Genomic DNA, 57,671 nt, shown 5'->3' with positions numbered 1-57,671 from the left:
CGCGGACGAGACGAATGACGGCGTCCAAGAAATATCCGATGTGACCGAAGAGCAGGCCGCATCCACGGAGGAAGTCGTCTCTATGGCCGATGAGGTGGCGGCGATTAGCGAAGAGACAGCGTCCGAAGCGGATACTGTCGCTGCCGCAGCCGAAGAACAGACCACCTCTCTCACGGAGGTTTCTGAGTCTGTCTCGTCGCTTTCTGACCGAGCCAATCGGCTCTCGGAGATGCTCAAACAGTTCGATACGGATGTGGGGGCCACGCCGGCAGAGGTCGAGAGAGACTCTCCAACACCTGATCCGCAACCGGCAAAACCAGACTCGAGTGACCCCGGAGCCGGTGACCATTCCCCACCAGGCGAGGTGGAATCTGACTGAACGATAGAACAGAGCTCAGAACCTGTTCTTCGTGAGCTCAACAAAGCCGTTGTTCAGGTAGGCGGCTGTACTGAGTCGAACAATACGCACCCTTCAGCGATCAGTCATTTCAGGCAAGGACCTAGCTGAAGAAGAGGATTTCAACAGAGCCTCTCAAATCTATGTGCGACTATGAGTTTCATTTCTCTTTTGTACGTAGTGTTCAAATAAGCTGATTCCATGCGAAACTGAACGATTTGATCCAATTGTCGGCGGTTTCTGCTTCGATGTTGCTGAAACAGCTTGAGAAATCTATATTTCGACGGTTTATCACTCTAAAGACACGTTCGACGCTGTTCCGACTTCCATGTTTCTCGTATCTGAAATCAAAGTCGTGGCGTTGACACGCATATTGTAACGAGTGCGATCCATCGACGAGAAACACGGCGTCGGAGACGTCGTGTTTCTTGGAGAGTTCCGTTAGAGACGAATGAGGGAGAATCTTTGTCGTCGTTGGCTCAACTTTTGTATCGAGCAATTCGTTTGTTTCAGGATCGACAGCAGCATACAGCCAATATTGCTCATCATTGATTCGGATCACAGTCTCGTCAACCACAATGTGATCCCGACACCGCCCACCTTCAGGCTGTAGATCGACTTTGTGAGCCTAACTATGAACCGTCGATCGAGTACATTCGACACTAAATATCTCAAGAATAAAACTGTACTCGAAAGTGATAGGCCAGCAAGATGGAGCTGAATACCGAGCTTCATCAGCAATCTCGGTGTCGCTCCTCGTTCGACAAATAACAATTCGAGCTGGTTGATAATACCGCTGAGGCGTGTGTTTTCAGGCATAAACTACTCAGAAAACACACCGCCTCACTCTTTTTCCTTATCTGAACACCGCCGCTCGTGTCAGGAAATCTTCGGTCGGCGGCGGTTCTGCGCGGTCTGGGGTGTTCAGCCGTCCACGTCGTTCGCCACTGCGATCGCCTCCTCAACTCCGATCTCCTCGTCCAAGTCTCCGAGTCGAGCGAGCAGCGCTTCGACGCGGTCGTCCGTGGGTTCCCGGCCCGCGCGTTTGAGGAGCTTCCGGGCCGCACCGGCGCCAGTACTCACCCCGAACAGAAGCCGCCGCTTCCCCCCAAAGCGGACAGGGTCGAACGGCTCAAACGTTGACGGCTCGTCCAGCATCGCGGCGGTGTGGAGGCCAGACTCATGTGAGAACACCTCAGCGCCGAGTAGGGGCTTCGTTGGTTTCACGTCCTCGCCCAGCGCGTCCAGCACGCGGTTGGCGACGGGGAGCAGCGACGACTCGTCCACCGCAAGGTCGATCGGCTCCCCGCCGACCGCGGCGGCGGCGACGAACTCCTCGGTGGCGGTGTTGCCTGCTCGCTCGCCGATGCCGCCGATCGACACGTCAACCTTCCCGGCGCCAGCGCGGCCCGCCGCCAGTGCGTTCGCGGTGCCAACGCCAATGTCCTCGTGGAAGTGGACACCGATGGACCCGAGGTCTGCGTCGAGGGCCTCGAGGAGCCGCTCGACACCCGCCGGTGTCCGGGAGCCGACGGTGTCCGCGACGGTATACCAGTCGGCGTCGACCGCGGCGAACAGGTCGTCGAGGTGGGCGGGACAGGTGCGAAATCCATCCATCGCAGTGAAGTGTACGTCGGAGCCGCCCTCCCGGGCGAGTTTGGCGGCTTCCTGTACCGACTTGATCATCGACTCGCGGGAGGCGCCGAGGACGGCGTCCAGTTGCGCATCGCTGGCCGGTGCGAACAGGTCCACCACGTCGACGCCGGCATCGAGCGCGGCCGCCACGTCACTCGGGATCGCTCTGGCGAGGCCAGTCACGTCGGCTTCAATGTCGAGTCGCTTACACACCTTCTGCGTTCGTTCGCCAGCTACTGGGAAGCCGATCTGGACGAAGTCGGCGCCAAGCCGGTCGAGTTCGCGGGCCGCATCGACCTTCTGCTCGACCGTGTACTCGACGCCCGGACGCTGTTCGCCCTCCCGCAGCGTGAGATCGAGGAGTTTCATACCGCCCCTGTGTCGCGGAGTCGCTCGCGCTCCGCCTCGTCGTAGCCCAGTGCTTCGAGTACGGCGTCAGTGTCTTCGCCGAGTTCAGGCGGGTCGGCATTCTCCACGCGGTCGAACCTAGTCGAGCGGGCAGGGTAGCGCGGTACGTCTATGTCACCGCCATCGCCCTCCGTCGCGTGGATCGTGCCCAGCGCGTCGGTCTGTCGGAGGTACGGATCGTCAATCACGTCCTGCGTGTCGTTGACTGGTGCGACCGGAACGCCAGCGTTGCGGAGGCGGGAAATAAGTTCCTCGGCCTCGAACTGCTCGCAGGCTGCGGCGACGCCCTTATCTAGTGCCTCGCGGTGGTCGCGGCGGTCGTCGAGCGTTGAAAAGCGGGCGTCTTCGTGGAGGTCGGTGTCGAGCACCTCACACATCGCCTCCCACTGGGCCTGTGAAGACGGACCGACGAACACCCACTCCTCGTCGGCGGACTGGTACGCGTTGTACGGTGCCCAGTTCGGGTGGCCGGCGCCGATTGGTTCAGCCACCTTCCCGTAGGCCTGTGTGTACGCCAGCCAGTAGCCCATTAGCGAGACGGTGCTTTCGTACAGCGGGACGGTGACATGTTGGCCATCCCCGCTGGCATCGCGCTGGCGCACGCCGCCGAGGATGGAAATGGCGCCGTACAGCGAGGCGGCCATGTCCGCGAGGCTGGTCCCAGACCGAACCGGTGGTTGATCAGGGTGGCCCGTGACGCTCATCACGCCGGAAAGCGCTTCTGCGACGGGGTCGAGCGCCGGGTAATCCTCATAGGGTCCTTCGTTGAACCCCTTAATCGAGCAGTACACCAGTTCTTTGTTGATTGTTTTCAGATCGTCGTAGCCGACACCAAGGCGGTCAGCGGTGCCAGTGGCGAAATTCTCGATGAGCACGTCCGACTCCTCCACGAGGTCCGCGAACACCGCGCTGCCCTCATCGGACTTCAGGTCGAGGGTAACGCCAAGTTTGTTGCGATTGACGTAATTGAACGAACTGTTTCCGACCTCCGAAGAGTCTCGGACTGCGTCACCGCCCTTGGGGTGTTCCACCTTGATGACCTCGGCGCCGAGGTCGGCCAGCAGCATGGAACAGAACGGGCCGGCGATGATGTGACCTAATTCTAGTACCGTCACGTCCGAAAGCGGCCGCCCCTCGGCGCCGGGGAGCAGGTTCGGGGCGATTCGGTGGCCGCCGTCGGTGCGTGGTTGCCGATCTGTTCTGTGCCGTGTGTCGTCGGTCGAATCGTCGTATCGCGTCATTGAGAGGGGGAGGCGGAGCGGGCAGCGACGAGCACGTCGCCGTGACAGATGGTTTCGCCGTCTTTGTCGAACACGAACGCGTCGCCGCCGTCGAATCCAACCGAGAGTTCGTCGTCAGGGCCGGCGTCACCGACGCGCTCGTCGACGACGTTGATGTGGGTGCCGTCGACGCTCGTGCCGTGGACGACAAACTCCGTACCGAGTTGTTCGACGACGTCCACTATCACTCTGACGTGGTGGTCACCACCGTCGGGCGAGAGATACTGCGGCCGGATGCCGACCGTTACCGAGTCGCCGATACGGTCGGCGAACAGGTCCGACGGCGCTGGGATCTCGAACTGCTCCCCAACGATAGTCGGGGCGTCGCCGCCGACCTCAACGGTCGCGGGCAACGTGTTGGTCGAGGGCGTGCCGATGAACTCCGCGACGTACTGGGACACTGGCCGGTCGAACAGATCGCTTGGCGGCGCGAACTGCGCGAGGCGACCCTCCTCCAGCAGGAGCACATGGTCGCTCATCGTCATTGCTTCTGTCTGGTCGTGGGTGACGTATACCATCGTCGCGTCCATCTCCTTGTGGAGGCGCTGAACCTCAACCCGGAGTTCGGCTTTGAGTTTTGCGTCTAGGTCGGACATCGGCTCGTCAAGCAGGAGCACGTCGGGGTCTTGTACGAACGCACTGCCGAGCGCGACGCGCTGTTGCTGGCCGCCGGAGAGTTCAGCGGGCATCTTCTCCAACTGTTCGCGGATCTGGAGAGTTTCGGCCGCCTCGTCGACGGCCGCGTCGCGTTTGGCCTTTGGGACGCCCGCGACTTTCAGCCCGTAGGCGATATTCTCACGCACGGTCATGTGAGGGTAGAGCGCGATGGACTGGAACACCATCGCGGCGTTGCGGTCCTGCGGGCGGACATCGGTCACGTCGCGGTCGCCGAAGTGAATCGTCCCCGAGGTGGGGGTCTCCAGCCCGGCGATCATCCGCAGCGTGGTGGTCTTCCCGCAGCCAGAAGGACCGACGATAGTCGTGAACGACCCCTCGGGAATCTCCAGTGAGAGGTCGTCGACGGCGACGTGGCTCGCGCCGGCGGTGTGGTACTCCTTGCGAACGTCATCGAGTCGTATCGGTTGTGCCATAGTTATTCGAGTCCTCCAACGTTGAAGCCCTGTAGCAGGTAATTCTGGAGGAACAGCGCGATCGCGAACGGCGGGAGCGACATCAGCACTGCCGCCGCCATAGTCTCGGACCAGCCGATGCTCACGCGGTCGAGAAACAGGCTAGCGCCGACGGTGATCGGGTACATCTCTTGTTGACTCATTACCACACGGGCCATCGTGAAGTCGTTCCACGCAACCGAAAACGAAAAGATGGCCGTGGCAATGGTGCCGGGTCGCGCGACGGGGAGAACGACCTCCCAGAGGGTACGGGTTCGGCTTGCGCCGCGGATCCACGCTGACTCCTCCAGCGCGATGGGCACCGTCTGAAAGTACTGCCACATCAGCCAGATGCCGAACGGCGCGGAGATACCCGTCAGCGCCAGCGTTAGCGCGAAGTAGCTGTCGAGCATCCCCAGCGAGAAGAAGATGACGTACAGCGGGATGGCGAGCACGATCGGACTGAACATGTACGCGAACAGTACCGCACGCGCGGCCATCGTCTTCCCACGGAACTCGAAGCGGGTCAGCCCGTATCCCGCCGCAACCGACAGTGCTGTCGCCAGCAGCGTCGAAGACGCCGTGACCACGAAACTGTTGAACAGGTAGCGGGGGGTGCCGGTCTCCGTGAACAACAGGACGAAGTTATCGAACGTGAACGAATCAAACAGCAGGTTCACTTGTCCACCTCGGAAGGTCGTCACCGAGGGCTGGAACGCGATAGCGATCATCACGTACACCGGGATACTGACAAAGATCGCGACGAGCAGGGCTGTGAGAATTACTGTCACTCGACGCACCTGTTCCTGGGTTCGTTGGCTGACGAACTTCCCGGCGGCGCCCTCGCCGAGTCCCAGCATCACGTAGTCACCTCCTGTTCGGGTTTGAACGCCCAGAAGTACACCACCGCGACGGCTGCGAGTAGCAGAAACATGATGCCTGCAAGTGCGGTCGCACCGCCGAAGTCGGGCGATCCGAGGAACGCCAGTTCGTACACCATGATCGGCAGCGTCGTCGTTGCGTCCAGTGGGCCGCCGCGGGTCGCGAGGTAAATGATGTCGAACTTGTTGAACATCCAGATCCCCCTGACGAGAATGATGATCAGGATCGCTCCCCGAAGGTTCGGAATGGTGATGTCACGGAACGCCTGCCATGTCGACGCACCCTCGACACGGGCGCGCTCGTAGAGGTTCGGATCGATCGCCTGTAGGCGCGCAAGCAAGATGAAGAACGCAAACGAGCCGTACTTCCAGACGCTCGCGACGATAGCCGCGGGCATCGCCCACGTCGTCGACGAAAAGAACGCCAGGGGCTCCTGAATCACCCCGTAGTCGAGCAGGAACTGGTTCACCGCGCCGACGTTGGGGTCGAGCAGGAACGTCCACATGAAAATAACCACGAGTGTCGGCAGGAGGTACGGGAAGATCATCATGGTCCGCAAGGCGTTGCCGCCCTTGATTTTCCGGTTGACCACGAGCGCCAGTCCTAGCCCCAGCACGAGGCTGAGAACCGTCGAAGAGAGCGCGTAAACGATGCTGTTCCACAGCGCGGTACCGAACAGTTCGGAGGTGAGGACATCGACGTAGTTCCCAAGGAACGCAAACTCCGCGGCGCCGGTCGGGTCCGAGAACAGGCTCATCCCCAGCGCGTAGCCGATGGGGACCCCCCAGACCAGCACAAAGAACAGCGTGAACGGGACAAACATCGCGAGCAACAGCAGTCGCTTCTCGTCGAACTCGCCGAGCCTCCCCTGTAACGTGCTGACAGCGGACATCGAGAAGCGTTACTCCTCCTCCTGAAGGCCGCGAAGTTCCGCCGCCACCCAATCGACCGTCTCCTCGGGTGACTGGCTGCCAACAAGCATCTGCTCGGCCGACTGCCCGAACAGCTGTCCACTGTATGCGTTGGCGGCCGTGAGGTTGGGCGCCTCCTCGTCACCCGTCGCGAGCACGGTGGTGAACGCATCCCAGTTGTCCCGAACCAGATCTACCGCCTCCTGGTGCTCTGCCAGAACCTCGTTCTCGGTCATCTGGTCGCTGTTCATGAGCTCCTCAGTCGGCGGCCATTGGAACAGTGGCGCCGACAGCACGAAGTCGAGGAAGCGCTCGGACTCGCTGAAGAAGCGGGTGAACTCCTGTGCGCCCTCGGTTGCCTCGCCGTCGTTCCGGACGACGTGGCCCTCCATGTACGCCCACCACGTGTCTTGGGAGCCGCCCTGTGGGATCGGGAACCCGGTCGGTGAGAGGTTATCGACGAGGTCAGGTCGGTTCTGGCGGATGCTTAGGATCGGCAGGCCGCCGACGGACATCAACGCGGCGGCGTTACCCTGCTGGAGCGCTTGCGTGCCGTCGCCCCACTCCCAGCCGGAGCCGTTCGGTGCGTACTCGTTGATGCTTTGGAGCCACTGGTAGGTCTCGACCGCGCGCTCGCGGTTCTCACCTTGGTCGATGGTAATCTGAATGTCATCGGAGGGGCCGCTGTAGATCTCCACGTCGTTCTGCCAGAGGTATTGGGTCGTCGACGTGTCGGCGTTGTTGGTCTGGCCCGTTGGGACGACGTAGCCGTTCATGTCCTCCTCCTCGCTGACGCGCTGGGCCTCGCTGAGCCAGGTCTCGAAGTTCGTCGGGTTCTCCTCGTACAGGTCGTTGCGGTACCAGCCCATCAGGGGCTCGACCATCGTCGGCGCGAAGTAGGACTCGCCGTCAATGTTGACTGGGTCCGGGAGTCCAACGTCCTGTACCGCGCTGGTGACGGTCGCGAGGCTGCCGTTCTGCTGGTACCGGTAGGCGTCGGCGGACGTGTCAAACACTAGATCCGGGGGGTTCCCGGCTGCGAGCATCTGCTGGAGCTCCTCGTCCGTCGATGTCCCGCGCGAGGTGTAGGTGACCTCGACGGTGTAGTCGAACTCGTTCTCGAACTCCTCGATGATGTCGTCGACGACGTCGCTGGAGTCCCCACGGTCGGAGAGGTACCGGATTGTGTTTTCTCCGCTGTCGCCACCACCGAGGCAGCCCGCGATTCCAAGCGTCGCTGTTGTTCCAGCCGTACCGATGAACCGCCGGCGTGTGAACTGTTTACGTTCCATACCGTCTGTCACTATAGTCCGTGAAGGTTTGCCTTCCGCCTACACTGGTAGGCTTTTTATTTATCTGACGGATCGGTAGCCCGTTCGCCCCCCAGCATGAGCTCCGCCTCGTCCGGCCCTGGTACCTCGGTCCGGCCGCCGCGGCCGAGGGCATCCGAGAGCAGCGCGCGCTCCGCTTTCCTGAGGTGTTCGAGGAACGTCGAGTGGGCGATCCCCAGCTCACCGGCAAGCGTCTCTGCGTCGGTCTTGCGTGGCCACTCGTAGTAACCGCGCCGCAACGCCGTCGAGATCACCTCCGACTGGCGTTCCGAGAGCATGCTCTCGGGTTCGAGGTAAGGGGTGAGCCGGCCGAGTTTGACAGTGCTGATCGAGGCGAGTTCCTCGATTATGTTGCGGAGATCTTGTCGGCGGTACACCACCATGTCGAACACGCGCTGGTCGCCACTGACCTGATCGCGCCCCTCGAGCATCCCGTGATTTTCTCGGATGATCGGGAGCGCGCCGCAGGCATGTTTCGTCACCGCCAGCCGGCTCTCCTCGACCCGGTTGAGCGCCGTCACCTCGTCCGACGCCTCGAAGGCGGCCTCGATTTCTTCGATCCGGTCACCGGCGTCGAGCACAAACCGAACCTTGCCGCCGTCAATTAATTCTTCACTGTGGACAGTAAAAGAAAAGTTCCACTTGTTCGTCACCTGACTGAGGATACAGTTCGTGTCCAGTTTGAGGTAGATTTTGGCCCGGTACATGCCCCCGGTGGGAGGTGGGGTCTACACTTGATTCTTGCCACCATACGCCACGTAGTGTTCAGGTGAGCTTATTTCACGGGAAGCTGAACGATCTGAGCCAATTGTCGGCAGCTTCTGCGTTGGCGTTGCTGAAACAGTTTGAGAAACAGGCTATTCGTCGTTTGTTTCTCTAGCAATACGTTCAACAGCATTCCGATTTCTATGGCGGTCACCATCGGCGAACTGCGCTCGGGCTCCGGATACGGCTCCAGCCCCAGCTCCGCCCCGCGCTCGCGACACCGCGCCGCCGCGGTGCGATGACGCTCTCGAACGTCGTCGAGCCCCTCCTCCAGCCACAGTCCGAGCGCCGCGTCGAGCGCCACGACCTCGGTCGTGAGGTGGGTGTACGGGAATCCCCCTGAGGTGTTGCGCCACGGCAGGAAGTTCGTGTACAGCGAGTGCGGGTCGCGCTCCTCCATCGCGGTCCACGCACGCTCGCTGATCACGGCCGTGGTGAGCCCCGGCGGCGCGCTGAAGCACTTCTGGGAGGCGCCCAGACAGACGTCGATCCGCTCGGTCGGCACCCTCGCCCCGCCGAGCGAGGAGACGGCGTCGACGACAGTGAGGACCTCGCCGTCGGTTTCCTCCAGTAAGTCCAGCGCGGGCCCGAGGTCGTTGAGCGTCCCCGTGGGCGTCTCGCAGTGGACCATCGTCGCGACCTCGAAGTCGGCGTCTCCCCGGGCGAGCGCCGACTCCAGCTCCGCCAGCGGGAGCGGCTCGTCGTAGTCGGCCGAGACGAGGGTCGCCTCGCCGCCGTACGACTCGACGAAGTCGGCGAAGCCGTCTCCGTAGAGCCCGTTCGACAGGCAGAGCACCTCAGTGCCGGGCTCGACGAGCGAGGCGATCGCGGCCTCCAGGCCGAGGATCCCCTCGCCGCCGGGGACGACGACGTCGCGGGCGGACCCGTCGTCCGCTCCCCCCTCCTCGCCGGACTCGACCCCGTACACCGTCCCCAGCCGGTCGGTGAGTCGATCGTAGATCCGCCGGAACTCCGGGCCCACGTCGGGATCGATCAGCTCGCGGCTCATCGCGTCGCGGACGAGTTCGGGGACCGCGGTCGGTCCCGGCGTCATGAGCATACACCGACACTCGGTTCCAACGGAATAACCGCCCCGTCCCGCTCGACGCTCCAGATCGAAGCTGCCGCCACCACACCGAGAACGAACCGAAGCTGTCGCCACGCGTAAACATATATGACCGGCGAGCGGAGTGGAGGACATGACAACCAAACAATACGGCCGTCCGGGCTCGTCTCGATCGACCGAGCGAACGGACGCGGCCGCCGGGTCGGTGAGGTGAATGGCGCGCCGACCGCTCCCGGCCCTCGCCGTCGTCGCCGTCGTCGTCCTCTCCGTCGCGGCGTTCGCCGGCTTCGCCGTCGCGCAGGAGGAGCCGCCGTTCGTGCGCGGCGAGCCCGAACTGGACGTCTACGTGCCGGACTCGACCGTGTCACCGGGGACGGCGACGGAGCTCACGCTACAGGTCGCGAACGACGGCGACGTCGACGCGGGATCGGACGCCCGGCGAGATACCGTCACGACCGCGCGCAGCGTCGTCGTCGAGGTCCGAGCCAGACGCTCCCCGCTCGTCGTCGAGACCGGTCGGTTCGCCGTCGGGTCAATCGGCGAGGGAGCGGTTCGCGAGGCGCCCGTCTCCGTCGTCGTCCCGGCCGACGCGGAGCCGGGGCGGTACTCGCTCGACGTGCGGCTCGAATACTCGTACACCTCCCTGTCAGCGCCGCGGAGCGGCGTCGTCCAGGACCGGACGCGGACCCGGACCGAGTCGGTATCGGTGACCGTCGACGACGCGCCGCGCTTCGCGGTACGGACGGTCGAGACGGACGTACAGGTCGGCGACGCCGGAACGCTCGTGGCGAACGTGACCAACGTCGGCGGAGAGCCCGCGCGCGACCTCTCGGTCGAACTCGCCGCAAACGGCCCCGACCTCGCGCTCGGCGAGACGGAGCGGAACACCGCCCGGATCGACCGGCTCGGTCCCGGCGAGAACGCGACGATCAGGTTCCCGGCGAGCGTCAGCGCCGACGCCGCTGCCGAGTCGTTCGACCTCACCGGCGTCGTGCAGTACACCGACCCCGACGGCGTCCGCGGCGCGCAGACGGACATTCCGGTCGGGCTCCGACCGCGCGCGGAGCAGTCTCTCTCGGTCGCGGTCGACGACGCCTCCCTCCGCGTCGGCGAGAACGGGACCGTCAGCGGGACGATCCGGAACGACGGGCCGGCGGAGGTTCGAGCGGTCGTCCTCGCGGTCGGCGACGGGGCGTTCGTCCCGCGCAGCCCGCGGTACGCCGTCGGTGACCTCGACGCCGGCGAGAGCGCTGCCTTCCGCTTCCGCGGGGAGGTCCCGGCGAACGCCGACTCGGTCCCCCAGCCGCTGGTCCTCTCGACCAGCTACCGGAGCGCAGCCGACACCGAACGGACGACCGAAGCGACGGTGCGCGTACCGATCGCCGAACGCCGAGACGCCGTGGCGGTGTCCGCGCTCGACTCGGAGTTCGCGGCCGGCGAGGAAGGCGTGCTGCGGCTCGAGGTGACGAACCGCCGCGACGTTGAACTCCGCGACGTCGAACTGCGCCTCGTCGTCGACCAACCGCTGGAGAGCGAGTTCCGGACGACGGTGATCCCGTCGCTCGCGCCCGGGGAGACCGGAGAAGTCGCGTTCGACCTCGCGGTGGACGGCGACGCGCCGGCGACCCGGTACCCCGCGAGCGTCGAAGTCGCGTACACCGACCCCGACGGCGTCCGCGTCGACGGCGACACCGAGCGGGTCGCCGCCTCGGTCGTCGAGTCGTCCGGGGACGAGATACCCATTGAAGTCGGCGTGTTGATCATCCTCCTCGTCATCGTCGCCGCCGGCGCGTGGTGGTTCTATGTCCGGTGAGGCCGACCGACCCCTCGTCGTCGAGGGACTCACCAAGGAGTTCGGGAACGTGGTCGCGAACGACGCCGTGTCCTTCGCCGTGAACGAGGGCGAGGTGTTCGGCTTCCTCGGACCCAACGGCGCGGGGAAGTCGACGACGATACGACTGCTGTTGGGGCTGTTGAAACCCACCTCGGGGACGGCGACAGTGCTCGGCGCCGACGTCCGCGACGAGGCCGCGCTGACCGAGGCCAAGCGCCGGATCGGGTACCTCCCGGCACACCTCGGATTCGCCGAGGAGGCGACGGGGGAGGCGGTGCTCGAATACCACGGCGCGGTGAAAGGCGACAGTCGCCGGGCGGAGCTGTTGGAGCTGTTCACCCCGCCGGTCGACCGTCCGATACGGGAGTATTCGACCGGGAACAAGCGGATGCTCGGTCTGGTGCAGGCGTTCATGCACGACCCGGACCTCGTGATCATGGACGAACCCACCTCGGGTCTCGACCCGCTCAAACAGGAGGCGTTCAACGAGTTCGTCCGGGACGAGCGGGACCGCGGCACGACGGTGTTCTTCTCCTCGCACGTGCTGAGCGAGGTGCGGCGGGTCTGCGACCGTGTCGGCATCCTCCGCGGCGGGTCGGTCGTCGAACTCGAGAACGTCGAGGCGCTGCTCCACCGAGGCGGGAAACACGTGCGGGTCCACGCGAGCGATGCCGCGATTGCGACGATAACCGACCTCGACGGCGTCGTCGACCCGGACCGGTTCGCCGAGGGCGTCCAGTTCATCTACGCCGGCGGCGTCAACGCGCTCCTCCGCGAACTGGCGGCTCACGACGTCCGCGACGTGGAGGTCGGCGAGCCCCCCATCGAGGATGTGTTCGCGCACTACTACGGCGGCGAGGGAACGCCGGACGGGTCGAGCCCGACCGAGGAGGCGTGGGACGGAAGCGGTGGAGCGACGGGCGAGAGCGACGGGGCGGAAGCGACGAGCGAGAATGACGGAACGGGGGCAACGAATGTTTGAGACCGCCCGAAACGAGGGGCGGCGGCGACTCCGCGGCGCCGCGATTCTCACGGCCGGCGTCGGGGCGTACGTCGGATTCATCGTCTGGTACTTCACCGTTCTGGAGGGGGTCGACTACGAGGACGTCTTCGAGGACCTGCCGCCGGCGATGCTGGACGCGTTCGGCATCGAAAACCTATCGACGATCGAGGGATTCCTCGGCGCGCAGGTGTTCAACTTCGTCTGGCTGCTCGGACTGGGCTTGTACTTCGCGTACGTCGCCGGCGGCGTGATCGCGCGCGACGTGGAGACGGAACGGATGGACCTCCTCCTGTCGTTTCCCGTCACGCGGTCCCGGCTTCTCGTCGAGAAGTTCGCCGCGCTGCTCGTGCCCATGATCGCCGTCAACGCCGGCGGCGGCCTGCTGGTCTACCTGTTCGTGATCGCCGTCGGAGAGCGAATCGCCGTCGATCACCTCCTCTTGGCGCACCTGCTGTCGGTCCCGTTCCTCCTCGTCTGCGCTGGGATCGGCCTCGTATTCTCGGTCGCCGTCGACCGCGCGGCGATCGCCGAGCGAGCGGCCGTCGGCACCGTCTTCGTCCTCTATCTCGTCGAGTCGGTCGTCGGCGGCGCCGAGGGGTACGACTGGATACAATACCTGAGTCCGACGCAGTACTATGAGCCGACGCCGGTCCTGATCGACGGGTCGTTCGAACCGATCGACTCGATCATCCTGCTCGTCGCGTTCGCCGGCCTACTGATCGCCTCACAGGCGCTGTTCCAGCGCCGAGACATCTGATTCGAGTGGTAGAGCGCTCCGACCACCGTCGAGTGCTCACCGCGACGACCGCGTTAGTAGATGACAGGCAGGCGGCTCTGTTGAAATCCTTTTCTTCAGACATTGACCCGTCTGAAACAGCTGTTCGCTGAAGAGTGCGTACTGACAGAGTCACTCCGAAAAAGCGGATTCCAAGGGTGTACGGTCGAGGCCGACAGTGTCGTAGTCCTGCTCGGTCGAAAGAATGCGCTCCTCGCCGGTTGTGACGAGTCCGGCATGAAGTGCGTCGAATGGTGTGAGCTCGTACTCATCGAGGAACGCTGCGGCGGCCAGAACCGCGTCCTCGTGTTCTTTTGGTACGATCGGAACTAGTTCGAGCAGGTTAGTGATTGCCCGCGGCGCGTCGATCTCATACTCGGCAGTCTCACGGTCGTAGAACAGCACCAGTACCTCGGCATATGCGAGTATCGATGTGTGAATGTCGTCGCGCTCGTCAAGGGCGCGGATTGCGGCCTCCTGAAGCCAGTCATCATCCTTTAGCAACGCCGTGAGAAAGTCAGTTTCGACGTACACAGTTACTCCTTACCGGCCTGTGACCGGGCTTCTGCTTCCTCTCGAACCTCTCGAGAGATCGCCTCACGCGCGTCTGCTTTCAGATCGGCGGCTTTCGTATCTCCGAACGCATCGCCAACGGCAGCTCGGAGCCCCGCTACCGGGTCCTCGTCGACGGGGAAGAGGGCGACATGACTCGGGAGTTCGACAATGCGATACTGGTTACCGAACTTCTCTCGGACATCTTTTGGGAGGTAAATCCGCCCTCGTTCGTCCGTTGATTTTGACATGGTGTACTAGCTTATCATACAGGAAGATTCAAAAATCTTCCCGTTATTATAATAGATTTCACGTCTCTCTTCCTGTCTCTACCTGTACCGACCTCTTTTACCGGCTGTTTGTCCCATACGGAACGATTCGTGAGTCCCCTGTACTGAGCGAATCGATTCTGGAGATAATTCTGTGCGAAATAAGCGCTGTGTATTCAGCACCACCCAAATGATCTCCCCGGTAGCTGTCAACTCGGGCGTGCTGACTATCTTTCTTCGAGGAGAGAATCCCGCCGTTTACGGCGGGAGTGAATCCGACAACTCCTCCACAGTCCACCGCCGATAGCAGGCTGGATATTCCACGCTAATCCACACCATTAACTAACTACTTCTACATAGGCTATGTATGGCGATTCAGGTCACTCGCACCTACGTTGGTTCCATCCGGAACCACCGACAGGTCTGCGAGGGCCTCGGCTCGCTCGGAGACTCCGCCTCCAAGATTTGGAACGTCGCACGATGGACAGCCGACCGTGTATGGGACGCCACTGGTGAAATCCCAGATGGGGGCGTGCTGAAATCGTATATGAAGAACCAGTCGTGCTGGAAAGACCTGAATGCGCAATCCAGTCAGAAAGTCATTGAAGAACTTTCCGACGCTTTCCAGTCATGGTTCGATCTGCGACACAAAGACTCAAAGGCGAATCCCCCCGACTACCGTAAACACGGCGACACGCGACCCAAGAGTACGGTCACGTTCAAAGAAGACGGGTTCAAACACGATCCCCAGAGCAACAGGGTCAGACTCTCCAAAGGCTCGAACCTCAAGGAGCATTGGTCGGACTTTCTACTCTGTGAGTACCAGACCCGACCAGACGTAGACCTCTCAGAGGTCGAGTCCGTACAGAACGTTCGCGCCGTCTGGAACGGTGATGAGTGGGAACTACACTTCGTCTGTAAAGTCAGCCTCGAAACCAACGACTCCGCAGGCGACGGCGTGGCGGGAATCGACCTTGGTATCAAGAACCTCGCCACGGTCGCGTTCCCTAATGAGTACGTTCTGTATCCCGGCAACTCACTCAAGCAAGACAAGCACTACTTCACGGGTTCTGAGTACGACACCGAGGGAGAGAACGGACCATCAGATCAGTCGATGTGGGCGCGTCAAAAACTCGCAGACCGCGAAACCCACTTCTACCATACGCTCACAAACGCCATCATCACCGAGTGTGTCGAACGTAGCGTGGGGACGCTCGCGGTAAGTTGGCCCAAAGACGTGCGCGATTCAGACTGGGGCAAGACCGGTAACAAGAAACTGCATACGTGGGCGTTCGACCGCATCTACCAGTACCTCGCATACAAAGGCGAGATTCGCGGTGTCGAGGTGCTGAAGGAGAACGAGTGGGACACTTCGAAGACGTGTTCACGGTGTGGTGACGACACGAAGTCGAATCGGAAGCACCGTGGCTTGTATGTGTGCCAGTCGTGTGAGTTGGTAGCCAACGCAGATTGCAACGGGGCGGAGAACATGCGTCAGAAGATAACTCCGAGTCCTCACGGAGAGGATAGGAGTAACGGCTGTGTGGCACAGCCATCGACACACCTGTTCGACCGCGAAAGCGGGACGTTCAACACGAGAGAACAGCTCGTGTCGTAGACCAGCAAATATCCCAACGCGGTACGGGAAGCCCCGTCGTTCACGACGGGGAGGATGTCACGGCTCTCAAAACTCGGAGAAATTCCGCTCACCTTCCACCGCGATCTTCCCGACGACGCTGAAATCAAGACCGTCACGGTAAAACAAGAGCCGACCGACAAGTGGTTCGCCATCTTCGGTGTCGAAACCTCTGACGACCCGCCTGCGAAACCTGAGAATCCCGAGAAGTGTGTCGGTATCGACGTGGGGATTCTCAAGTACGCCCACGACACCGACGGAACAGCTGTCGAATCGTTCGATCTGTCCGATGAACGTGAGCGGTTGGAACGCGCCCAACGCGACCTCTCGCGGAAGGAACACGGTTCCGCAAATTGGGAGAAACAGCGCCGTGTCGTGGCTGAGCGTTACGCCGATTTGAAGAACAAGCGGCGGGACTTCCTCCACAAGCTCTCAAACTACTACGCCCGCGAATACGACTTCGTGGCCGTGGAGGACTTGGACGCAAAGGGCTTGATCGAACTTCCGGGCAACTCGCGGAACCGAGCGGGAGCGGCGTGGGGAACGTTCCTGCGGATGCTCGAATACAAGTGCGAACGCGAAGGAACGTACTTTGTCGCGGTGAATCCTCGTGGGACGACGAGAGAGTGTGCGTCCTGCGGCGTTTCGACCGAGAAACCGCTGTGGGTGCGCGAACACTCCTGTCCGGCGTGTGGGTTCGAGGCGGACAGAGACGCGAACGCGGCGTGGAATATTCTTTCTCGCGGTATCCCAAAGCGGTTAGGAGCGGGACGCTCCGAATCAACGCGTGTGGAGACTGCGCTCCCTGTGGATACCTCGGCATCGGTAAAGCGCGTCGTGGAAACAGGAAGCCCCACCCTCAAACGCGAGCCGTCAGGCGAGCGGTAGGGTGGGGTAGTTCACGAATATGGCCCCCGATTCCCTCCTCAGTACTGAGACGAGGATAACGCTGATATTCATGTTTCTTGGCCTCACAGCGTGGTACTTGACAACAGAGTACGCTAATAGCGATGTGTTATAGCTTGCGGCGTTATTCGGCATTGGGATTGTGCTCCCAACGTTGCTAAACGAACGACGACGGTACTCACAGACGGAGTGACAGATCCATAGTCTGCGTTCTGCATCGCTCCAAGGAATCAACACGAGAACGTAGTCAAATCGCAGTCACAGAGCACAAATTGACTGATATGTACTCTCCGTCATTGGACTCATCACTGTCGCCTTAGTCGACTCGTGGGAAGCATATTCTGTGAGAACAAGCCGTGGAGACAATCCACTTCACGCTAACACGAGGGGTGACTCCGACCAACGGTTCGGTCTCCGTTGCGTCCCACGGCAAACATTCGGTGGCCGATTCCACAACGAAATACTCGAAAACGGGATTCATACTCGTTGGTCAAACGAGAGGACAAGCGCGCAGCAAACGCGACGCCGAGTCGGCAGTCAGACCGTCTCTCAGTCGCATTTAGTACGGCTGCCAAATATATACGATCGTGCCGTACAGCATGGCACAGAAAACACCGTAAGCGATGGCTTCCGCAGGTGAGTCGTCAAGTAACACCGAAAGAGCGGACACGACGGTAAGCCAGAGAAACCCGTGGAAGGCGGCGGTTTTTCCACGCTCGGTGATCTCTAAAACACCGGTTGACTCCGTCTTTTCCGAGGGCATAATTAGCAATAAGCGGGGAATTAGTTTAATATTGGTGACGGTGGAGATCGATACGATAGCGCCGGCAGCGGAGGAGGGTCGGGTTACCCGACCGGGAGGCGTCAAAGCGGGGGGTGGGGGGAGCGACGGCGAAAGCTGGGGCGCTCCCTTCGAGCTGCGTCATACCGATGGCACGCGCTCGGAAGCCAGATACTTCATTGGAGCCGCCTCGGGCCGGCGGCTACCTCAATCATATTGCCTCTTGAATATCAAGCCCGTAGCAGCGTTTCAAGTTCCGAAACACGATCGTGACCGATGCTGTGGGGACACCGAAATACCAAGCAGAATCGGATTAGTCCTCATGCTTCAGCAATCCAGACAACTTGGTATTGAGGATACGAACCGGATTAATACAACCTACGGCCCTGAACAGGTTCAGTTCGAAGCCGGATGCGAAATGGCTCGCAACGCTACTTCAGGCACACTCAGGACGGTTTGGATCGGAGATAGCTGTACTGTTTTAGCGTGCCTGCCGTCGTGCGATACTGAAAAGTGGCCACTAAGTGTGGTTATCACTCTCAATACTTTGGGCGAAAGATTATCACTTTCAGATATACGAGAGCTGAGTAACGTCCGTTGAAACGGCTGACACCGGGCAGTTAGGAGTACTCATGATCCCGTCCACGCCCACCCGACGACAGGGACGAGGCCAGTCGAATCTCATCGGGTTCGTCCTGCTGATCGGGATGATTCTCGTCGCGGCGTCGGTGACCCTCTACTTCGGGTCGGCCATGGTTGGCGACCTGAAGGGCGAAATTCAGGGCCAGGACGCGGAACAGACGATGCGGGAGATCGACTCTAGGCTCAGTGAGGTCGCTTTCAGCGACAACCTAGAACACACGCTCGCGTTCGATCCCAGCGAGGGGCAATCGGTCCGCATCGCGGACAACGCCGAGATGGTAATCGAACTCAACGGAGGCCCGACCTGCACCCCATTCGTGATCCCAATGGGCTCGCTACACTACGAGAGCGAGGGTCAGTCGACGGTCACCTACCAAGGCGGGGGTATCTGGAAGGAGACATCGAGTGGCAACGTGATGATCTCGCCGCCCGACATGGAGTACAAGGACGGCACGTTGACGTTCCCGTCCGTGAACATCAACGGGAGTGCCAGCGGTCAGGTGCGGACGCTTCAAGCAAAAAAGAACCTCGAATACTCCCGTGAGCGGTCCCGCGAGTACTCGCAGCTGATGGAGAACTGCTCGAATGCGTCGAGGATGACCGTCACCGTCGAGAGTCGCTACGCCGACGTGTGGGGAAAATATCTCGAGAGCGAGGTCTCGTCGAACTCGACGTATGACCTCGACAACACCAATCCAAACAACAACTCAGTGACGGTGACAATCTCCGAGGGCGTCAACTACGGAGTCGGCGGCGACGACAGCGAGATCAGCGTCACGGAGAACGCGACGGTCTCTGCGACGGCTCTCGGGACGGAGGTGTCCAGCGAGTTCCCGTACTACGGCGGCATGGCAAAGCGGTGGGCCCCCGTCACTATGGGAATCGTGACCGACGGCGAACAGACGCGCCCGTGGCCTGACGGCCCCTACGATCCCGGCAGTCCCATCAGTGCCGAACAGAATCTCAACGAGCGAGGGACGCAGCTCTCAGAGTGGACCCACGACTTCGAGGTCGAAGGAGGAACGACGGTGTCACTCCGGGCGACACAGTGGTCGTGTGCCGACTACGACTACGTGGGGGCGGACGTGTACGACGGGTCGTACTGGTATCACTACAACTGCGACGACCTCGGGTCACCGAACGTCCGTACCGACGCGTCGGCCGGCGAGAACCCGGAGAACGTCCGGGTCCTGAAGGACGGCGACGAGATGCCAGTGATAGAGACTCGGTACCGTCAGCGCAACGCCGAGGAGGTTCTCGGCCCACTGCTCAACGAGACCGGCCATCTACAACTCGAGGACAATCAAGTGGTGTTCCTCTTCGAACTCACCGATCCGGACGCGACGTGGGTGAGCGCGACCGACGACATTGGCGACCCGAACTACAACGACGCGATCGTGCTACTGGAAATAGAGGATCAGGAGGGGAAGGAGGTCGCCGGTGGCTTCGAGATTCGGCTGACGACCAACGAAGTAGTCATCGAGGCCAACAGCGAGTGAATTGTTCATGAGCCATAGACAGCCCCGGCCCGGCCCATTCGCCACCGAGGGCCGCCGTCGTCGCCCAGTCACCGCAGAAACTCAACTGTCACCTTCGTCGTCCGGACGACGACGGTGTCGGCCTCGCAAGTGTAGCCCACTGCCGTCTGGTTCCAGCCATCACGCTCTTCGAACCAGTTCTCCCACCCTTCCTCGTGGCGCGACTCCTCAACGCGAATCGTCACGTTACGGGCTGCGTCGGCCTCGTTGACCACGGTTCCGTTCTCCTGTCTCGGGTAGTAGATTCCGGAGTCCTGCTTCGTCACTGTGACCAGAACCGACCCTTCTCCGCTCGTTGACGTACGGTTGCCGCGCGGATCGATCTCGACCAACGAGACGATCGCCCTGTCGGCTCGACATGTCACTGTTGGTGCGCGCGCCATGAATCCGAATTCGCCATCAGTCCGGAGGACGGCCCCGTTCTCGTAGCTTATCTCGGTTCCTTCTTTTTCGTACGAAAGCGATCTGGTCCGAACGGTCACCGGGACGGTCGAGTTGTTAAGCCCTACCACCACAGTGAACCTCGCGGCGCGGTCCAACGACAACCGTCCCCCCGAGAGTCGAAACTCACCCGCCCGGGTCGGCGCGTTCCCCCGCTCAATGTCGCGGAAATTCTCTGCGAGCACCGTCATCGCTCGCTCGGTGTTGTGCATCTGTTCCGCCTCCTGTTGGTCGGTGATCGCGGCGAACCCGCCGGTGTATACGACACTGACGGATAACAGGATTATCGAGAAGGACAGGATGAACCCGACCAAGTCGCTCACGGCACGTTCGTCTGCGATCATGACCGCGCCTCCGCCACGCGGACTGCGGTCCCGTTGTGAACGAGTCTGAGCTCTCCCCCGAGAGCGCTCGACTCCACGGTGTCGATGCCGTCACGGACAGCGATCACGACCGGAGTCTCAGTCGTTCGTGCGTCCAGCACCAGACAGGCATCTGTTCGGCAGTCGCTGTGATTCGACGTTAGCCGTACCCGGTAACGGGTGTTGACGACCCGCTCGGGATGTGACGTCTCGACGGTCATCGTTGAGTTCGTCGACTCGGCGGCGCGGTCTAATGCCGTGAGTTCGGTCCCGAGCCGTTCCCCGATCGTCGTGAGCTCACCCTGTACCGCACGTTCGCGTTGCGTCTCGACGGCGCCACCTGCGGTGATAATGAGGCCGGCGATCAGCACGGAGGTGATCCCCATCGTGAGCACGTGTGTCAGCGCGACTGAGACTCCGCGCCGGTCTTCCAGAAGCCGTTCAGTCACGTCATTTCTGTTCATCCTGAACCATCTCCGAGGGGGACCGTAATCTGCGACTCCGTGGATACCTTGTCGCTCACGTAGTTGACATCGACGACGACCGTCGTCACCTCCCGGCTGACGTACGGCTGTCCGTTGGTCGGGTCCGGGTGGAAGTTCCCAGTGTTGACCCCGCTGACTTCGTCAACGACGATGCTGTACGTGCCGTTTGACTGGTGGCCGTCGTTAACGTGTAGGTCGTACGGGGCCGTTAGCCCCGGCGCGAACGCAAAACTCTGGGTCCCGTCAACCGCGCCACCGGTGACGTTTAGCCGAGTTGCGTTCCCCGAGACCGTTGTTGTCGTCGTGGTTCCGTTGTCGTACGTGACGGCGATGTCGACGCCCGGTGACCCCCGACTGACGTTCAGATACCATCTGCCCCCGCTGTCGCCTTCGACGATGAACGCGGTCGGCGACGTCGAGCTCTGAGGTTCAACGGTGACCACGAACGGAGTGGACTCGTTGAACGTCGCGTTCTCCACGAGTGTCCAGTCGCTCTCGGTGGTGTTCGAAACGATGTCTCGAGAGCGGTTGCCTTGTCGGAGTACCTCTCTCCTGAGCGTAGACGCGCTCTCGTTCAGCGCAATATCGAGATACGCTGGGCGCCGGCTGACAGTCTGTTCTGCCCTCGTATCGCCGTACGCCTTGAGAGTCGCGTTCAGTTCGTAGACATCGACGTGACGGCCCGGCTGCGCGAGTCGGTCGGTGAGTCGAACGACGTCCGTCTGGACGACTTCTAACTGTTGGCCCACTTCTCTCGTCTCGTCCAGCGTATCCCCGGGGTTGGTATTCTGCGTGTAGATCGTGGAGTTCAGTACCACGACGAGGGCCAACAGGCTTGCCGCCATCACGACCGCCCCCACGAGCATCAACTGGCCGCGGTCATCGAGCTTTGGGGTCACCAGACGACCACCCGTATTTGAACCACGTTGACGAGCGTTGGGTCCTCTAGATCCTCGGCATAAAACTCTGAGGCGTTCTCCTCAAGATTGCCTCCGGACGGGTGTGTCAAATTCATGCCGTCGTGGAGCGCTACCGAACGGGTCGCGCTGACCGCGTTGCGGCCCGGGGTTCCCTGGACGAACAGGGGTTCCGTCTGCGTCGTTTTCTCCTTCGTCTGGTAGTCGAGATACACGTTGTAACGGTAAAACCGAGAATTGAACGTCTCCTGAAGCAGCTCACAGAGCGTGAGCTTCTCACCGTCCGCGGCAGTGGGGCATTCCTGGCTCACTCGCCAGTCCGACCATCCCGACTGTCCGCCTGTGACGTTCCAGAACAGTGCCGCCTCTCGGAGCGTGCCACGCTCATGAGCGGCCGTGAGCACGTCGTCAGTCTGCGTCCCCAACTGCGCCATCGTGTCTCGGTCGATTGTCCCCGCTGTGGTCGGCGTGATTACGACCGCGGTCGTCGCTAGCAGCAGCGCCGTGAGGACCAAGACCGCAGAGACCACACCCTCGAGAGTGTACGCCTGCCCACGGTCATCGCCAGAACCGAGCCGATGGTCCAGCGTGCGATCTACCATAGCCTCACCTCGATACGACAAGTTGTCGTGCAGTTGTGGTTACCCACGTAGCCCGTTTCGGGCACGACGATCCGGGTCGCGGCGGCCGTGGACTCGCCTCGGTATGACGGACCGATCGCATGCTGGACTCCTCCCGTCCCGTTCACCAAGGTCACGTTCACCTCGCTCTGTTCGGACGTCGGGATCCGGTCCAGATTCGACTCGTTTGTAAAAAACGCGTCCGTCTTGGTCCCGTTGAGGACGTTCTCGGAGTCAGACTGGGTGATCTCCGCAAGCACTTCGGCGGCGTATCTGTCGGCCTGTGCGGTCTGGGAGGCGTCGACCGGCGCGGTGAAGGGGGTAAAGAGGGTCGGAATGAACGCCACGACAAACGCGGTCGTGAGGAGAAAAATCGACACTCCGATAACGTAGTCCTGGAGCGTCTGACCGCGACGATCCGACCTGAATCGTTCCGAGGTGCGGGAAGGAGTCACTTCGAGTTACCTTGCTATCGTATTACGGAGGGTGTACGCGTTCGTTGGGATAGTTGCTACTAATACACGTTCAAGCTCGCCTGAGCGGCGGGCCCATTTTTAAGATTACCTTCTGTACGTAGTAGTCCATTAGCTGAAATTTGGAAATAGAGGACACGTAAATCTTGCTTCCAAAGTATCAATAGTGGTAATTTATTCGACGATCTGTGGTAAAGATCCTCCCAACATCAGTGGGTCGCGTCGACACGCTCGAGGGTGAGTTAGACCGCCGCATACCGGTGCCGATTGATTAACAACCTGGCAAGGCCGTATGTCTCTTTCGTCTCGCCCGGCTCGGATCCCGATGACAGTCGTCCGCCCGTTGTAACAGCGCCTCAAGTGGATCAGATATCCAGGCGGGATCGGTAGTATCGAAGACGTGGTCAGTCACACTCCGCAGTGTTTCTACGTCTGAGACACAGAGCAGGAGGTATAGGATACACGAGTGATCGCTCAGTATGACGGATGACTCTCCAGCGAACGGACCTGGCTCAGGAACGAATAGCGCGAGGGCCGTGTCAGAACCGGGCACCAAATTAAGTCGGGGCTACGTCTGGCTTTTACGGAACGGACTCTACGTCGAAGCCGGGATTGCGGTGACGGCGATCGTCGTCGGAACGATCGCACTGCCGTTTCTGGTCTTTGGAACCTTCGTCGCACTTGGAGGAGAAGGATCGATACTCGCTGGGGGAGCCATCATTGCTGTCATCTGTACTGCTCTGCTGCTCTGTTTAGCCGTCCTACTGCTCGTACATGGATATCTAGAGGCGACTAATCACAGAGTGCCGTTCACCGGGGACGGCGACGCACGTACGCTAGCGGTCGACGGTATTCGAACAACGGAGATGATCGCTGCCGGAGTGTTCATCTGTGGACTCGCGGCGGCGCTCGTGCTGGTTGCCGTGCGCGGTGAAATCCCGACGGCGCTCCCGTTCATCGTGATCGTGGCCGCCATCGCACAATCGGTAGCGGTGTTGATACACGCGACTGGACGGGCTGTGTCATATCTGCTTCGCGATGGCTGAAAGGCCGCGGGTGATCGCTCACGACCGGTCTTATCAGCCTACTCGTTGATATGGTTGACAGCAGCGTCGGTTGCCTGTGAGATACCGGGTTGGAGGAAGTCCCACTGACCGCTGAGCGACGCGGGCTGTCCGAACGTGATTGCCTCAGGAGTGTCTGACTCTTCCGTTCCACCGTCGATACCGTCTCCGTCACCGGCCCCTCCATCGCCTCCATCACCGCTCTCCCTCCCAATCCGACGCAGCCGGAGAGGCCCGCGATCCCGCCGGCCCCAGCGATGGTGAGAAACGCACGACGGTCTGTGTGAGTAATGTTATCAGGCGATATCTGTAGTAGAACCACGAGTGAGATTAAATAAAACTTGTGGCAAGTTTGGATAACAATACTGAGATAATAAAGAAGCGACTGAGGTTTCAACCAATTTGAAGATCGTTTACTAGTGAAGGGTTTGCTATCGAAGTGAAATGAGGGGCGGTTGAAGTGAACAGTGAGTTACGAGATGCCGTCGAAGCCCACAGCCACACGCCCAAATTCCGATCGAGAACTGGGGGTGAAGAATACGCCGAGCAGTTATCCGCCTCAGACGGTTCAGTCAGAATCCATGTCGTTCCAGACAACGAACCGAAATCTATCGACGATTACCTGCTTGCCGACCACAGCCCGTCATTCCTGATACTGTACCGCGGAGCGCCACATTCGCGCCCTGTATTCAGCACGCCGTTCCTGACAATGATTGACTACGTGACATCCTCGCCCGGCGTAAACGCCAGGGCATCCACACCACGTGGAATACCAGCAACCTGCTGGATTGAGGTTTCAAGACGTGTTCGCGTCACTGGTCTCTGGCTCCGCCCCCGCTCTCACCGCTGGTGAGCTAGACGAAACCTTGTCATCAAGAGCCCGCTTCTCAGACGAGAGTCCCTCACTCAGTGACGTGTCTTCGTGGGCCTGCCACTGGCCCCCACTCCGAAGCGAGTCATTGCCCACCCATTTCACAGGCAAGCTCTCTCCCCACGGATTCAGCCGATTGGCTATATTCGCAGCCGCGTTCAAATCCGCTTGATACTCCGACACCCAACACGCTTCATTCGTACACTTGAACGTACCCTGATGCGGCCTGTATCCGAGGTGCTGACAGGTGTAGCACGTCTTCGACGTGTAGTGCGGGTACACGTATTCTACAGGAATCCCGCGCTCCGCTGCCTTGTCCTCGATTCTCGACTGTAATCGAGAGAATAACCACTTGCCGAGGCGTCGATTCCAGTATTTCCCGATGTCCTCGTCTGTGATACCTTCGAGGAATTCGAGGACGATGACCGGCTTCTCGAACTGGGTTGTGTATTTGACGGCTCTATGTGAGGCTTTCTCTATTTCGTCTTCGATGGCGTCTTGCCACCGCCCCCACACGAGGTCGTCGAGAAGCTTCGACGCGTAGCGTGGTTTCAAGCGGTCTTCAGCGGATGCTTGTTTTTGTCGGAGGTCTCGGACGCGACCACCATCCACGAATAACGGGTCGACGGGCGTGTCGTCTCGGAGGGCACAGCCCACCAAGAGCTTGGATTCACCCACGTCGAATCCGATTGGTGTCACGTTGTCGCTCTCACACGAACACGAATGGTTTGGTTCAACTTCGTAGTTCGCCGCGACGTGTAACACTCATCGACTACCCTCACGTTGTAAGCGGAGTTGTCCCGCCCACACACTGTCGTCTTCGTCGTCAAGCAGTGCGTGCCACCAGTCTTCTTGCTCTGGGTTCAACTGGAGCGGTATCCAGAAGTTCGTCCCGCGACCGGGGAGCGGGACTTCCCAGCAGATTTGGTGGTGGCGGTCTTCGTTAAGATCAAAGACAGCGGCGGTGTTCGCGTAGCGGATTGGATGAGTGTCTGCGAGTTGTTTCGCGTTGTACGTATCCTCGTCTAAGAGGTTGGGGACGTATTTTTTGAGTGCGTTTTTCGAGTGCCAGTTGAGGTCTTCATCGCTGACGACTTCGTTGACGGCACTCATAGTGTTACACTGGGTTTCAAAACTCTCGTGGAGGAGCGATTCGTATCGCTCGTGTTCGCTGTGGAGCTTGCGTTGCTTGTGCTGAGTGGGTGGGGCAAGATACGCTTCGAGCGTCTTACACTCTTCACTCATTTGTCAGCGCCGAGTCCTTGTTCGACGAGTTCGGCGTAGGCGAAGTCCATTCGCAAGCCGTTCTCACGAGAGTATTCTTTGACTCGTTCGTGGAGGTCGCTTCCACGTTCGATGGCGATGTCAACTCGCATCCAATATTTGGTACGTTTTCTCGTATCTTAAAGATTCGTAGGCGTGGGGTATTCAGAGTGCTGTCGCTCGTGGGTACCGTCGTGTTTTGGCGCGATTCACGCCCGCCGTAAACGGCGGGATTCTCTCGCTGATTAAAGATAGACGATCAGGACGTTACCTACATATTCTGTACTGAGCAATCACTCTCCCACAGACCGGCCTCGGTTTGCGCCGCATTCGCGCTCTGTATGTATCACGGCCTCAACGAACTATCAGCGACTAAGGATTTTACCAAAGCTGTCTCTCGATGTGTTAGAATCCTACAGAACAACTACCTTTGTTCAGATCCGAACAAGGCGCGCGGGGTCGGAACTACTTCATTCGGCCCACTTTGATTCGGTTTTGTATAATGACCAGCCGATTATCGAGACCGCAACAGTCGTGCCAATCGCTGTGGGAACAGCGCCACCCGACCCCCACGACCATCCGAAAACTAGGTAGCCGACAACAGCAACCAACGCCACGATACCCCCGATAATCCTGACCGCTGGAGGGTCTGAGCGTCCTCCTCCAAGCATCTGTAAATTACTCACCTCCCAAATACGTTGACGACAGCCGCGACCTGAGGTCGCCGTTCCGGAAGATAACGTATCCGACGGTGAGCGCAGCAACAGAGAGTACCGCTGCGCCATTGACCAGACCGTACACCTGTACGAACTGTGACGGGCCGGTGAACGCCGGCCGGATCAGCATTGCTATTTCCGGGGCCTCACGGACGTTCGACAGGCCGTAGATGTTGTTCATCGCGAAGTTGATCAAGAAATGGAGTCCGATCGGCAGTGCCAGCGAGTCGGTCCATACGTACGCGGCGCCGAGGAGGAGCCCCAACACCATCCGAAATCCGAACGCTCCCATTGAGCCCGGGGAGTGCCCGATAGTGAATACCAACGAGGACGCCACCACTCCTGCCACGACTGCGCCGCGGTCGGACAGCCATCGACTCCGGAGTCCTTCGACGGCACTCGTCAGAATGACGCCCCGAAAGACCAGCTCTTCCCAGAAGGCCACAAACGCCCAATTGATTGTGAACACTCCGAACGCGACGGCGAGCGGCAGCACGTTCGCGCCAGCGCCACCCGAGAACAGCTCGGAGATGGTCACCCACCCGGCGAACAGACTCACGGGGAGTGCCACTGCCATCCCCGCCAGAGAGATGACGCTGCCAGCGCCGAAGTCCTTCAGCCACGACGGGGCGAACGCGAGTCCGTAGTCGGTCAACGGTCGCCGGTCAACGTACTTCGCGACGCCAACCACCACGAGGAGTCCAGTAAGAGCAGCGATCAGGTTGGTCACGACTGAGGACACCGACGGCGGGAGCTCGGTGCCCGCCAGCGCCAGCGCCGGGAGTACAAAAATACCCACGAGTGCGGCCATGTACACTCCGAGGACGCGCCAGAGTGCACGGGGGCGATTCTCGGTTCGATTCCACAGCACGGAGACGACCTGTCCTGTGATTCCATCGCGATCAGTTCGCCGGTCGGCATCGGTCGACCGGGATCCGGTTCGTTCGAAGTTGGTGTCAGAATCTGCTTCGGTCATCGACACGTCGGTGTATGGACGCGTTTGAAAAGGCGGATTCTCCTGGCTTCACTCGCTGAAGCTAACCGGTGTGGCACAATTAAATAGGAATTCGCACACGCGCTCGTTCGCACGGAGCGTACGACGACCCGAAATCCACGGACCAGCAGTCGAAGGTGATACCCAGATGTCACTGCTCATCACAGACGACGAGTCCGGACTTGGACAGTGAGGACTAATACTGACGGTACGACCGGGGCCACTGATCGATTGCTGTCTCCCATCGAACAGAGACAGTCTGACCCGCTTTTTTGCCGTCGCGTTACCACGCTCGTGTCTGGCAGTATGACTCTACCCGGGTTGTGGGTTCGACAGGCCGACAGTGTTAGTCACGGCGTGGCATCCACAGCCCGTAGAGAATCAGGCACAACCCGATGAACTCGGGGATCTGAATAATGGTGTTGAGAACCGGGGTTGGAAGTTCCAGTAAGTAAATCAGTACCAGAGCCAGCGGAGCCTGTACGAACAAAACCAGCATGAAACCGACCGCGATGTACAACATCGGACGGCTTTGGTTTTGCTGATATGCCGTGTAGGCGAGATAACTAATCGCTAATCCGAGGATCATCGGGACTAGTTCACTCGCCTGACGAATGGTTCGTAGCGTGTCGAGATCGATCTGGAGTATGTCGAGCATATCAGCTACCCTCTACGAACCGTGTGAAGCGGTCGGCCATCCACTCCCGACGTGAGACCGTAATCTCGAATCCGTCCTCGCTGAGATCGAGTTTAATTCCATCGAGTTCTGTCCGATAAAGCTTGTAATTCTTTCCGTCGGTGACTGGCTGGATGTCTTCTGCAACCAGGTCATACTCGCGGAGCCGTTCGAGTCGCCGATAGACTGTCGGCTCCGAGACCCCGGCGCAGTCGCTGAGCTCTGCGGCCGAGCAGGGCTCCTTCTTGGCCTCGATGAGAATCGTGCGTACACACTCGTCACCGAGTAGGTCTGCGAGCGCTTCGGGATCTCGCACGTCGGACACCGTAAGCGACCCATTCTTTGTTTCGTCAATATAGGTTATGCCGTTCTGGGCTTTCTGTCTGGCTTCAGTTAGAGAAGCCGTAAGAAGCTACAATCCATATCCGCGCTCACGTTTCGAGTAGGATGTCGAACAGACAGACACGCACGCCGACAAGCGTACTCCTCCCAACCGTTTCTTGGACCGGCACCTGTGATGAAGTCGCCGCACAGTTGAGGCCTGAAGACGAATTGCTAATCATCCACGACGACGGAGACGATCCGGTCTCCGGTCGAAAGCACTACCGGAGAACGTTCGGTTGATCCGTGCTGGCGACCCTGTTGGGTGATTCTTCAGTCCCCTGTACTGACCACATCCAGGTCAGAATGGATCATTTCCTGAGGATTTCAACAGAGCCGAAGATCTAACACACCCTCGGTTGACGGCTTCCGCCACCGATCCCCGGAAAAAACCGGAAACTTGTCCCTGTTGTCACAGATATTATCAAATATCAAGAACGAAACCATATCCAAGAAACCCGCGAAAACGACGTGAGCAATGACTCTTGACACAAGTGTTAATCAGAGACAACAATTATGTCTATTTACTATCATTTCCGAACACCTATAACTAATGTTGCCGAGTCAACACGTGACGGATGGATCACCCAGGCCCGCCGCAGTTCGCTGCCGTCGGTGAAGTGGTACAGCTAGCCCCTCGCGACCCAGAGACCGAGGCCACGTACCGGTGGGCGGTCACTGAGGCTCCGAGCGCAAGCGAGGCGACCGTCGGCGGTGAGGCCGTCGAAGAGTTCGTCCCGGATGTCCCCGGTCGCTACACGGTGACGCTCGATACGCCGGTCGAGAATTACGACCTGACGATCCGAGTCTTCCCAGGCGATCACAGACCCACCGGTGAGGGAGCCGAGACCGCCGGCGCCGCTAGCAAGAGCGGGTACAGTGGGAGAAGCGGGAAGAGTGGCTATAGCGGCAAGAGTGGCTCAGCCCGAAAGAGCGGCGGAGAGAGTGGCTTCGCTTCTGGGTCCGGATCTGGAGCACGCGCCGAACCCACCGAAGATGAGGATGGACGCCCGCGTGTCAGGCTCGACGCAGAAATCGAAGGTGACGAGGCCGTCGTCCGGGCGACGCCGACGCCACACCCAGACTCGTCGCTTGACGCTGTCGATCTCGACGTGGAGTTCCTTCTCGACGACCGGGATGATGTAACCCGTGAGGATGCGCCAGTCGACGACCGCGAACTCCGGGTTCCACTCAACGAGATCGACGACCAAGTGCGCATCCACGGGGTCGCCGTCGGCGCGAGCTACAGCGTCGCTGACGCGGTCAGCGTCGATCGGCTCGGTGACGGTGCGGACTTCGGCGTCACCCGACTCAACGAGCCGCCCGGGTGGGCCACGGACAGCACACTCTATGAGATCTACGTCCGCGGCTACGCGGACGACGACGAGGAAGCCGAGACCACCTTTGAGGCGCTCGAAAATCGGCTCAACTACCTCGACGAACTCGGCGTCGATTGCCTGTGGCTCACGCCGGTGCTCCAACACGACGGCAAGCCCCACGGGTACAATATCACCGACTTCTTCGCTATCGCCGACGACCTCGGTACCCGTGATGATTACGAGGCGTTTGTCGACGCGGCTCACGACCGCGGGATGGCGGTGCTCTTTGATCTCGTGTTGAACCATTCTGCACGTGACCACGAGTGGTTCCAAGACGCCTATCAGAATCCCGACGCGCAGTACCGCGACCGCTACGAGTGGCAGGAGTCGGGCGAACCGGGCACGTATTTCGACTGGGAGCTGATCGCCAACTTCGATTTTACCAGCCTCGAGGTCCGGCGACACCTTCTTGACGCGGCCGACACGTGGGCTGAGGTCGCCGACGGCTTCCGCTGTGACATGGCGTGGGCGGTCCCGGAGTCGTTCTGGAAGGAACTCAGAGACCGGCTCAAATCCGAGGACCCCGAGTTTCTGTTGCTAGACGAGACAATCCCATACATCGCCGACTTCCATGAGGGAATGTTCGACATCCACTTCGACACCACGCTGTACTTCATGCTCCGGCAGGTCGGCTCCGGCCACGAGCCTGCGGAGTCACTTCTCGACGCGGTCGAAGGACGTACGCGCTCCGGCTTCCCCGATCACGCCGCATTCATGTTGTATCTGGAGAACCACGACGAGACGCGATACGTAGTCGAATGCGGCGACGACGCTGCGAAGGCCGCCGCCGGCGCGCTGTTCACCCTTCCAGGAATCCCGATGTTGTACGGCGGTCAAGAGCTGGGACAGCGAGGTACTCGCGACCCGCTCGCATGGGGTGATGCGCGTGAGGAGATCCGGTCGCACTACGACGACCTACTCGCGCTTCACGATGACCACCCGGTACTCGGGGTTGAGGGCGAGCTCGTCGACGTCGAGTACGAGACGGAGAATCCCGACGATGTCGTTGCCTTCGGCCGCAAGGACGGGGATGCGGGCTACGTGGTCCTCCTCAACTTCGGTCCCGGAACGGCAACGGTCGGAATCGACGAGACGGTCGATGCGACGGATCTCGTCTCGGGGGTGTCGCGAGCGGCAGAAGACGGACTAACCGTTGAGGATGTCGCGGTCTTCGAGACGACGGGGTGAAATTGTTCTTAGATCTGCCTACACGCTGGCGCCGCCGCCGCCCGAGTCGCTGCCTGCGGCAGTCAACACAACGGGTCGCGTATCTGCTGCTAGGGCTCGTATGATATAACTGGGTTGTACAACCTGATGATAACACTTTTGCGGTTCTCCGTCTAGCGTCCGGATGTGACATTCACCGACGAACTTCGTGAGGAGGCTGACACCTACTGGTCGGCGATTTTCGATCACCCGATGGTGCGCCGACTCGGGGAGGGTACTCTTGAGGAAGCGCCGTTCCGCCACTGGGTGCGCCAAGATTACGTCTACCTAGTCGAGTACAGCCGGCTGTTCGCGCTCGGCGCTGCGAAAGCGCCAGATCTCGAACGCATGGGCCGGTTCGCGACGTTGCTCGAATCGACTGTGAACACGGAGATGGACCTTCATCGATCGTATGCCGCCGAGTTCGGCATCGACGAGGATGAGCTGGCGGCGACCAATCTCTCGCCGACGACCCGTGGGTACACAGACTTTCTCATCCGAACGGCCTCCCATGGAACATTTGGTGACCTCGTTGCCGCGCTCTTGCCCTGTATGTGGGGCTTTAACGAGACTGGAACGCGCCTCGCAGCGGGTGGGGTGCCGGAGCACGAACAGTACGCAGCCTGGATAGAAATGTACGCTGGCGAGGAGTTCACCGAACTCACAACGTGGTGTAAAGACCTCATGAACGAGGTGGCCGCAGAAGCCAGCGACGCCGAGCGGGATCGCTATCGCGACCTGTTTGGGACGTCAGCCCAGTACGAGTACCTGTTTTGGGATGCCGCTTGGAAAGAAGAGAGGTGGCCGCTATGACGACGCAGAGATCGGACGGGACGGATGTCCCCGTCGACTTCGAGACGTACGCCACGGCGGCGGAGGGGGATGTAGAGGGCGCACGATTCACTGACTGGCTTCGGGCCCGCGCGGAGCCGCAGTGGTCGGCCGCCATCGAGGGCCGGTTCATCAAAGAGCTGATCGAGGGGACGATAGCCGACGACGTATACAGCCGCTACCTCCTCCAGGATTACTTGTTCGTCGAGACGCTCGTCGGTACGTTCGGTCACGCGGTCGGGGAGGCCCCGACGATGGCCGCGAAGTCGCAGCTCGTGACATTCATGGAGACGCTGACCGCCGAGGAGAATGACTACTTCGAGCGGTCGTTCGACGCGCTCGGCGTGGCCGAGGAAACGTATGTCACCCCCGAAACGACGGCCACAACCCGTGCGTTTCAGGACGTCCTAGAGCGGGCGGCCCGCGAGGGCGGCTATGCCGAGACGCTTGCGGTGCTCTTGCCTGCCGAGTGGATCTACCGAGAGTGGGCGACTACAGCCGACGCGTCGCCCGAGCCGTTCTATCTCGATGAGTGGATTGATCTCCACGCGAACGAGGGCTTCATCGCGTTCGTCGACTGGCTGCGCGAGGAACTCGACCGCGAGGGCGCGGCCGCATCCGATCGCCGACGCGCACGGCTCGACCGGCTGTTTCGGCGGACAGTCGAACTGGAGGTCGCGTTCTTCGAGTCGGCCTACGATGCCGACATTGGGCACAATCTGGGTGAGAATGAATGGTGACGACGACAGCTACACTTGGGCTCGTCATGGCGGTGCTTGCCGGGAGCGCTGCGATTGGGGTGTGGTACTCCCGCGGTCAGGTCGGGTCGGTTGAGGATCTAATCACTGCTCGCGATTCAATCGGCGAGCGGCGGATGACGGGGACGCTAGTGGCGTCGGTAATGGGTGTCTGGATACTCTTTTCGGCGCCGGAGGCCGGCGCGAGCTTCGGAATTGCTGCGGTCGTCGGCTACGCTGTCGGCGAGGCGGTTCCGATGCTCGCGTACGCCCGGATCGGGCCGCAAATCAGAAAGCTCATTCCGGACGGTCACTCGTTGACTGAGTACGCCCACGCGCGCTACGGGACCGCGATGTACGCGTTCATCCTTGTGGTGTCTGCACTCTACATGTTCGTCTTTGTGTCCGCCGAACTAACGGGAATTGCGGGTGCGCTCTCGCTCGTCGCCGGCGTCCCACAGTGGCAGACGGCCGTGTTGGTCGGCGGCGTCGTGCTCCTCTACACAGGCTACGGCGGCCTCACGGCGAGTATCGTCACAGACACGGTACAGGCATTGCTCGTGATTCCCCTACTCGTGGCCACGTTCATCGCCGTTCTCGTAACTGTTGGTGGGGTTGGCCCTGTTTACGACGGGGTCACCGCTGCGAACCCGGCCTTGCTTGACCCCGGGTTCATTCCGGGCCTACAGTTCGGACTCGCGCTCTCGTTCGCCATCCTCGGTGCGGAGCTGATCAACCAGACCTGGTGGCAGCGGGTGTACGCCGGCGAGAGCGACGACGTCGTCCGCCGCGGATTCCGGACGGCGAGCGTCGCGAACGGTGTGCTCGTGTTCTTAGCGGCCCTGTTTGGCATCGTCGCAGTCGGCAGCACGGATATCGTTACCAACGTGACGAGCGCGGGCTACAATGCCGATGTCGCACTGTTCGTGCTCCTTGAGGAGGCCTTCCCGGAACCGGTCGTCCTCGGGGTGACGCTGCTCGCGCTGCTGCTTGTGATCAGCTCCGTCGATACGCTGTTCAACGCGTTGGCGAGCCTCGTCGCCGTCGACTTGGGGCGGCTCACCGCAACGGACGATCGATGGCTCCTCCTTGCCTCTCGCCTGTTCACCGTCGCTGTGGCGCTCGCAGCGGTCTACGTCAGCCTCCGGGCCCAGAGCGTGCTTCGGCTGTTCTTCTTTGCGGACCTGCTGGGCGCAGCCGTCGCGTTCCCACTCGTCTACGGGCTCTACTCGGAGTCGATCACTGGCCGCGGCGCGCTCACAAGCAGTGTCAGCGGGCTGGCTGTCGGGCTGGCGTACTTTCCCGATCTCCGCGGCACGCTCGTGGCGGTCCCGGTCCTCGGCGATGCACTCCCCGCGGCGGATCCGTTGTACCTGACCTCCTTCGCGGGCGCATTCTGCGTCTCAACCGCGCTGACACTGGTCACAGCGCGGCTTTCAACCTCGGCGTTCAACCTCGAAGGCCTCGCCGGCGAGATCGGTCGTATCGACGACGACCCCTCGGAGCCGGCCGACTGAGGACGACTGGCCCGCTTAGGAAAGTTCGACGATCCGATCGGCCCACGCCCGGAGTGAGTGTAGTGCCGCCCGCTCGTTTTGCGAAACAGAATCCTCGCTGCCGAGTTCGTCGCTCTCGAAGGCGTTACACACGGTGACCGACGCGCGGTCGCAGTAGTCGGTCAGTGCGTCCGCGCGGTCGGCGTTCGCTTGGAGCGCAATAGTCGCATCGTTGACAAAAACCGCCGTCGGATCCGCCGGGGCCGCCGCAAGCACACGGAACGCGCGGTCGGCATTCCCGTGAGCGAGCTCAAGTGCGCCGTCCTCATCGTCGCTCTCGGCTCGTGGGGCGTCGGCCTCCACGATTCCGTGGAAGGCACCGTCAGGGACCGACGTGAACCGGCTCAGCTGTCCACCTAGAACGGTCCCGTCCCGTTCCAGTTCGGGTGCAAACTCTAGGACAACAACACCCGACGGCCCATTCTGTCTGACCCAGCGGTCGAGGGCTCGCGCCGTTAGCCGGGTCTTGCCGACGTTCGAGGGACCGAGGATGAGCGTCTCGCCCTCCTCGAAAACGTCTCGCATCGGATCACCCGGGCGTGCGGTCGGCGCGTCGCCACCCGGCTGCCCACTCACGCACGAGCAGCGCGAGTAGTGCGAGCGTCGCGAGACCCAGCACGACTGCGAACAGGGTGACGAACGCGGGAATTGGGGCGAGCCCGTCGGTCAGGGTCGCCGCAGTGTCCCGGACGGCGTTGGCCGCCGTTACACTTGTCACACCTAGTAAGATGACGCCCGAGCCGGTCAGGAGTCGTGAGGGAGGCCCACCAGGTACGTCGTACAGGAGATACAAAACGAGTGCGAGGACGAAGGGTGTTCCCACAAGTCCGAGTGCCAACGCCTGAACGAGCAATGGAATGAAGCTCCCGCCGACGAACGCGCCCGCGGCCGAAACCAGCGCCGTCCCGGCCAACAGCGCCCGGTACCGGCCATCATCGATGGTGGTTCCCCATCCCAGCTTGTCCGCGAGCAAGAATGGCGGGACCACCGTGTTGCCGCCGAGCGTAGAAACGGCAGCGCCGAGAATGCCGACGAGGAACAACGTCACGGCCGCGCTCCCCGCTACAGGCACCAGCGCTGCCGCGGCCGCGGCGGCCTGTGGGGCGACATCTCGGCCGCCCAGCGCCCCGGCCACAACCAGAAAGATGGATAGGCTGTACAGCCCGAACGCGACCAGCATCGATGCGCCAGCGTCGAATCGCGCCAGCCCGTAGTCGTCGCTACCCCACTCCCGGGCCCGCATCGTGTACGTGTACATTGTGACGAGCGTAATGTGGACGGCGCCTCCGAGCACACCTGCGACGGTGACTGCCGCGCCCGGCGGCGTTGTGGGCACCAGCCCTGCCGCGGCGGCGGCCGGGTCCGGCGGGACAACCACGAGTGTCGCGACGAACACGAGTACGACGGCCGAGACCACAACTTTTGCCCCGATTTCCGCGACTCGGTACCCACCGCCTGCGAGTCCGACCACAAGTACGACTGCCCAGAACACACCCCAGACCGGCGGAACTAGGCCGAACAGTGAGGCCGACACGTCCGCGAGCCCTTTCATGATCAGCAACTGGGCCACACCGGCGACGATTACGGTGTCAACAACGAGCAGCCACGCCCACCACTTGCCGAGGCGGTCCTCGACGCTTCGGACGATTCCCCGCTCAGTAGCTGTCCCGAGCCGGGCGGCCAAAAGCAACGCGACGAACCCTGCTGGCGCAGACAGTACCACAACCCACAGGAGGTCGTATCCGTAGCCGACACCAGCGGCCACGAGCGCGCTAATCGTGGCCGGACCGGCTGCGATGGCACCCGGGAGCCACGCTGGCCCCATGCCTGAGAGCTGCTCATAGAGGCGGGTGAACGCCATTTCAGACACACCTCGGGAATCGATTGCTGGTGGCGTATGGGACCAGGAACTGCTGGAGGAGAACACCCACAGGTCCCATCGGCACGCGAATGTGAGACGTTATCCACCCGGCCTTCAGGTTTGATTCCAACCCACCGGTGACAACATCTCCTCCATGTTGATACTGTCTGAACTGATCATCGGTGAGTTGCACAATACCCAGGTTGTATTCTCCAGTAATATACGTTGGGATTGACCGACTCAGGCATTCGCCGGAGGCTTCATTGGTGACCGGAACTCGACGCGTCGTGTTTGTTCCTCAGAGTACCGTATTGGGGTCGTCTTTCGATCCATAATCTCTAATTTAACACAGTCACAACTATCTCTGACAACCACTAGAAGATCGCAACACCCCATTATCCTCTGAAAGTCCTTGTCTGTGACTGGAACAATTTCAATCATCAGATGGCCGAAAGCCCACAATCTGTTGGTTAACCGATTTAGCGAGCAGGCGGCTCTTCGAGCACGTCGCTGAGCTCCTCTGCTGTTCGGCTAATCTGTCCAAGGCGCTCGCGAATGACATCGGGATCGTCCGACTTCTACCCAGCGAGGTAGAACGCGGACCCGCTAGTGTCGAGCCCGCAGTAGCGCACGACGACGCACGCGACCGCCTCGGCCTCAACTTCGCATTTCGCCCGCTCGGTGTCGTCGTCGACATCGATTTGGAGCAGGTGTGCGTACTCGTGGACCAACGTCCGCGCAAGATCGGCATCGTTCTCCCAATCTCGCACCTCGACGAGCGGCTGGACATCGACGAGGCTCAGCTGCTCGCAGATGCCCTTCGCCTCACAGTGGTCCAGTCTTCGCCAAGGACGATTCGCACCGTCACGTGAGATTAGTTATCTGTTGTTCATATTAATGTAATGCCCGGCTCGGCTGAAATCCTTAGCAGTCGACATGTTCCATACCGATAACGGTCAATACAGAGAATTCATCGACCGACTGTTTCAGGTGAATTTGGCTCTGTTGAAATCGTTAGAAACTGACGATTTCTACCGGTTCCGATCAACACTGGTGATCTACCTATCCTGACGTTCTCTTTCTATTATCTGTTCCAACTCTTTCTGAGTCATGACTGCCGAGAACAGATCAGGATTTAACCGTTCGCCAAGCTGTCGATATGTGCGTTCGGACAACCAATAATACTGTAAGGTGTCGTCAAAGCGTGCCGCAATCGCCTCACCTTCGCTATCTAAGAAGTATGCGTGTGTCAGACCAGGAATATACAACGAAAGTACGGCTTCGACTACATCTGGGGTCGCAGCGCATCGCCCCTCAATCGTTCCATCATTGTACTCGCTCTCGACGTACGAGATTTCACTTTCTAGGAGCGTCTTGACGGCCTCTTCATTCCGATTCCGGAGAAATTCATCTATCCCTTGAACTCCGGCTGTGGCTACTTTCCGAGGATTTACGTCCAGAACTGCTTCCGTAATCGTTCGTGCGAGTTCGTGGTATCGGTCCGACGGAAGTCCGTCTTTATGAAGGATGTATTTCGTTTCGTCGTCCGGTCCGTCAACGGATTCGTGGAAACCGCCCGCCTTCTTGGTGGTCTCCATCCTGGCTTTGATAGCCTCCTCTAATTCGTCCATATCCACCTCTCCTAACACCTGAGCGAGTCGTTCACTTCCACTGGGCTTACTCCCGTTTGACATTATTAGATGCCTGCGTTCTTCACAGATAAGACAACTACCTTTGATCGATAGCGGGTCATCGCTCAGTACGCAGTTCTCATCGACCAGCTGTTTCAGGCGGGAATACATCTGAAGAAGAGGATTTCAACAGAGCCAGAATTTTACATTTGGAGGGCAAAATAATTAAAAATTTGCTTTCTAGCATATACGCGTACGAATGAGTTGCCGACCGATATGAGATTAGAGACTTTCGCTACGGTTGAGACGTGATGGTTGTTTCTTGATCGATCTGGAGTTGTGGTTGCCCGTCGTACTCGCCGACCCGCACGCCTTCTAACCGATACGCTGTCCCAGCGTCAAGGAGCGGTTGGTTTGTGGCGTCATCATCAATAGCGAAGTTGAGCGAGTGCTCGCCGTCGATTACGACCTCACCGACCTGACGAGTTTCCCAATATGGTTCGGCTTCCCGCTCGTCAGCGACTGTAACAGTGACCGTTGTGCGGTGAACAGTACAGTCAATACCACTCGAATTTAGGTCGGTGTGGTCTTGAATTTCGCCTAAGAAGGGAGACTGTTGTCCAGTTCGAGACTGAATATCAAGTCGCTTTTCGGCTCGGGTGAGCGCTACGTAGAATAAGCGCCGCTCTTCATCGAAGTGGGAACCGGTGTTCACTTCGACCAGCGCGGTAAGATTCCGGTCACCCCCTGTAGGAGGGAAGCCATCGTTCATCTCACAAGCTACATTCGCAATAACGACGTGTTCGGCTTCTTTCCCTTTTGATTGGTGAGCAGTGGTCACTTCAACGCCGGAGCTACCACCAACCTCGATGTCGCGTTTCTGGAGCTCTCTTGTTACATCGCGAATGAACGGTGAGCCCTCCTCGTTGCGGGCGAGAACCATGATATCCGAAGGCTCACGGTCTGGATTGGTGTGAAGTGATTTGGTCACGAGTTGGACCAGCTTGTTAATTGCGTTCCGCTTGTACTGAAAATCATTAGATCCCGGTACAAGATGAACTTGAGGCGTCGTTTCGAGTGACTTGTTTGCTTTGACGGTCTTAGCGGTCTTAGCGTCGTTATTCTGAATTAGGGTATTGCCAGCTTGAACAACACTTGGTGGGCACCGGTAGTTGGTTTCGAGTTCAGTCTTCGTGTCGTATGGGAAGTGCTGCTCAAAGTCAATGAAGTAGTCTGGGCGTGCTCCCTTGAACCCGTAGATGCTCTGCCAGTCGTCGCCGACCGCGAACAGTCTGGCGTCCTTATGTTGGTCAAGAAGAGCCTGAATGAACTCAACTTGGACGAGATTCAAGTCTTGGAACTCGTCAACCATGACGTGTTTAAACTCGGCCATGTCACCGGCTTCGTCGCTTTCGATCGCCGAGGTCGCCATCACGATCATGTCCACGAAGTCGTACGCGTTATACTTCTCGTACTGCTCGTTGTACGCTTCAAGGACTCGCGTCGCAGCGTGACTGAAATGGTACAGTTCGGGGTCCGCCTCCTCGTCAAGCGTCTCAAGATACTCTCGAGGGTCTCGCTGATTCGTTTTCGCTTTCTTGACAAACTCAGCGAAGTGGGACTCAACCTCCCGTTCTAGGATGTTATGTTCATAGACCGCATCCTGAAGTTCCGTCCCTTGGAGCGTCTCTTCCATCTCGATGCCGCGCGCTGACAACTGCTCAGCAAGATAGTGAGTAACCTGTTTCGGCGTGATCTCATCACCATCGATTACTATACACGTCCTTTCAGTATCTTCAAAGATGGCCGCAATCTCGGCAGCCGTTGGTTTTTGTTCGTACCAACGCTTGCGACGGCGAGTCGACGAGGATGGAATGTACTCGATACAGATATTCTGCCCAGGTAGTGTGAAGTCAGGGATGTACGCTTCGTTACCCGGATTCCCTGCCCACGCTGCGTACTGGCGATACCGATAGTCAAGTTGGTGCTTGAATAGCCAGTCGGCAATGCTGGTGTGGACCTCCTGTTCTTCGTCGAACTGCGACTCAACCTCTTCACCTCGGAGTGTCGTATCGGATTTATATCGTAGTGAATCGACAAAGTCTGCCCGAGTGTCGCGGTCGTCACTGAGATTCTCTTCGGCGTAGATATTGAGGAACGACTCAAAATGCGATCGGAATTCAGGGTTATCAGCCCGTAGTGTACGGATAAGCTGCCCTGCTTCGCGTAGCCGACTCTGGTCTTCAATCTGTACGAGAGTCGGGTCGACTTCATTGAGTGTCCTGTTTCCGAACGAGTGGAGGGTGGATGTTTCGACACCTGTAATATCGAACATGTCGTCCAATCGCTCTTCCATCTCGTCAGCTGCCTTCCGCGTGAACGTCAGGGTGAGAATATCGTCCTCAGAAATACCCTCTTCAACGAGATACTTGACTCGACAAGACAGCGAGAATGTCTTTCCGGTTCCGGCTCCAGCGATTACTTGATTGTGAACGTCATTTCGGTACACCGCAAGTTCCTGTTCTGAGTTGAGGGCGAGATCCTCTTCACCGAATCCACTGAACATGTCTTGGTACTGGCTCCGCTTACGATCCACGAACTGCTCGTTAACGTGGTCGACTTGGTCTTCCAATCCAACCACCCGCCTTTTGAGATTGTTTAGCCGTTGCCGATCGCTTTCTGCGAGCACGTCTACCGTAATTCCATCCTGAAATTCAGCAATGGATGTCTTGATATTCTCCACCGTCGAATTAATTGACTCTCTTTCAGGAGTCGTTATGTAGGAACCACGTGATGTTGGCTCTGCTACTTCGGACTCTACGTCCGAAACAGGCGTGTCCAGATGCCCAATCTGCGAGTCAAATACGTGTTTCGAGCGAATGAACTCGCGCTGATCTTGAAGCCGTGACCGAACAGAAGTGATGTTATCTAGCTGATCGCTGGTCAACTCATCTTTTGCGTCCGGCTGTCGGAACTCATCAAGGGCTCCGAGTATGGTGTCTACGCGTTCGAGAAGTTCTTCTCCCGAGGTGGGCAGCGAAGCACCTTGTGTTTGTGAGGCTGCTAGATTCTCGTTTGATTTTTTGTAAAGGCGTACCGCTCTGTCATACACTGTTTCATATCTTTTTGCGACGTACTTCGAGTTGTACACCTCAATCTGTTCGCGCAAAGACACAAGTTGCTCAGATAAATCCTCAACAACCTGAAGATCAGGCTCGGTAAGTGGTGTCTCAGGTGAGTCTGGTTCGACAGCCACCAGTGATTGATTAGCGCGATCAATCCGCTTCAACATGGCGTCTTTGTCATCAGCCGGCAATAGAGCATCCGAATCGTAGACTGCTTCGACGTCAGTTTCAATGTCGGCCAAAATCTCCTGAACTTCAGCGGTCCCGTCATCGAACTGTTCTTTCGATTGGAGGTACTCAACCCGTTTCTCCAGAGTGTCCTGTAACTGACGTAATGTAGACTGCTCAGCAGTTGTAAGATATTGTGTGTAATCCTCCAGCAGTCCACTCACTTGTACACGGGTATCTCGGATGTCTGGTACCTGCTGTCGTACTTCTGAAGGGAGTGGTTCGCCCCGATGTCGACATGAACGAATATCCTTGTCAAGATCCGACAGCAAAGTGCGAACTTCTGTTTTTTGCTCTTCGAACCGCTGTTCGGCTTGCGTTCTCCGCTCATCTGCTTGTTCTATCTCGGTAACAAGGTCTCCGTAAATCGTGGTTTTGAGCGCGCCTGGAAGCAACGAAAATAATGTGCTATTCTGCTTCGATTCGAGTGTGCGCTGGTATTCGTCCCAAGAAGATGCGTGCTCAAGTTCCATAGTTAACCGAGGATTTTCAATCTGTTTAGCCGGTACAGTACTGGTGTAGATCACGCATAGTATATTTTTTGAAAGGAGCGAAGTAGTAGGATCCTCACCTAAGATAAACGCTAAATGTATCCTCGAATTATTGTTTACAAATTCCGATATATTAGATTCCAATTGAGCAATTGGAGGGTGAAATCAGTGTGTACCTAGTTAGGGCTAGAAATTCCAATCAAAAGTAGCGGAACGCCATCCTGGAGTTCGTCAGATATATCAAATGTCGTATAATGTTGGCACACATGGAATACCTGTCTGCCTCTTCGGTCTCTGAGTCCGATCCTGGCGGCGAAGCAGAACTCAAATTCTGGAATCGGCTCAAACGAGCGTTTGATAAGGATGAGAATGGAGTCCTCTACCATCAATATCCCATCATTCAGAAGGGTGGGAATCGGTTCGATCGTAAGCCGGATTTCGTACTGCTACATGAGAATATGGGGCTGGTTATTCTAGAATGTAAAGGATTCACGATAGACCAGATAGATCGAATTGAAGGAGATACGTGGATTCTGGATGGAGTAACTCAAAAAACTGCGAGCCCACTTGAGCAGGCACGAGATCAAGGATACCATCTCCAGTCATATTTTCAGCGGGAGTCACAACTCCGGTCAGCCGGACAGTGCGTTGTCTCGATGACGCCAATTGTCGCTCTTCCAAACATTGACCGGTCCGAATGGGAAGAGCGGGGATTCACCGGGCCAGCTGCCCCAAGAGTAATTACCGGTGATGAGTTGGGTGCCCAAACCCTCCGCGGACGGCTTGATCAACTCCCAAACTTCGATCCGTTGAGCGAAGACCAGTACGATGCTGCTCGGGCTGTCCTCAGCTGTGGCCAGCCGATTAGCGGTTCACACGGATCTCCACCTGATGACCCCACTACACGGGGAGAGCATTACGACGTGGTGACCACTGGGATCCGCGAATTGGATATGCGACAGCAAGAGATCGGCCTCCGGATTCCGCCTGGCCCACAACAGATTCGAGGCATCGCTGGATCAGGAAAAACGGTACTTGTCGCAATGAAAGCAGCGCGGATGCTCAGTGACCCAGATGAGTGGGCACCTGATGTAGAAACTCCCCGGATTGCGCTGACTTTCAACACAAAGAGTCTCTACGACCACATTACGTCTCTCACAGAGCGGTATTATGAGCAGTTTAGTGGCGAACAGCTTGCGGAGGCTGACGCAGAGATCGATATCATCCACGGCTGGGGTGGTGTCCAAACTGGAGATGGAGTCTACTATCGCGTCGTCAATAATGTTGAGGGCGTTGATTATCGAACCTATCCAGATGCAAAGTCGGCGTTTCCAGAGGTTGAAGATAAACTTGAGGCAGTCTCACAGGAAGTTCTCGACGCACCGAAAGAACATCTTCCGAATCTCTGGGATGCGATTCTGGTTGATGAAGCTCAAGACTTCGGTCCCAAGTTCCTCAACATGTGTCTAGAGTCGCTCACAGACGATAATCGGCTTATTTGGGCTTACGATGAGGCACAAGACCTCGGAAGTTTGGAGGCACCAAGTCCAAAGAATCTGTTCGGAAGCAACGATGACGGTAACGTTCTGTTAGATCTGAGTGGGACATATAAGAACGGTCCACAGAAGACCTACATTATGCGGAAGGCCTACCGCTCCCCTCGCCCTCTCCTTATGAGTGCTCACGCACTGGGGATGGGACTCAAGCGGGACGATGGCCCGGTCCAGATGATCACGCGGCAAGATGGCTGGGAAAACCTTGGCTACGACATTGACGGGGACTTCCGTAAAACCGGAAGTGAAGCGATACTAACGAGACCACCGGAGAACTCCCCACATCCGCTCCAAGACAACTACCCGCCTGAGAAGCATCTCACACACCAATCGTTCGCCTCCAAAGCAGATGAAATCGAATGGGTCGCTGAGCAGATCCGTAAGGACATCTTCGAGAAAGGATTAGATCCCGAAGATCTACTCGTAATCCCACTAAGCGGTCAGCGGAGATGCGGAAAAAGTAATCGGGAGTTCGTTGAATCAGAACTGGCGCATTCACTCAATGCGTTTGATATCGAATTGAACGCCGTGTGGCCAGATAGGAACTCATCAACAGCTAATGATGATAAAGAGTTTGAGCGGCCTGGAGAGGTGACGTTGTCCGGAATCAACCGAGCAAAAGGGAATGAAGCAGCTTCGATATACGTCATGGGTGCTGATTCAACCATGGAGGAAACGTGGCGTGGATCCGAGTTACACCGGCGGAATGAGCTCTTCGTAGCCTTGACGCGGTCACGTGCATGGTGTACCGTGACCGGCACGACTCCTGAATCAGCGTTCCACAGTGAGGTCGAAGCAGTACTAGAAGAAGTACAGGACGAACAGCCGACGATCTCGTTCAACGTCCCTGATACCAGAGACTTAGATCATGAGCTTGAGGAGGATACGGCCGACTTAGTGGACACCGGATTAGACGATTTTCTCTAGTTTCAGTCCTGTTTCTTATTGATTTGGCCCCGAGTCTCTGGTCTGTATCGATTGTGTCGTAGTGGCACTCTCCTCACCGTTTGCGGCGAAGAAGGCGTCACAATTCTGTTTCTTCGGCTCTGTTGAAATCCTCTTCTTCAGATAGGTTCTTCCTGAAACAACTGATCGCTGAAGAGTGCGAACTGAGCAGTCTGACTCAAGACCGAACCGACCAGACGATTAAGCCCAGAACGGCGAACGTGACAGTCGTTAGCCACACAGCGAGCGTCTCTGAGGAAACGATATGAACTGTGAATAAAACCCGAATAGGTATCCAAACGGGGCAGTAGCAATAATGATTGAAACTGCGTTTAGCAACGAGACCTCCGAGTTTCCCACGGCAGAAAGAGTTTCATTAACGGTCATAATGAAAATAGATACAGAATAATGATAAATATGTCTGTATTCTGTCCGTCAGTCACTCCTTTGCCTGTATTGACCACATCCAGGTCAGAATGTGTCATTTCCTGAGGAATTCAACAGAGCCGTTTCTTCTAGTTTCACTGCTAGTGATTCAAGCTCGTTTACTTCATCAATGCCTGAAAGCCACCGGTCAGGGAGCTGAGATGCCCCAAACCGGGCTCCTGCGATGGCTCCTGTAATCGCCCCAATCGTGTCAGTATCTCCTCCTCGGTTAACCGCGGTGATGATTGCTTCTTCAGCGTCTGTAGCCTCCAATCCGTCGTGGAGTGCTGTCTGGAGTGAATGGATAACGTAGCCTGATGTCTCTAGTCGGCCGGGCGTTTCATTACCTGTCAGCGCATCAAGCGCGGTAATCAATTCGTCAGGGGCATCTGCGTCGACGTAACGGAGCGCATCTCGAAGCGGCGTGTCCGTGTCTACAAGGAGACCGGCAAGTGTGAGATTCAATACGGCACACCCGTAGGTACACCGTGGATCTGCGTGCGTGATGTATGAGGATTGTCGACTCACCCTGACCAGTTGCTCCCAGTTAGTTGCGTATGGTATTGCGAGCGGTGAACACCGCATCACACTCCCGTTGCCTGCGTTTTGGCCCTCTGGGCTATCCTCCCAGACGTGTTGGCCGGCTTCGCTCCAGTCGTCACCATGTTTGAGCCGACTCAGCGATTTTAGAGTCATTCGGCCGATGTCGAATGGGTTAGTATCGTACCAATCAACGAACCGAGACGCGATATCTGCTGGGTCGAATGTTCGCTGTTCGACAAGGCTGCGGGCAATACAGAGAGCCTGTTCGGTATCATCCGTGACCGTTCCTGCCGGTTGATTCCATGTGCCGTGGCCGACCATCTCGTCAAGTTGGCCGTGGTCAGACGCAATTGTGGCTCCCGACGAGAACTCAACTGGTCGACCAAGCGCATCCCCGCAGGCCAACCCGAAGAGGATTCCACGGGCTCGGTCTGAATCCATGTGTAACTCAACAACGAGTCTTCTAGAAAAACGTAGGTGGTAGGATCTGTTCAGCCGGACACCAGTTCGATAAGCGAAATATTTCGTGGTCTATTGGATGCTCGATCTTTGCTTTTGGGCGAGAATGATAAGTCATGAGACATATACTTGCTAGTAGAGATACCAATGGCAAAGTCGTTCTCGTGCCCCGTTTCTAGTTGTGAATACGAAGATACGCTGAGTCAAGTAATCCGCCACATGACCAATGAAACTGATTCTGCTCATTCGTGGTCGGCTGTCGGGTATCAGAACTCCTCCGAGTTCCGTACAGCGATGCTTGATCACACTTCTGAGACAGCAGAAGCTGACAACTTGACAGAACAAGGAGTAGATGTGACAGACCTTGCTGGCGTCGGTCCCACGCTTGCTGGGAAACTCTCTGATGCTGGCTATGAGCACGTAAACGATATTGTATCAGCGTCGCTGCCCACTCTGATTGGCTCGACACAACTTAGAGAACGAACCTGTCGACGTGTCTGGGCAGTCGCCAATGAAGCATCCGAGACCAATGGAACACTACTGGCGAACCTTGTAGATGGTCTGGATGTCCCCCGTAGCGAGGTTGCTACAGCGTATGGTAACCTCGCACCTGCCGGAGTGTTGTCAAAGGAAGCTGTCGGATCACTCATTGAGTGGTTCGAGCCAGCACGACTAGCTGAAGCTCTTCAAGACGGCGGCTACTCAATCAAATACTATCATATGCTGAGTGTGGAGGGATTTGAAACACCAGCTGACGTCACCGCTGCGTCTGTTGAGTCACTCACTGAAGCCCAGTACGTTGGCGACAGCATGGCAGTGTCTCTTGGTGAAGCTGTTGATGACTGGACCGAATCAAGTGACACGTCGACACAGGGCCAGACGGTTGCTGTTGGTGACCCTAGCGAGACACAGTCTACGCCTGAATCTGACGGTAAGACCACAGGGGATCCAACACAGTCCGAAGACCCCACCATCCAGTCCAAACCGAACCCTGACACACCAGTAGCTGAGTCGACTGCCCACCCAGATGGAGAGGGTGTTGCTGATCACGCCAACTCAGGCGATACAGGACGGGTACCGAAAGCCCGAGCACAGAAACTACTGGAACGAAGCATCGGTGCCGATGCGGAGTTTCGTCCACAACAGTGGGAGGCGATTGATCGACTTGTCAATGACAACGATCGGTTGTTACTAGTCCAGCGGACTGGGTGGGGTAAAAGTACGGTCTACTTCACTGCCACCAAACTCCGCCGAGCACAGGGGGCTGGCCCGACACTCATCATCAGCCCATTGTTGTCATTGATGCACAACCAAGTCCAAGACGCAGAAGATCAGCTTGGGCTCTCCGCGTGGACTATTAACTCCAACAACACCGATGAATGGGACGAGGCAAAGACCGCCATCGTCGAAGGTGACTGTGACGTCCTCCTCATCTCGCCAGAGCGACTCGCAAATTCACAGTTCCAACAGGAAGTTCTCTTAGAGATGAACGAGGAGTTTGGACTGCTTGTCGTTGACGAGGCTCACTGTATCTCAGACTGGGGCCATGATTTCCGGCCTGACTACCGTCGGATTCGCCGTATCCTCAATGAGTTACCGGGACATATTCCGGTGGCAGCAACGACGGCCACTGCAAACGATCGCGTCGTTGACGACATCACAACACAGGTGCCAGATCTTGATGCGATCCGCGGAGAGTTGGTTCGAGATTCACTCCGAATTCAAACCATTGAGATGGACTCAAAGGCTGAGCGGCTTGCTTGGCTTGCTGAGAATGTTGCTTCCTTCGATGGTTCTGGGATCATTTACTGCCTGACGACTGATGAAGTCGACCTTGTCGCTGAGTGGCTCCAACAGTTTGGTCACGGCGTCGAGCCATATTATGGCCGTCTTGACGGAGATCGCCGTCGGGAGCTTGAATCCCAGTTGATGGAGAATGAGGTTGACGGGCTCGTCGCCACAAACGCACTCGAGATGGGGTTCAACAAACCCGATTTAGGCTGGGTGATCCACTTCCAACGGCCGCCGAACCTCATCCGATACTATCAGGAGATTGGGCGAGCTGGGCGTGCGCTCGATGACGCGAAGGCAGTTATGCTGAGTGGCGAAAGCGATGACGAGGTGGCTGAGTACTTTATTGAACAAGCCTTCCCCGAACCAGAAGCCTTCCAAGAAGTGCTTGAGATACTCGAAGCCAGCAACACCCAACTCCATAAATACGAACTTCTTAAACACGTCAACATTGGGTGGGGCGCTGCGGATACTTGTCTCAACATCCTGCGGGTTGAGAATGCGATCTACAAAGGAGAAAACGGGTATGAGCGGACCACCAAAGACTGGCCTTACGATCACGATCGTATTGAGTCAGTTACACAGCACCGGTGGGAAGAATTAGAGCGAATCCAAGAGTTTGCAGCGACTGATACGTGTCTCACTCGGTTCATCGATAATGAGTTAGACGGATCACTTGAGAGGGACTGCGGACAGCGTGCCAATTGTGTTGGTGGGTTTGTTCCATCGACTATCGAAAAGGGTGAACTGGTCGATGTAGCGGTTGATCATTATAAGGGCGCATCAACTGGTGAGATATCGTCGCGATACTACCTGCCAAAGCAAGATGGCGGGCGCTCTGTGATCGATGATGACCGGAACATGGAACATGGCCTTGTGCTGGCGACACTAGATGACCCTGGTTGGGGAACACGTGTAAGAGAACAACGAGGTACTGGCCAGTATCACGCCGATCTCATCTCAGCTGCTGTATAACTGTATGGTGAGTGGAGTCCGTCACCCGCGCCGGCGTGGGTAACCTCAGTTCCTATTTGGGATAAAACCGGTCAGATCGCAGATCTTGCCCAGCAGATAGCAGCGAACTTGGATCTACCCTACATCGAGGCATTGGAGCAAACCAAGTCGGTACAACCTCGAAAAGAGTTGGCCAACTCGTATCAGAAGCGGTGGAACGTTGAGGGTACTATGACCGCTGCTGGTAGTGTTCGGGCAGGTCCAGTGTTAGTTGTTAACGACATTGTCGACTCACGCTGGACATTTACTGGAGCGGCGTTTATGCTCCGTGACGCCGGCAGTGGGCCAGTATACCCATTTGCCTTAGCAGAAATTTGAGAACCGGTTCAACTCTGGGAAGCGTTTACTCGGAGAAGAGGTGTATTAGCGTCCATACTGAAGAATTCGATCCCCTAGCCAAGTAACAGATACCGCACGGATTAGGCTGCTACCTTCCCGAATATCTCAATAAGCTCTTCATTGTCAGAATTTGGTGACGATCTATCAGTTGTCATATGGCATTGGGTCCTTTAGTTATCTAGCTACTACACAGAACATGTCTGCTTTTCTTCTAGTCGAATCCTTATCATGTGTGAGGAAAACGGAGTAACATGCGCCAACCGACGAGGCTGATTCGCGATTCGGTCGATCGATTAAAACTGGAGATCTCTCTCCCCGGTGGGCGGTACCAATTGTCACTAGATGATAGGGCCGTTGTCGTGCTTACGGACAAGTTGGGGCTCACTGAACGAGACACCGTTCCTGAGCCATTCGTTCCGTTCTTCGTAGCCATGGGGGACGCGTGGTTTCCGAACCAACGCGACGTGGATGCTGTTATTGGTGATCTCCCATCCAGCGGGATGCTCAGTTCTCGCGAGCGATCGGCACTAGTCTCGTACGTTACCGAGTCCAACATCGCTGAACGAAACGGTAAACGCGTCCAATCCGCTCTGGAAAATTCCCCGATCGCTGATGACGTCTCTTCGGATGACCTCCAAATCGTCGATCTTCCCTCTCTTCCGGATTCACTGAAACCTAGTGAAAATACGAGCCCGGTTCCCCAAGCTTCGAATCCGGAGGGAAAGGTCACAGAGTCAGAAAAACCGGAGCGGTCTAAAGCAGAAATTCTCTCTGAACTAGAGCGCATTCAAGGTATTGGACCACAGAGGGCGGGCAAATTCGCGGAGGCGGGCGTGGCGTCTCTCGAAGAGCTGGCGGACTCTCGACCTGGGTATCTTTCCGATATTAACGGAATCTCCGAAGGAATTACTGGTGTGGCTATCGAGGGAGCTCGTGAACTCGTTGGGAGAGCGAAACCTGCCGCTGAGCGGCTTCGTGACCAGACTGGAGTTTCAGAATCAGTATTTGACCCTGCTCTCTCGTCACTTGCGGCTTCAGGTGTCCCAGCCTCCGAAGCGCTCCCAAAGCTCCGAGTACTGTACGGGCCAAGTGTCGCTGATATCGATGTTGTTACCGGGCAACAGGCGTACTTTCTTGCTGAGTCTGGGTATCAAACCCCGTATGATATTACACAAGCGTCTCAGGAAGAGTTGACCGACGTATATCAGATCGGATCAAAGACGGCAGAAAATATCCAGTCCGCTGCCCGCTCCATGATTAACGAGCAGTGACATCCTCCTCGTCATAAACGGCGAGGCTTCCCGTGCCGCAGGTGGGATATTTGCTGGTCTACGACACGACTTGTTCTCTCGTGTGAAATCTCCCGCTCTCGCGGTCGAACAGGTGTGTCGATGGCTGTGCCACACAGCCGGTACTCCTATCCTCGCCGTGAGGACTCGGAGTTATCTTCTGACGCATATTCTCCGCCCCGTTACAATCCGCGTTGGCTACCAACTCGCACGACGAGCAGACGTACAGGCCACGCTCGACACGGTTCGATTTCGCGTCGTCTCCACACCGTGAACACGTTCTCGAGGTGTCCCACTCNGACGAGCAGACGTACAGGCCACGCTCGACACGGTTCGATTTCGCGTCGTCTCCACACCGTGAACACGTTCTCGAGGTGTCCCACTCGTTCTCTTTCAGCACCGCAACACCGCGCATCTCGCCTTTGTATTCGAGGTACTGGGAGATGCGGTCGAACGCCCACGAGTGTAGTTTCTTGTTCCCGGTCTTGCCCCAGTCTGACTCTCGGACGTCTTCGGGCCAACTCACCGCGAGCGTGCCAACACCGCGTTTGACACACTCTGTAATGATGGCGTCGGTCAGGACGTGGTAGTAGTGTGTCTCACGATCAGAGAGTTTCCGACGCGCCCACATCGACTTCTCTGACGGGCCGTTCTCCCCCTCGGTGTCGTACTCGGCTCTGGTGAAGTAGTGTTTGTCTTCTTTGAGCGAGTTGCCGGGGTACAACACGTATTCGTCCGGGAACGCGACCGTGGCGATATTTGTAATTCCGAGGNGGTGGGTCGGCAGATTCGATCCCGACCTTACAGACGAAGTGAAGTTCCCATTCGTCACCGTTCCAGACGGCACGAACGTTCTGTACGCTGTTGACCTCCGAGAGGTCAACGTCTGGCCGAGTCTGGTACTCGCAAAGCAGGAAGTCCGAGAAGTGTTCTTTCAGATTCGAGCCTTTCGAGAGTCGGACGCGGTTGTTCTGGGGGTCGTGTTTGAACCCGTCTTCTTTGAACGTGACCGTACTGCGTGGTCGGGTGTCACCGTGTTTGCGGTAGCCGGGCGGATTCGCCTCACTGGAGTTGTACCGTAAGTCGAACCACGACTGGAAAGCGTCAGAAAGTTCTTCAATAACTTTCTGACTGGATTGTGCGTTCAAGTCTTTCCAGCACGACCGGGTTTTCATATACGATTTCAGCACACTACCGTTCGGGATCTCACCGGTTGCGTCCCAGATCCGGTCGGTTGTCCATCGTGCGACGTTCCAGATTTTCGANTACGATTTCAGCACACTACCGTTCGGGATCTCACCGGTTGCGTCCCAGATCCGGTCGGTTGTCCATCGTGCGACGTTCCAGATTTTCGAGGCGGAGTCTCCGAGCGAATCAAGACCATCACAGACCTGTTGGTGGTTCTGGATGGAACCAACGTAGGTACGTGTGGCCTTAATCGCCATACATAGACTATGTAGACAAACTAAGTTAATGGTGTGGATGTGCGTGGAATATCCAACCTACCGTCCGTGAGGGATTGGGTCAACGTTGTCGGATTCACTCCCGGCGTAAACGCCGGGATTCTCTCCTCGTAGAAAGATAGNATATCCAACCTACCGTCCGTGAGGGATTGGGTCAACGTTGTCGGATTCACTCCCGGCGTAAACGCCGGGATTCTCTCCTCGTAGAAAGATAGCTTGTGCGGCTTGGTGGGTGGCGAGAATCGCGTGCTGACTCCCGAGGTCGGTGTGTTCGCGCACGTCGTCGTAGGCGAGGGGTTGTACGTCGCTCTTGGTGTTACACTTGCCCCACGCCATGTCGGTGGCGATTTGGCAACCACGCTTCCACTCGGAGATGGTGTCTTCGAGGAGGCCGCGTTGCTCATCCGTTACCTCAAGACGAGTGATTGCCGTCCGACGCACGTAGTCATCTGCCGCGTATTCAACGCGATCGGTGGGCTATTTATATGCTGGTGTTTGCGACCAATACGAACGCGCTCCTCCCCTCCCTACTCGCTCCCTTCGCTACGCTTCGGTCGCTCCTTGAGGAAGGGGACTTCGCGCTACCGCTCCCTGTTGAAGCGGTTCAACGAGCGGCGCAAAGACGACACTCAAAATTGACGACGAAAACCATCCCGAGCAGGCCCCCGTACAGACGGCGAGTCATTACGCAGTCTACCAAATTCAGGGATGTAGTCTATTGCGATCACGGTGGGAACGACGTTGATTAACAGATTGGAGACAGCGGTTGATGTTGACGCTGCCAAGGCGCTGTCTCACCAGCCAGACCTCATCAAGTGGGTCACGACGAGCCGTCCATCCATTTGTCTGGGAACTCAACGCCAGTGAACTCGAAGCGAGCGCCATCCTCGGCGCTTTCCGCAACCTCAATCGCCCAGCCGTGAGCAGTAGCAATCTGCTTGATGATTGTGAGCCCAAGGCCCGCACCCGTACCGCCGGTGGTGACGCCATCTTCAAACACCTGCCCGCGAAGGTCGTCTGGAATACCAACGCCGGTGTCTTCGACGTAGAAGCCGTTCGAGAGCGCTCCAACCCGGACCGTCACGTCGTCGCCACCGTGCTCAATCGAGTTGCGGAATAGGTTCTCCAAAACCTGTTGGAAGCGACTCTCGTCGGCAGAAATCTCCAACTCTGTTTCGACGTCTAGCGATGCGTCCTTCGTTTCGACACTGTCCCACGCCGACTGGCTCACCGCGTCGAGAGTCACCGCCGAAACCTCGTCAATCTGGTCGCCGGCTTTCGTTAACGACACGAGATCGGTGATGAGCGCAGTCATCCGTTCGAGCGCAGCGTCCGCCGTTTCAAGATGCTCGCTGTCGGAATCCGCACGGGCAAGCTCAATTCGTCCCTTCGCGACGTTCACTGGGTTTCGGAGGTCATGACTGGCCACATCGACGAACTGATCCAGCTGTTCGTTCTTCATCGCAAGGCGATTGTTTGCCTGCTCAAGTTCAGCAACGGTCTCTGCCAGCTGTTCGTTTGTCTGGTTAATCCGAGTTGCGTACACGCCGATGACTGTGCCGAGTGCGGCACCGACAGTTAACGAGCCGGCGATCGAGAGTGAAATCGACGTATTTGCTCGCGATGCCATCTCCCCAAACCAAAATCCAAGAATCACAAACGCCAGCAACCCTGTAACAGTCCACTTCAGCACCGTCCGGTGTTTCGCCGCGACAACACTGTCTGCGCAGGACCACCCATAGGCAACTAAACCGATCCCGATGACTGCCGGAACCGACGCTTGAAGAGCGAGTACTTCTAGATCAACGGCTGCGAGTACACTCATGACCGCGGTTGTGATGAGGATCAACACTCCCACGATAGTAACAGGGTTCACCTGCGTGTCGGGAGCCATCGTGTGACTAAATATCAGTATCTATTATATAAACCGTTTCGATAGCTTCGAGCACTTGTTCGTTCGCCAAACTGCTCTTGACGCCGCTTTTCAAGTCCCAAGCGTCGCTCCTAGGGAGTCTGTAATTAGAGACGGTGGAGAAGAATCCGCGATAATATCAGTGTAGAGTTATTTCTGTATTGGTCCCGGTGGTCGATTCAATGTACCAGCGGACCGGCGGCCGTCAATTCACTCACCGGCTTTCGAGACCGTCTCATAGGCTTCCTCAATCGCGTCGTATCGATACACTCTATATTTCGGTCCGGCACCGGTCTGTTTGCTCGACTGGATCACCACGGCCGATCGGCCCTGGACCTCCTCGCGGACGACTCGTTCGACCACTGGAAGGCCACGAATGGCAGCATAGTGGACACTGTCAGCGTCGAAGCGGTCGATCTCGACAAGGAGCTCCGAAGAGAAGTGATCCGGGAGCGCGTCTTCGTCTGTCGCACGGATTGTGCCGTCCGACGTCGCTGGTGCGCCCGCGATAGCTTGGACGCCACCGATATCCGGTGCGAGTCCGTACTCAAGAAACGCTGCTTCGGCTCCCTCGACGACATCGAGCAGCGCATTCCGGTCGGGCGAGACCAGACTGAGATGGGTTGTGAGCGACATAGATAGCTCACTCCCTCACCGTCTCGTGCCGGATGCCGCAGGCTGTGCGCCGCACTCCGACAGCGCGTGTCAGATCACCGCTCATGACAATATGATCGGGGCTACGTGGATACTCGTTACGACCAGCGAATCGATTGGTTTGGCTCCGATCAGAGGTCCGGTAGGTCGAGAACCGAGCCGGTACTCAGTGCGGTCGCTCCCACGGCTGACGACGGATTGAAACGCGGCTCGGCCGTATTCAGGATACGAATGCCGGACGAGTCCGCTGGCGAGCCGGGACAGTCGGCTTCAGCTGCCAGCACTGTGGGCACACAACTGTCGACTCCAGAGACAGCGGACATCCCGACGCCAGAGGCGGTCAGCGACGCGACGAATCCAACAGGGACCGTCATTTGGCATCGCAAACATCTCCGCGTGGAGGACCAGGAAGCGGTGTCACGGGCAATCGCAGACAGCGACGCCATTTGTCCGTTGTTCGTGTTCGATCCGAGCTTCTACGCAGACAGTGGATTGGCGTGTGATGCTCGGATTCAGTTCCTTGAGGAAGCGGTCGCGAGCCTCGACCGGCTATACGCGGCGACACCCGCGCCAGCGACGCACGTGTCAGCAACCTCCGGTGGACATGAGCTCGAAGCAACAACGGAGTCGGCGATGCCCGCATCCGATCCGGGTGGGACGCCGCCGGACACACTACAGTGTGCGGATCCTCCCGGCTTGACGATCGGGTACGGCGACCCGGTCGACCTCCTAGCTCGGTTTGTCGATCAAGGGTGGAACGTTGTGACGATGGCGACGCCAACGAGCCGCTACGGGCAGCGCCGCGATGAACGCGCACGGGAGGCGTGTGGTGATGCGATGACGTTCGTCTCGGGTGACGGGCTCGTTCGCGACGCGGAGTGGCCGCGATCAGACTGGCAACCCCAGATCACGGACTGGCTCGCGGCCTCCCAACACGCGCCGGGGTGGGACGACCACGACACGGTCCGTGTCGCGATCCAGACCAGTGTCACGCCTGCGTTAGTCGACCGCCGGTTCGATATCATGCCCACGAAGACGAAGGTTCCGGTGGGCACGCACCGTGCGGCGACGACCACCCTGCGCGAATTCGCAGACCGAATCCGCTCGTACCCAGGCAACATCTCGGCACCCCAAGACGCCCGCGACGGGACGAGTGGCCTTTCTCCATACCTGAACTTTGGCCTGCTTTCGGTCCGACAGGCCCACCAGTATGTCGACGAGAACGCGCCGTCGTGCCGAGGCGCAGAGATGTTCGAGAGTCGGCTCGTCTGGAATCTCCACTATAATCAGAAGCTCGTCGATTGGCCCGGCTGGACAGAGAAAGCGGTCAATCCGGTGTTCGAAGGCCAAAACGAGGACCGCCACGATGACTCGCTCATAACGGCATGGAAACAAGGCCGGACGGGGTTCCCGATGGTGGACGCGTCAATGCGATGTCTCCGCAAGACCGGGTGGCTGAACTTCCGCATGCGGGCCATGTGCGCCTCGTTTTTCACCCATATCCTCCACCAACCGTGGTGGATCGGCGCTGACTGGTATCACCACCACCTGATCGATAGCGACGTCGGGATCAACTATACGCAGTGGCAGAGCCAAGCGGGCCTCATCGGAAAGCCGTCACAGCGCGTGTACAATCCCCGGAAGCAGGTCCGTGATCAAGATCCTGACGGCGAGTGGATTGCGGAGTGGATCCCCGAGCTTGCTGCCCTGCCTAGTGAGTTTCTTGACCGGCCGGAGAAGGCTCCGCTGGCGGTCCAAGACGAGTGCGGCGTCCAGATTGGAGAAACGTACCCGCGCCCGGTCGTTGACTTCGAAGCACGGCGCGAACAGTTCTGGTCACGCTACGAGCGTCAACGGCCAGTAGCAGCCCGCGAGCTTCGGCGTCAAAAAATCGCGAAACGAGCGTCTTTCTCTGGAGGATACAATGCTGCCCGAGCGATCGCGGCTAAACACGGAGACAGCGAGGATGACGCCACCAAGGGTACTCAGGTCGCACTCGACGAGCTCAGCGGCGGAGAGGCTGCGAACGCGGACCCACCGCCGTCCGAGTCATCAACGACGGACACGCGCGATCCTCGCGACACATCAGCCGACTTGGATAGGTCACCCGGACAAACACCCATTCCGTCCGGCACGGGAGAGACAGCTGGCGAGCCGTCGCCTGACGACCGTACAGCGGTGGAAGGCCAGCAACAACCCGACAGCGGGGACGACGACACCAGCGCAGAAGCGGACGCTGAACCCACTGGACAGACACGGTTTGGTGACTTTGAGTAGGTCACCCGATTAAGATTTCCTCACGCTCGTGAGTACGATTGTGAGTGCCATCATTACAGAACTGCCGACGAGTATCCACCATCGTATTAGCACGGCGGTAGTTGCGTCTGGAAACTGGTCCATGAGGGGGACGAAAATACGCAGATCGGTCCCGACTATCAAGAGGATACCCACGACAGTCAACTACCTCACCCTACTTCGCTCACCCTGACGGGTTCGCTCGTGGAGTGGGGCTTGTCCATGAACTTGGCCTCAAACCCTTCCAGGTGGGCGGTGAATCCGCCGCTCGGCGTCACAGTTCCAGACTTCAGGGCAAGCTGACTGTTGCCCGTCCGCCGAGACGACTGTTGGCCTCGACAGACATACCGCATCCCGATGTTCTTCGCCGCATTGTAGTCCGCGTTCACTTCTGGCTCACACTTTACTTTTCGCAGTTGGTGATTGACCGAATCCGGGCGCGGTCGCCGGTTGCGCCGGAGACAGGAGACCGGATCACTCGGCGTTAATTCAGCTTTGCGCCTAAGCCACACATCTTAGACGTATATCTAAGACGCGCAGCTAAGATATTCTGGCGTTTGAATCAGAATACCCCTGCGTACGGCAGTAAAGGTGGCACCTGCGTACTGTGGTTTCACCGCTTCATCACAATTTGGACACTCTGCGAAGACGCCCGTATCTCCGTCCACCTGCTCGTATTCGATGAGTTTCCACGCCGCAGATATGTCGCGGCCACAGCTCGGACAGTGTCCAAGTGATGTCGGGCCGTCAGTCATTAGGGGGGAAGGGGAGCGTGTGACTCTCCTTCCGTCTAATAGTTCAGCTTCAAACGGTGTAAACATTCTGCGGAGATGTATGGTTGACACACAAATACCGAGAGACGTAGCCATCGGGTTTTTACCACAGTTAGCTAACAAGCTGTGTTATAATATATATTAAAACTGGATAGCACGCTCACAAATCCTGTCGATGGAAGGCTAC

The 57,671-nt window shown here is 58.3% G+C and carries 45 protein-coding genes and 8 pseudogenes (1 of these 53 running past the window's edge); 16 read left to right on the top strand and 37 right to left on the bottom strand.

Features of this window, described 5'->3' with window-relative positions; genetic code table 11:
* Nucleotides 1-379 carry the 3' end of a methyl-accepting chemotaxis protein gene (locus C464_RS15830; RefSeq protein WP_006114774.1) on the top strand. It extends 2,030 nt beyond the left edge of the window, so the window shows 379 of its 2,409 coding nt (coding positions 2,031-2,409); its start codon lies beyond the left edge, outside the window; the stop codon is at nucleotides 377-379.
* Between the two features lie 202 nt (nucleotides 380-581).
* Here C464_RS15830 and C464_RS17730 read toward each other — a convergent pair.
* From C464_RS17730 to C464_RS15790, 10 genes and pseudogenes are all read right to left on the bottom strand, one after another.
* A pseudogene (locus C464_RS17730) lies at nucleotides 582-1,216 on the bottom strand (IS6 family transposase).
* A 105-nt stretch (nucleotides 1,217-1,321) separates the two neighbouring features.
* Nucleotides 1,322-2,401, bottom strand: coding sequence for a LeuA family protein (locus C464_RS15825; RefSeq protein WP_006114773.1), 1,080 nt, complete (start codon nucleotides 2,399-2,401; stop codon nucleotides 1,322-1,324).
* Complete coding sequence (locus tag C464_RS15820; RefSeq protein ID WP_080510473.1) at nucleotides 2,398-3,681, bottom strand: CaiB/BaiF CoA transferase family protein; 1,284 nt, start codon at nucleotides 3,679-3,681, stop codon at nucleotides 2,398-2,400. The genes C464_RS15825 and C464_RS15820 overlap by 4 nt, the downstream gene beginning before the upstream one ends.
* Nucleotides 3,678-4,811 carry an ABC transporter ATP-binding protein gene (locus tag C464_RS15815; protein ID WP_006114771.1) on the bottom strand — a complete coding sequence of 378 codons (1,134 nt, stop codon included), beginning with the start codon at nucleotides 4,809-4,811 and terminating at the stop codon, nucleotides 3,678-3,680. Before C464_RS15815 ends, C464_RS15820 begins: the two co-directional genes overlap by 4 nt.
* A gap of 2 nt (nucleotides 4,812-4,813) precedes the next feature.
* Nucleotides 4,814-5,689, bottom strand: coding sequence for a carbohydrate ABC transporter permease (locus C464_RS15810; RefSeq protein ID WP_006114770.1), 876 nt, complete (start codon nucleotides 5,687-5,689; stop codon nucleotides 4,814-4,816).
* On the bottom strand, nucleotides 5,689-6,603 hold the full coding sequence (locus tag C464_RS15805) for a carbohydrate ABC transporter permease (RefSeq protein ID WP_006114769.1): 915 nt from the start codon (nucleotides 6,601-6,603) through the stop codon (nucleotides 5,689-5,691). The genes C464_RS15810 and C464_RS15805 overlap by 1 nt, the downstream gene beginning before the upstream one ends.
* A gap of 9 nt (nucleotides 6,604-6,612) precedes the next feature.
* A complete protein-coding gene (locus C464_RS15800) occupies nucleotides 6,613-7,914 on the bottom strand; it encodes an ABC transporter substrate-binding protein (protein WP_006114768.1) in 1,302 nt (433 codons plus the stop codon).
* A 56-nt stretch (nucleotides 7,915-7,970) separates the two neighbouring features.
* Nucleotides 7,971-8,660: a helix-turn-helix domain-containing protein gene (locus C464_RS15795; protein ID WP_006114767.1), complete on the bottom strand. Its 690-nt coding sequence runs from the start codon at nucleotides 8,658-8,660 to the stop codon at nucleotides 7,971-7,973.
* Nucleotides 8,661-8,733: 73 nt separating this feature from the next.
* A pseudogene (locus tag C464_RS18650) lies at nucleotides 8,734-8,870 on the bottom strand (IS6 family transposase); the annotation flags it as partial.
* Nucleotides 8,855-9,778 (bottom strand): annotated as a pseudogene (locus C464_RS15790) (pyridoxal-phosphate-dependent aminotransferase family protein); the annotation flags it as partial. The pseudogenes C464_RS15790 and C464_RS18650, both read right to left, overlap by 16 nt.
* A 220-nt stretch (nucleotides 9,779-9,998) precedes the next feature.
* Here C464_RS15790 and C464_RS15785 point away from each other — a divergent pair.
* Genes C464_RS15785 through C464_RS15775 form a run of 3 tightly spaced genes read left to right on the top strand, consistent with a single transcriptional unit; the run spans nucleotide 9,999 to nucleotide 13,378 of the window.
* Nucleotides 9,999-11,597: a COG1361 S-layer family protein gene (locus C464_RS15785; RefSeq protein ID WP_006114765.1), complete on the top strand. Its 1,599-nt coding sequence runs from the start codon at nucleotides 9,999-10,001 to the stop codon at nucleotides 11,595-11,597.
* Entirely contained in the window at nucleotides 11,587-12,600 is a 1,014-nt protein-coding gene (locus tag C464_RS15780; protein WP_006114764.1) for an ABC transporter ATP-binding protein, read from the top strand. The genes C464_RS15785 and C464_RS15780 overlap by 11 nt, the downstream gene beginning before the upstream one ends.
* On the top strand, nucleotides 12,593-13,378 hold the full coding sequence (locus C464_RS15775; RefSeq protein WP_006114763.1) for an ABC transporter permease subunit: 786 nt from the start codon (nucleotides 12,593-12,595) through the stop codon (nucleotides 13,376-13,378). The genes C464_RS15780 and C464_RS15775 overlap by 8 nt, the downstream gene beginning before the upstream one ends.
* A gap of 150 nt (nucleotides 13,379-13,528) precedes the next feature.
* Here the strand turns inward: C464_RS15775 and C464_RS15770 are convergent, their stop codons facing one another.
* Nucleotides 13,529-13,930: a PIN domain-containing protein gene (locus C464_RS15770; protein WP_006114762.1), complete on the bottom strand. Its 402-nt coding sequence runs from the start codon at nucleotides 13,928-13,930 to the stop codon at nucleotides 13,529-13,531.
* Nucleotides 13,931-13,932: 2 nt separating this feature from the next.
* Nucleotides 13,933-14,199, bottom strand: a complete 267-nt coding sequence (locus C464_RS15765) for a hypothetical protein (protein WP_006114761.1) — start codon at nucleotides 14,197-14,199, stop codon at nucleotides 13,933-13,935.
* Nucleotides 14,200-14,584: 385 nt separating this feature from the next.
* Between C464_RS15765 and C464_RS15760 the strand changes: the two genes are divergently transcribed.
* Both C464_RS15760 and C464_RS17725 read left to right on the top strand, forming a co-directional pair.
* Nucleotides 14,585-15,835 carry an RNA-guided endonuclease InsQ/TnpB family protein gene (locus tag C464_RS15760; protein WP_049911269.1) on the top strand — a complete coding sequence of 417 codons (1,251 nt, stop codon included), beginning with the start codon at nucleotides 14,585-14,587 and terminating at the stop codon, nucleotides 15,833-15,835.
* A gap of 57 nt (nucleotides 15,836-15,892) precedes the next feature.
* Nucleotides 15,893-16,741: pseudogene (locus tag C464_RS17725) on the top strand (RNA-guided endonuclease InsQ/TnpB family protein); the annotation flags it as partial.
* 577 nt (nucleotides 16,742-17,318) lie between these two features.
* On the opposite strand, the gene C464_RS15750 reads toward C464_RS17725, so the two are convergent.
* Nucleotides 17,319-17,522, bottom strand: a complete 204-nt coding sequence (locus tag C464_RS15750; protein WP_006114758.1) for a hypothetical protein — start codon at nucleotides 17,520-17,522, stop codon at nucleotides 17,319-17,321.
* A 650-nt stretch (nucleotides 17,523-18,172) separates the two neighbouring features.
* Here C464_RS15750 and C464_RS15745 point away from each other — a divergent pair.
* Complete coding sequence (locus C464_RS15745) at nucleotides 18,173-19,681, top strand: DUF7289 family protein (protein WP_006114757.1); 1,509 nt, start codon at nucleotides 18,173-18,175, stop codon at nucleotides 19,679-19,681.
* 68 nt (nucleotides 19,682-19,749) lie between these two features.
* On the opposite strand, the gene C464_RS15740 is transcribed toward C464_RS15745, so the two are convergent.
* From C464_RS15740 to C464_RS15720, 5 genes are read right to left on the bottom strand one after another with little or no spacing between them, the layout of a single operon-like run.
* Entirely contained in the window at nucleotides 19,750-20,505 is a 756-nt protein-coding gene (locus tag C464_RS15740) for a DUF7289 family protein (RefSeq protein WP_006114756.1), read from the bottom strand.
* On the bottom strand, nucleotides 20,502-20,987 hold the full coding sequence (locus C464_RS15735) for a DUF7266 family protein (protein WP_006114755.1): 486 nt from the start codon (nucleotides 20,985-20,987) through the stop codon (nucleotides 20,502-20,504). The genes C464_RS15740 and C464_RS15735 overlap by 4 nt, the downstream gene beginning before the upstream one ends.
* Complete coding sequence (locus C464_RS15730) at nucleotides 20,984-21,907, bottom strand: DUF7261 family protein (protein ID WP_006114754.1); 924 nt, start codon at nucleotides 21,905-21,907, stop codon at nucleotides 20,984-20,986. Before C464_RS15730 ends, C464_RS15735 begins: the two co-directional genes overlap by 4 nt.
* Entirely contained in the window at nucleotides 21,904-22,527 is a 624-nt protein-coding gene (locus C464_RS15725) for a DUF7288 family protein (RefSeq protein WP_006114753.1), read from the bottom strand. The genes C464_RS15730 and C464_RS15725 overlap by 4 nt, the downstream gene beginning before the upstream one ends.
* Nucleotides 22,521-22,925 carry a DUF7287 family protein gene (locus C464_RS15720; RefSeq protein ID WP_006114752.1) on the bottom strand — a complete coding sequence of 135 codons (405 nt, stop codon included), beginning with the start codon at nucleotides 22,923-22,925 and terminating at the stop codon, nucleotides 22,521-22,523. Before C464_RS15720 ends, C464_RS15725 begins: the two co-directional genes overlap by 7 nt.
* A 710-nt stretch (nucleotides 22,926-23,635) precedes the next feature.
* Here C464_RS15720 and C464_RS15715 point away from each other — a divergent pair.
* Nucleotides 23,636-24,064, top strand: coding sequence for a hypothetical protein (locus C464_RS15715; RefSeq protein ID WP_049911266.1), 429 nt, complete (start codon nucleotides 23,636-23,638; stop codon nucleotides 24,062-24,064).
* A gap of 814 nt (nucleotides 24,065-24,878) precedes the next feature.
* On the opposite strand, the gene C464_RS19445 is transcribed toward C464_RS15715, so the two are convergent.
* The 6 genes from C464_RS19445 to C464_RS15695 all read right to left on the bottom strand — a co-directional run bounded on the left by C464_RS19445 (nucleotide 24,879) and on the right by C464_RS15695 (nucleotide 28,927).
* Complete coding sequence (locus C464_RS19445; RefSeq protein ID WP_204366001.1) at nucleotides 24,879-25,631, bottom strand: IS200/IS605 family accessory protein TnpB-related protein; 753 nt, start codon at nucleotides 25,629-25,631, stop codon at nucleotides 24,879-24,881.
* An 87-nt stretch (nucleotides 25,632-25,718) separates the two neighbouring features.
* A complete protein-coding gene (locus C464_RS19440) occupies nucleotides 25,719-26,198 on the bottom strand; it encodes a hypothetical protein (protein ID WP_204366000.1) in 480 nt (159 codons plus the stop codon).
* Nucleotides 26,195-26,329: a hypothetical protein gene (locus C464_RS19890; RefSeq protein ID WP_275039725.1), complete on the bottom strand. Its 135-nt coding sequence runs from the start codon at nucleotides 26,327-26,329 to the stop codon at nucleotides 26,195-26,197. The genes C464_RS19440 and C464_RS19890 overlap by 4 nt, the downstream gene beginning before the upstream one ends.
* A 565-nt stretch (nucleotides 26,330-26,894) precedes the next feature.
* On the bottom strand, nucleotides 26,895-27,908 hold the full coding sequence (locus C464_RS15705; protein WP_239640242.1) for a CPBP family intramembrane glutamic endopeptidase: 1,014 nt from the start codon (nucleotides 27,906-27,908) through the stop codon (nucleotides 26,895-26,897).
* 364 nt (nucleotides 27,909-28,272) lie between these two features.
* The gene (locus tag C464_RS15700; protein WP_006114750.1) at nucleotides 28,273-28,584 is read right to left on the bottom strand and encodes a DUF7521 family protein; all 312 of its coding nucleotides are present in this window, start codon (nucleotides 28,582-28,584) and stop codon (nucleotides 28,273-28,275) included.
* A gap of 1 nt (nucleotide 28,585) precedes the next feature.
* A complete protein-coding gene (locus C464_RS15695; protein WP_204365999.1) occupies nucleotides 28,586-28,927 on the bottom strand; it encodes an ArsR/SmtB family transcription factor in 342 nt (113 codons plus the stop codon).
* A gap of 634 nt (nucleotides 28,928-29,561) precedes the next feature.
* On the opposite strand from C464_RS15695, the gene malA reads away from it, so the two are divergent.
* From malA to C464_RS15675, 4 genes are all read left to right on the top strand, one after another.
* The gene (malA, locus tag C464_RS15690; protein WP_049911263.1) at nucleotides 29,562-31,550 is read left to right on the top strand and encodes an alpha-amylase MalA; all 1,989 of its coding nucleotides are present in this window, start codon (nucleotides 29,562-29,564) and stop codon (nucleotides 31,548-31,550) included.
* 165 nt (nucleotides 31,551-31,715) lie between these two features.
* Nucleotides 31,716-32,381 carry a thiaminase II gene (tenA, locus tag C464_RS15685; protein ID WP_006114746.1) on the top strand — a complete coding sequence of 222 codons (666 nt, stop codon included), beginning with the start codon at nucleotides 31,716-31,718 and terminating at the stop codon, nucleotides 32,379-32,381.
* Complete coding sequence (locus C464_RS15680; RefSeq protein ID WP_006114745.1) at nucleotides 32,378-33,139, top strand: TenA family protein; 762 nt, start codon at nucleotides 32,378-32,380, stop codon at nucleotides 33,137-33,139. The genes tenA and C464_RS15680 overlap by 4 nt, the downstream gene beginning before the upstream one ends.
* Nucleotides 33,133-34,653, top strand: a complete 1,521-nt coding sequence (locus C464_RS15675; protein ID WP_049911261.1) for a sodium:solute symporter family transporter — start codon at nucleotides 33,133-33,135, stop codon at nucleotides 34,651-34,653. The genes C464_RS15680 and C464_RS15675 overlap by 7 nt, the downstream gene beginning before the upstream one ends.
* 15 nt (nucleotides 34,654-34,668) lie before the next feature.
* Here C464_RS15675 and C464_RS15670 read toward each other — a convergent pair whose 3' ends face one another.
* From C464_RS15670 to C464_RS15655, 6 genes and pseudogenes are all read right to left on the bottom strand, one after another.
* Nucleotides 34,669-35,217, bottom strand: coding sequence for a hypothetical protein (locus C464_RS15670; RefSeq protein ID WP_006114743.1), 549 nt, complete (start codon nucleotides 35,215-35,217; stop codon nucleotides 34,669-34,671).
* Between the two features lie 4 nt (nucleotides 35,218-35,221).
* Nucleotides 35,222-36,553: an NRAMP family divalent metal transporter gene (locus C464_RS15665; RefSeq protein WP_006114742.1), complete on the bottom strand. Its 1,332-nt coding sequence runs from the start codon at nucleotides 36,551-36,553 to the stop codon at nucleotides 35,222-35,224.
* 1 nt (nucleotide 36,554) lies between these two features.
* Nucleotides 36,555-36,746 carry a hypothetical protein gene (locus C464_RS18645; RefSeq protein WP_152420969.1) on the bottom strand — a complete coding sequence of 64 codons (192 nt, stop codon included), beginning with the start codon at nucleotides 36,744-36,746 and terminating at the stop codon, nucleotides 36,555-36,557.
* 286 nt (nucleotides 36,747-37,032) lie between these two features.
* A pseudogene (locus C464_RS15660) lies at nucleotides 37,033-37,421 on the bottom strand (DUF955 domain-containing protein); the annotation flags it as partial.
* Nucleotides 37,422-37,611: 190 nt separating this feature from the next.
* A complete protein-coding gene (locus C464_RS17705) occupies nucleotides 37,612-38,247 on the bottom strand; it encodes a hypothetical protein (RefSeq protein ID WP_080510470.1) in 636 nt (211 codons plus the stop codon).
* 232 nt (nucleotides 38,248-38,479) lie between these two features.
* The gene (locus C464_RS15655) at nucleotides 38,480-42,010 is read right to left on the bottom strand and encodes a UvrD-helicase domain-containing protein (protein ID WP_049911260.1); all 3,531 of its coding nucleotides are present in this window, start codon (nucleotides 42,008-42,010) and stop codon (nucleotides 38,480-38,482) included.
* A 284-nt stretch (nucleotides 42,011-42,294) separates the two neighbouring features.
* Between C464_RS15655 and C464_RS15650 the strand changes: the two genes are divergently transcribed.
* On the top strand, nucleotides 42,295-44,508 hold the full coding sequence (locus C464_RS15650; protein ID WP_006114739.1) for a DEAD/DEAH box helicase: 2,214 nt from the start codon (nucleotides 42,295-42,297) through the stop codon (nucleotides 44,506-44,508).
* 489 nt (nucleotides 44,509-44,997) lie between these two features.
* Here C464_RS15650 and C464_RS17700 read toward each other — a convergent pair whose 3' ends face one another.
* Nucleotides 44,998-45,936, bottom strand: a complete 939-nt coding sequence (locus C464_RS17700) for an ADP-ribosylglycohydrolase family protein (RefSeq protein WP_006114738.1) — start codon at nucleotides 45,934-45,936, stop codon at nucleotides 44,998-45,000.
* A 237-nt stretch (nucleotides 45,937-46,173) separates the two neighbouring features.
* On the opposite strand from C464_RS17700, the gene C464_RS15645 reads away from it, so the two are divergent.
* The gene (locus tag C464_RS15645; protein WP_161781682.1) at nucleotides 46,174-48,720 is read left to right on the top strand and encodes a RecQ family ATP-dependent DNA helicase; all 2,547 of its coding nucleotides are present in this window, start codon (nucleotides 46,174-46,176) and stop codon (nucleotides 48,718-48,720) included.
* 629 nt (nucleotides 48,721-49,349) lie between these two features.
* On the top strand, nucleotides 49,350-50,369 hold the full coding sequence (locus tag C464_RS17695) for a helix-hairpin-helix domain-containing protein (protein WP_080510469.1): 1,020 nt from the start codon (nucleotides 49,350-49,352) through the stop codon (nucleotides 50,367-50,369).
* Nucleotides 50,370-50,427: 58 nt separating this feature from the next.
* Here the strand turns inward: C464_RS17695 and C464_RS15635 are convergent.
* The 4 genes and pseudogenes from C464_RS15635 to C464_RS15625 form a co-directional block, all read right to left on the bottom strand.
* Nucleotides 50,428-51,832: pseudogene (locus C464_RS15635) on the bottom strand (RNA-guided endonuclease TnpB family protein).
* Nucleotides 51,833-52,060: 228 nt separating this feature from the next.
* Nucleotides 52,061-52,291 (bottom strand): annotated as a pseudogene (locus C464_RS19710) (RNA-guided endonuclease InsQ/TnpB family protein); the annotation flags it as partial.
* 379 nt (nucleotides 52,292-52,670) lie between these two features.
* A complete protein-coding gene (locus C464_RS15630) occupies nucleotides 52,671-53,744 on the bottom strand; it encodes a sensor histidine kinase (RefSeq protein ID WP_006114734.1) in 1,074 nt (357 codons plus the stop codon).
* Nucleotides 53,745-53,972: 228 nt separating this feature from the next.
* Complete coding sequence (locus tag C464_RS15625; RefSeq protein WP_006114733.1) at nucleotides 53,973-54,398, bottom strand: hypothetical protein; 426 nt, start codon at nucleotides 54,396-54,398, stop codon at nucleotides 53,973-53,975.
* A gap of 249 nt (nucleotides 54,399-54,647) precedes the next feature.
* Between C464_RS15625 and C464_RS15620 the strand changes: the two genes are divergently transcribed.
* The gene (locus tag C464_RS15620; RefSeq protein WP_080510468.1) at nucleotides 54,648-56,693 is read left to right on the top strand and encodes a cryptochrome/deoxyribodipyrimidine photo-lyase family protein; all 2,046 of its coding nucleotides are present in this window, start codon (nucleotides 54,648-54,650) and stop codon (nucleotides 56,691-56,693) included.
* Nucleotides 56,694-56,895: 202 nt separating this feature from the next.
* On the opposite strand, the pseudogene C464_RS19930 reads toward C464_RS15620, so the two are convergent.
* Nucleotides 56,896-57,163: pseudogene (locus C464_RS19930) on the bottom strand (zinc ribbon domain-containing protein); the annotation flags it as partial.
* A gap of 75 nt (nucleotides 57,164-57,238) precedes the next feature.
* Nucleotides 57,239-57,466 (bottom strand): DUF7837 family putative zinc-binding protein, encoded by a 228-nt coding sequence (locus tag C464_RS20085; RefSeq protein ID WP_080510467.1) that lies wholly within the window; start codon nucleotides 57,464-57,466, stop codon nucleotides 57,239-57,241.
* Nucleotides 57,467-57,671 lie beyond the last annotated feature (205 nt).

Source organism: Halorubrum coriense DSM 10284 (assembly GCF_000337035.1).
Taxonomy (GTDB): domain Archaea; phylum Halobacteriota; class Halobacteria; order Halobacteriales; family Haloferacaceae; genus Halorubrum; species Halorubrum coriense.
Note: the sequence above shows the minus strand (reverse complement) of the source record. Positions and strands in the feature narration are given on the sequence as shown.

Excerpts from the sequence above, each read along its gene's own strand:
- C464_RS15825 (WP_006114773.1), bottom strand. The coding sequence starts at position 2,401 with ATGAAACTCCTCGATCTCACGCTGCGGGAGGGCGAACAGCGTCCGGGC.
- C464_RS15820 (WP_080510473.1), bottom strand. The coding sequence starts at position 3,681 with ATGACGCGATACGACGATTCGACCGACGACACACGGCACAGAACAGAT.
- C464_RS15815 (WP_006114771.1), bottom strand. The coding sequence starts at position 4,811 with ATGGCACAACCGATACGACTCGATGACGTTCGCAAGGAGTACCACACC.
- C464_RS15810 (WP_006114770.1), bottom strand. The coding sequence starts at position 5,689 with ATGCTGGGACTCGGCGAGGGCGCCGCCGGGAAGTTCGTCAGCCAACGA.
- C464_RS15805 (WP_006114769.1), bottom strand. The coding sequence starts at position 6,603 with ATGTCCGCTGTCAGCACGTTACAGGGGAGGCTCGGCGAGTTCGACGAG.
- C464_RS15800 (WP_006114768.1), bottom strand. The coding sequence starts at position 7,914 with ATGGAACGTAAACAGTTCACACGCCGGCGGTTCATCGGTACGGCTGGA.
- C464_RS15795 (WP_006114767.1), bottom strand. The coding sequence starts at position 8,660 with ATGTACCGGGCCAAAATCTACCTCAAACTGGACACGAACTGTATCCTC.
- C464_RS15785 (WP_006114765.1), top strand. The coding sequence starts at position 9,999 with ATGGCGCGCCGACCGCTCCCGGCCCTCGCCGTCGTCGCCGTCGTCGTC.
- C464_RS15780 (WP_006114764.1), top strand. The coding sequence starts at position 11,587 with ATGTCCGGTGAGGCCGACCGACCCCTCGTCGTCGAGGGACTCACCAAG.
- C464_RS15775 (WP_006114763.1), top strand. The coding sequence starts at position 12,593 with ATGTTTGAGACCGCCCGAAACGAGGGGCGGCGGCGACTCCGCGGCGCC.
- C464_RS15765 (WP_006114761.1), bottom strand. The coding sequence starts at position 14,199 with ATGTCAAAATCAACGGACGAACGAGGGCGGATTTACCTCCCAAAAGAT.
- C464_RS15760 (WP_049911269.1), top strand. The coding sequence starts at position 14,585 with ATGGCGATTCAGGTCACTCGCACCTACGTTGGTTCCATCCGGAACCAC.
- C464_RS15750 (WP_006114758.1), bottom strand. The coding sequence starts at position 17,522 with ATGCCCTCGGAAAAGACGGAGTCAACCGGTGTTTTAGAGATCACCGAG.
- C464_RS15745 (WP_006114757.1), top strand. The coding sequence starts at position 18,173 with ATGATCCCGTCCACGCCCACCCGACGACAGGGACGAGGCCAGTCGAAT.
- C464_RS15740 (WP_006114756.1), bottom strand. The coding sequence starts at position 20,505 with ATGATCGCAGACGAACGTGCCGTGAGCGACTTGGTCGGGTTCATCCTG.
- C464_RS15735 (WP_006114755.1), bottom strand. The coding sequence starts at position 20,987 with ATGAACAGAAATGACGTGACTGAACGGCTTCTGGAAGACCGGCGCGGA.
- C464_RS15725 (WP_006114753.1), bottom strand. The coding sequence starts at position 22,527 with ATGGTAGATCGCACGCTGGACCATCGGCTCGGTTCTGGCGATGACCGT.
- C464_RS19440 (WP_204366000.1), bottom strand. The coding sequence starts at position 26,198 with ATGAGTGAAGAGTGTAAGACGCTCGAAGCGTATCTTGCCCCACCCACT.
- C464_RS19890 (WP_275039725.1), bottom strand. The coding sequence starts at position 26,329 with ATGCGAGTTGACATCGCCATCGAACGTGGAAGCGACCTCCACGAACGA.
- C464_RS15705 (WP_239640242.1), bottom strand. The coding sequence starts at position 27,908 with ATGACCGAAGCAGATTCTGACACCAACTTCGAACGAACCGGATCCCGG.
- C464_RS15700 (WP_006114750.1), bottom strand. The coding sequence starts at position 28,584 with ATGCTCGACATACTCCAGATCGATCTCGACACGCTACGAACCATTCGT.
- malA (WP_049911263.1), top strand. The coding sequence starts at position 29,562 with ATGGATCACCCAGGCCCGCCGCAGTTCGCTGCCGTCGGTGAAGTGGTA.
- C464_RS15680 (WP_006114745.1), top strand. The coding sequence starts at position 32,378 with ATGACGACGCAGAGATCGGACGGGACGGATGTCCCCGTCGACTTCGAG.
- C464_RS15675 (WP_049911261.1), top strand. The coding sequence starts at position 33,133 with ATGGTGACGACGACAGCTACACTTGGGCTCGTCATGGCGGTGCTTGCC.
- C464_RS15670 (WP_006114743.1), bottom strand. The coding sequence starts at position 35,217 with ATGCGAGACGTTTTCGAGGAGGGCGAGACGCTCATCCTCGGTCCCTCG.
- C464_RS15665 (WP_006114742.1), bottom strand. The coding sequence starts at position 36,553 with ATGGCGTTCACCCGCCTCTATGAGCAGCTCTCAGGCATGGGGCCAGCG.
- C464_RS17705 (WP_080510470.1), bottom strand. The coding sequence starts at position 38,247 with ATGTCAAACGGGAGTAAGCCCAGTGGAAGTGAACGACTCGCTCAGGTG.
- C464_RS15655 (WP_049911260.1), bottom strand. The coding sequence starts at position 42,010 with ATGGAACTTGAGCACGCATCTTCTTGGGACGAATACCAGCGCACACTC.
- C464_RS15650 (WP_006114739.1), top strand. The coding sequence starts at position 42,295 with ATGGAATACCTGTCTGCCTCTTCGGTCTCTGAGTCCGATCCTGGCGGC.
- C464_RS17700 (WP_006114738.1), bottom strand. The coding sequence starts at position 45,936 with ATGGATTCAGACCGAGCCCGTGGAATCCTCTTCGGGTTGGCCTGCGGG.
- C464_RS15645 (WP_161781682.1), top strand. The coding sequence starts at position 46,174 with ATGACCAATGAAACTGATTCTGCTCATTCGTGGTCGGCTGTCGGGTAT.
- C464_RS17695 (WP_080510469.1), top strand. The coding sequence starts at position 49,350 with ATGCGCCAACCGACGAGGCTGATTCGCGATTCGGTCGATCGATTAAAA.
- C464_RS15630 (WP_006114734.1), bottom strand. The coding sequence starts at position 53,744 with ATGGCTCCCGACACGCAGGTGAACCCTGTTACTATCGTGGGAGTGTTG.
- C464_RS15625 (WP_006114733.1), bottom strand. The coding sequence starts at position 54,398 with ATGTCGCTCACAACCCATCTCAGTCTGGTCTCGCCCGACCGGAATGCG.
- C464_RS15620 (WP_080510468.1), top strand. The coding sequence starts at position 54,648 with ATGCCGGACGAGTCCGCTGGCGAGCCGGGACAGTCGGCTTCAGCTGCC.
- C464_RS20085 (WP_080510467.1), bottom strand. The coding sequence starts at position 57,466 with ATGACTGACGGCCCGACATCACTTGGACACTGTCCGAGCTGTGGCCGC.